The sequence below is a fragment of the Pseudomonas zanjanensis genome, assembly GCF_014268745.2.
Lineage (GTDB): Bacteria > Pseudomonadota > Gammaproteobacteria > Pseudomonadales > Pseudomonadaceae > Aquipseudomonas > Aquipseudomonas zanjanensis.
Window position 1 is genome coordinate 57,672 of the sequence record NZ_JABWRB020000003.1, and the last position, 57,671, is coordinate 115,342.

Sequence of the window (57,671 nt, forward strand, 5' to 3'; positions counted from 1 at the left end):
CGCTGGCGAACCGTTCCAGTTTCTGAACGCCATCGCCCAATCGATAGGCAGCCCCCATCACCCTTCCTTCCAGTTGGCGATAGTGGGCTTGCTGCAAAGGTGCCGCGGTTTTATAAAAGTGGGGACGGTTGTTTTCAATCCGTGTACCCACACGCACAAGCAGCGGCAGGACGAGGGATAACATCGGCAAAACCAGCGCATCCTCGAGATTCTTCGCAAAGGTTCTCACCGCAATCGTCGCGTTTTCCGGAGCACTCAAGGCTCTCTCCAGAGCAGCGCCTTGAATCTGCAGCAGCTCTTGTGCCGCGACATCGAACACATGCCCGATGAGCTCAGAGGATATGTCCCGAATCGCCCGTACTTGCTCCTTGTAGAAAGGCCTTGTTTGCTTTTCCAGCGCTTGAAAAGAATCGAACCGCTGCAACCCGAACTCCAGAGAGTAAAGGAACAACTCCTGTCGGTCCGTTCGCTTGATAACCATTGCAGCGGGCCATTTCTGGGGGGGCTCGTCTCCCATGTCGAGTGTGACGGCATAAACATAGGGAATGGGCGCCCGCATCAATCGGTTTCTTTCTGCCTTGCTCGGGTGAGTCGTGATGATATCCAGCAAGCGGTCTTCCTCGACCTGTTGGATTCGCGCACTTTCGATCGAGGGGGACACGGTGTTCCGATCGGCTTTGTACAAGTCGAAGAAATGTTGGAACCGTTGGTAAAGCAGATGGGCGAAGGCCCCTGCCATCGTCGAGGGCGTGGTGGAATCAGGCGAGCCGTTCAATGTCGTGCGGGTGCGAAACAGGCTGAGTTCTTCACGGAACTGACGCTTCACTCTGTCCTGGGTGGTTGGGTTGGCGATGTAAAAGGCCGATGCCATGGCCGTTAGCGTTCGCGTATCCACCGGGCCGACGAGCAGGCTGTCGGCCTCGTCCACGCTATCCGGACGAGAGAAAAATCCCACCCCTGCAGAGAAAGCAGGAGGTGTATCCGTGAGCAAACCATCCCATAAGACCTGGGTAAAACTCCGCGAGGACGTTAACGAACGCCTACCGCTCGAATCCAGGATGAAGTGATTCACATAGCAGTCATCCGGGTCCAGGCTCGAAAGTTGTGTGTTTCGAAATTCCTGCTCGGCAATCCCGGCCTTGATTGTGCTGATCAGCAGGTTCTTGATCACGGTGTCGAAGGTGGGAAGGCCGGCAAACAAGCGAGCCAGGTTTTCCTGATTTATGTTCAGGAGCTCTAGTTGTCGGATCTGCTCTCTTGCCTGGACGCTGAGCGTATCGCCTCGAGCGCCCACCTCCGTGTGAGGAGACGGCCCAAGATCCTGGGAACCCGCTGGGCTTCGAATACTCTCGGGCAAAGGGGGGTTGTTGGATTCATTTTCTGGAGCGAAAGGCATTTGACTGTCCAAACTGTGATTGGAAAGTTCAAAACCTATCGCACCGTTGAATCGGAAATGACATACATATGTATAGCGAGGCGCTACGATTTTCGAAGTGATCGTAAGCTCATATGTAAGGCTTCTTTAGGCGCCCTTGTGGGGGTGGGCTTGCTTGCCCACCAGACGCCAACCGACTCAGCCCAGTCGCTGCGCCAAGACCTCGATATGCTCCGGCCCGATTCCGCAGCAGCCACCCAGGTGACTGGCCCCGCGCTTGCGCCAATCCGCTGCCCATTGCAGATAACCCGGTGGGTCGAGGTCTTCGCGCAGCGGGTCCAGTCCGTCGTTGGCTGTCGCTTCCTTCGGTTGCGGCGGGAAGGCGTTGGCGTAGGCGCCGATGTCGATCGTCACCCCCAGGCGCTCGAAGGTATCCCGCGCCGCATCGATGGCCGCGCCGATCACTTCCGGTTGGCTGCAGTTGAACAGCAGCACCTCGACGCCCAGCTCCGCCGCGACCGCCGCCGCGTCCGCCACCGGTTCGCCGGATCGCAAGCGTGGCACTTCATCAGTGTCTTCGTCTTTCAGGGTAAACGATAGCCAGAAAGGCTTGCCGTCCTTCGGCAACCCGGCATGAATCGCCCGTGCTTCGACCGTGGAGCTTTGGGTCTCGGCCAGCCACAAATCGACGTGGGGCGACAGGCCGTTCACCAGGGGCGCCAGCAGTTCACTGGCGCGGGAGGCGTCGAACAGATCCGGCCGATAGGAACCGAACAGCGGCGGCAGCGACCCGGCCACGCGCACTGTTTTGCCTGAAGCCTCCACTGCACGCCGGGCCAACTCACCCGCCAGCGCGGCCAGGGCCTGGCCTTCTTCGGCGAAACGCGCCTCGCCAATATGAAACGGCACCACGGCATAGCTGTTACTGGTGATTACGTTGGCGCCGCTGGCAATGTAGGCCGCGTGCACAGCCTCTACCGCCTGCGGCGCTTCGCTCAAGGCCAGGGCCGACCACTCGGGCTGTCGGAACGGCGCACCCCGGCGTTGCAGTTCGCGGCCCATGCCGCCATCGAGAATGACTGTCGTTGCTGAGCCCATATGCGATTCACTCATAAGCTTATGAAAAATACTCACTACCGGAGTTGTTCTTATAACTATTTAATACGCACCATTCAGCGAACTACAACTTATTTCTCTAATCAGGGCCTTCACATGAAACTACAACCATTGCTGGCCCTGGGCCTGACGCTGCTGGCCGCCTCTTCGCAAGCGCTTGCCGGTGCCACGCTGGATCGCATCGAACAGAAAAAAGAACTGGTCGGCGTGCTGATGGAAAGTTATCCGCCCTTCTCGTTCCTTAACGATCAGAACCAGCTCGACGGTTTTGACGTGGACGTCGCCAAGGCCGTGGCGCAGAAGCTGGGCGTAAAGCTGCGCCTGGAAACCCCCTCCTGGGACGTGATCGCGGCCGGCCACTGGAGCGGTCGCTATGACATCTGCATCTGCTCCATGACGCCGAGCAAGGCACGCGCCGAAGTGTTCAATTTCCCGGTGCAATACTACGCTTCGCCAGCGGTGATCGTAGTCAACGCCAAGGACGACCGTATCCATGGCGCCAAAGACCTGAGCGGCAAGAAGGTCGGCCTGACCAGCGCCTCCAGCTACGAGAGCTACCTGAACAAGAACCTGGTGATCGAAGGCGCCGAGGACACCCAACTGAGCTATCCGTTCGAGGACGTGCAGATCGCCCCGTACGATACCGACAACGTGGCCTTCCAGGACCTGGGCCTGGGCGCCGGGGTGCGCCTGGACGCGGTGCTGACCAACCTGGTGACCGCACAGCCGCGCCTGACCGAAGACAAGCGCTTCAAGCTGGCCGGCGAAGCGCTGTATTCCGAACCGAACTCGGTGGCCATTGAAAAGGGCGACGCCCAATGGGACAGCAAGGTGCGTGAAGTCTTTGCCCAGTTGAAACAGGACGGCACCTTGAGCAGACTCTCGCAGAAATGGATCGGCGCCGACATCACCCAATGACTTCTTTTCCACCGCCTCAGCCACCGCCACCGGTGGCTGAATCACGCCTGCAAAAAATCTTCGGTTTCCGCACACGGTTGTATCTGACCTGGGCGGTCATGCTGGTGCTGTTCGCGAGTTTCTTCCTGAGCTTCGACCTGAAGTTCTCGATCATCCTCGACAAACTGCCAAACCTGCTGGGTGTGCACCTGGCGCCCAATGGCTTTTTGCAAGGCGCGGTGCTGACGTTGTTCCTGTGCCTGTGCTCGATCGTCGCGTCGTCATTGCTGGGCTTCATCACCGCCCTGGCGCGGCTGTCCAGCAGTGCAGTGGCGTTCGGCATCGCCAGTTTCTACGCATCGTTCTTTCGCGGCACGCCGTTGCTGATCCAGATCCTGCTGATCTACCTGGGCCTGCCGCAACTGGGCGTGGTCCCCGGCGCCATCGCCGCAGGGATCATCGCGCTGTCGCTTAACTACGGCGCCTACCTGAGCGAAATCTTCCGCGCCGGCATCCTTGGCGTCCCCAACGGCCAACGCGAAGCTTCCCTCGCCCTGGGCCTGAGCGAAACCGTGATCTTCTGGCGCGTCACCCTGCCCCAGGCCATGCGCACCATCATCCCGCCGACCACCAATCAATTCATCTCCATGCTCAAGGATTCCTCGCTGATCTCGGTGATGGGGGTTTGGGAGGTGATGTTTTTGGCGCAGTCTTATGGTCGTTCCAGTTATCGGTATATCGAGATGCTGACGACGGCGGCGATTATTTACTGGTTGATGTCCATTGCGTTGGAGCTGATTCAGGCGCGGATGGAGCGGCATTATGGGAAGGCTTATCTGAATAATCGTTGAGTCGGGGTTTTAAGGTTGGTGGGTATATCCATTGCTGTGGTAACGGCCACTTAGGGTTTCGCCCTGACGGCGAGTCACTTTCGAAAAGCCCGGAAGCCGGCCCAGTCGAAAGTAACCAAAGCGCTCATGCCCCACCACTTGGCACCTCGCCTAGGCTCGGTGTGCCCTCACTCCGGCATTGCTCCGTGGGCCCGCCGCGAAGGGCCATCCATGGCCCAGCGCGGCTATCCCGGCATCCATGCCGGGATGCCCACTCCACAATGCCTGCGTTCGGCCAGCGTGGTTAACGGGGCGCCGAGATCAACGTCCACCACGAGGCGGCCTAGTAGCCGACCTGGCTCTCCCGGTCGTACACCCATCAGATCTGTGGGAGCAAAGCTTGCTCGCGATGAGGCCAGTAAGCCCAACATCCATGTAACTGAACCACCGCCATCGCGAGCAGGCTCGCTCCCACATTCAATCTTCAGTGGACACAAAATTCATATCCAACACAGACCTCCTGTGGGGCTTGCTCGCGAAGAGGCCGGCCCATCCAACATCTTCATCGACTGTGACACCGCCTTCGCGAGCAAGCCCGCTCCCACAGGAGATACGCGGTCTCACCAAGAGCCAGGTCGGCTATCAGGCCGCCTCGGGGTGGACGTTGATCTCGGGCGCCCCATTAACCACGCTGGCCGCACGCAGGCATTGCGCAGTGGGCACCTCGGCATGGATGCCGAGGTAGCCGCGCTGGGCCCAGAGTGTGTAAAAACCGATAAAAACATCGTCGGCACGTCGTGCCGACAGGTGTTGGCCAACTGATAAAAACCTAAAGCGTTCCTGTACCTCCAAACGGCCCCTACAAGCGCTAGCAAGGCTCAGTAGGCTTGATTAACGGGGCAAAACCGCAGGCTTTCAGGCCGTCAGCGCCTTCATCAGACCTTGCGCACCTAGGATTTCCATCACTCTTTTCCAATTGTAAGCGAGCACATTCAAGCTCATTTCGGTGCTCACCCCAGCCAGCCGTCGCGTCAGAAAATGAGTCGCCCCCATCCATTGCTTCAGCGTCCCGAAGGGGTGCTCGACCGTTCTCTTGCGGATGTTCATCATCTGCGGCTCATTGTTCAGGCGGGCCTGCATTTCCTCCAGTACCGCCTCGTGTTCCCAGCGCCGAATCTTTCTCTCTCTGGCCGGTGTGCATTGCGCCTTTGTTGGGCAGGCTCTGCAGTTGGAGTGCCAGTAAACGTCCAGCTTCTTGCCCTTGTCGACGTAAAAGTTGCGCCAGATCAGCACTTGCTTGGCGGGGCAGACGTACACATTTTTTTCCGCGTCGTAAACAAACTCGTCATTGCCGAAGCGGCCATCAAATTTGGCCCGCGAGCTCAGCGTTTTCGGCACATAAGCTGTGATTCCTGCCTCGTGACAGGCCAGGATTTCTCCGCTTTTGTAATACCCTCGGTCCGCCACCACCGACAACGATTCGATTTGCATCGCCTCACGGGCTTGCTGGGCCATCGAGCTAAGCTGATCACGGTCGTGACCGACATTGGTCACCTCGTGCGCGACGATTAAATGGTGTTTGGTATCGACTGCTGTCTGCACGTTGTAGCCCACGATGCCATGACCGCTCGTCATCATCATCGAGCGCGCGTCCGGGTCGGTCAGCGAGATCTGTTTGTCCGGCGATGCTTCAAGCTGTATTTCAATCGCCTGGAGCGCCTTCATCTGTTCCTTTAATTTGGCAATTTTTTCTTCCAGGCCGCCTTTGGGCCCTGAAGACTTGGGCTCTTCCCGATCAGCCTCATCCAGGGCCTTCAGATAACGGGCGATGCTTGACTCGATGTCTTCCATCCGACGCTTCAGCTTGGCGCTGGTAAAATTGCGGTCGCGGTTGTTCACCGCCTTGAATTTACTGCCATCGATGGCAACGAAGTGTTCCGAGAAGAGCCCCAGTTGTTGACACAACACGACGAACTGCCGACAGACTCCTCGAATGGCCTTCCCATTGTCTTTGCGGAAGTTGGCGATGGTCTTGAAATCCGGCATCAGGCGACCGGTCAGCCACATCAGCTCGACGTTGCGCTGCGCCTCGCGCTCAAGGCGCCGGCTTGACTGGATACGGTTGAGATAGCCGTAGATGTAGATCTTCAGCATGACTGCAGGATGATAAGCCGGTCGGCCTGTTTTAGCGGGGACAGCGCTTTCAAAACCCAAGTTGATCAGGTCGAGCTCATCCACGAAGACATCGACAACGCGCACCGGATTGGTATCGCTGACGTAGTCGTCCAAGCTCTCGGGGAGCAAGGTAGTTTGATCTCGGTGTTCACCTTGGATGAAGCGTTTCATGGGCAGCCCTTGCAATGAAGTCCTGGGGAAATCATAGCAAGGGTTGGCTTCGGAGTTTTTACACACTCTGGGCCATGGATGGCCCTTCGCGGCGGCCCACGGAGCAATGCCGGAGTGCGGGCATGCCGAGCCTAGGCGAGGCACCGAGTGGTGGGGCAGAAGCGTTTTGCTTACTTTTGCGCTTCTCAAAAGTGAGCCGCCGTCAGGGCGGAACCCTAAGTGGCCGTTACCGCAGAAACGGATATACACCCCGCCCCCAAAATCCCACCCAGCTCAACGGCTAAGCAGGAAAATCCGCCTGAGGTGCAGCCGAATCGCTAGCAGGTGAAGCGTGGAGATCACACCCATCGATGCTCCACCCCAACACTTCCAGCGCATCGCAACCATCCTGCAACAACAGATGCGCGGCGTTGGCGAAATGCTCCAGGTCATAACCCTCAGCGTTTTTCAGGCATAGACAGGAAACGCTGTTGAGCAAGTCTCGAGCGGCTTTGATTCGATGCGAAGCCGTTTCCAAAAGATCGGAGGCACCAGCTTCTGTATCGATAAACAGTGTGGCGCCGACGCTGGTATTGGCTTGAAGGGGATGGTACTTGATCATCGGGTTGCTCTCTTGAGTTGGGAGCTACCACCGTTCGCGGCTAAACGAATGAGGGTGGCAGCTGTACGCGGGTTAGCCGACCGGACAAGAGAATCCGGCACACCCGAAGATGTCCCCCGCACAGCCGCCATAAATCTAAAAAAACAGGCAGCAAAAAGCGCCGCCATTGGGGGCGCTCGTGCACTCTTGTTCGACCGGCTAAGATCGATCACCGTTTTGTCGATGACGAGAGAACTATAGGCGAGGCCCTGACGATAAAACGCTGAATTTCTGTATCTCGGAACCATCCTACGCGAAACACAGAATGGGTTTACAGAGCTCAATTTTTATCGGCCGGAAGCCTACCATTGCGAGCCCAATCTGTATCGAGCAGTTGATCAACTGCGCTTGCGATTGGGGGCTGCCGGATAACCTCAAGTCTTCATCCCAACGGTTTAAGCAAGACATCCGCCGGCAGTGATTGCCCCGTCAAATACTGGGTAAATAGAAAGGTCCGTGCGGGCTGTAAGGCAAAGCCTCGAACCATGAAAGCCGACGAACCAACACGCTGATCGCAGCACAAGCAGCCTACACATTTCATCCGTCGAATCTTTCCCACGGCGAGGAGATGGCTGGCATCGCCGCACAGGGTGAAATTTTTAAAGTGCGACCTCTTTCATCAGAGGTCACATTCGATGCCTACCCAACACACATACCTGCCCCAACATCTTGCGCTGGCAATCGCCTTGGCGCTTGGTTGTGCCGATGTTTCGATGGCTCAATCAGTTGCCGGGGAAACCCATTCCTTCGAAACAACCGGCGAGATGCAGGCTCGTCTCAAGGTGTTCGCGGCTGCGCCGGATACCCATACCCAGAGAGTCATCAAAATCCAAGAAGTCCCTTTGTCGAAGGACGCCAGTAACGATCTGGTGCTTGTCACCAGGCAAGGCGAACTCATCGGGCTCACCGACGGCGGCGGTGGCGCCAACGTCTTGCAACTGGATATCGCCAAGGGAGGCGAGTTAGGTGAAATACGCAATTTCCCGGACCTGTATTTAAAGCGAGGCGAATGGTCAAACAGCAAGGCCTTCGACAGCCGCAGCCTGATTGATTCGAACGCCAAATTGATCAACACCGGTGACATCCACGGAGCGATGCACATTCTTGGCGAACTCGTGAACCAAGGCATGGTGGCCGGGCCTGTGTTCGTGGGAAAAAATGGCACGTTCAGCGGTGGCGGGACGGTCGACGCGCTGGATGTGGCCGGCCTGATGGAAGTCAATCCTGTAACGGGAGCCCCTTCGGTTATCAACGATTTCAAATTATCCAAGAGCGCGACGTTGGTTTATGGAATCGATGCAGAGAAAGGCAGCGCCACGATCAACGTTGGCGGCACCGCTACCTTGGGCAATGCGACGCTGAAGATCATCGCTGTATCGGGCGAATCCACCGAAGCCGGCAAGCACGTCGTGATCAAGGCGGACAAGATCGATGGGAAGTTTGGAAAGGTCATCAATGAACTCGCTTTCATGACGGCTACACCGGACTACACCACGGAGAAACAAGTGGAACTGGTCCTCGCTCGCAACGAAGTGCCCCTTGAGAACGTCACGGCAAATCCCAACGGTCAAGAATTTGTAGGCGCTATTCCGAAGCCACAGTCAGCCGAACCATCGCCGCCAGTACCTAGCGGCACTTCAGCGCCAGTACCATCCCCGGCCGACGAGCCGCAAACCACCCGCCCAACGTCAAAACTCACCGAATCACCAAAAACTGCCATTGCCGCGCCAACCCCTGCGGCTCAATCGTCGGCCACCCAACCTGTGCCCAAACCCAACGCCGCCATCAACGCCCTGCTTGGCACCAACCTGACCACCGCCGCCGATGCCATCGACCAACTGGGCGGTTATGACACCGCCGATCTGGGCAATGCCACCTTGAGCAGCATCGCGCCAATCGGCACCGGAATGCTCTCGGCCATGAGCCGGAGAAGTCCGGCGGATGGGTACGACAACGGCCAAGTCTGGGTCCAAGCCATCGGCAACAGCGGCAGCCTCGCCAAGGAATGGGGCGATTTTGCTCTCAAGCATTCGACCAAGGGCCTGATGCTGGGAACCGACTGGGCTGTCAGCCCCGATTGGCGGCTGGGCATCATCGGCAGCAAGACCCAGACGCGGATGGACAGTTATCAGTTCGACGGGGCCCTGGACAGTTGGCTCGCCGGCGCTTACGCCTTGCGCCAGGACGGGCCGCTGGCGCTGCGCCTGGGCGCTGTCTATGGCAGTCATGACGGCAGCACCAAGCGCCACGTTGCCTTCAACGGTTTCAGGGATCGTCTCAAGGGTCGCTACGACGCCACGACACAACAGGTCTTTGGGCAAGTCGGCTACAACCTGGATGTTGGACATTTCGATATCGAACCCTATGTCCAAGTGGGTTACCAGCGCTATCAACGCGATGCCTATACCGAAAAAGGTGGGGACGCCGCGTTGCAGTACAACGGCCAGGCACAGGAACACTACAGCAGCGACCTCGGCCTGCGCCTCGCCCGCCCTTTGGTTTTCGACCGAGGCATGCGGTTGACGCCGCGACTGGATGTCAGCTGGAAGCACCTGTATGGCGACGTAAGGGGCACCTCACATCAGCGTATGGCTAGTGGAAGTGGCATCTATACCGTCAAAGGCATCGAACTGGACCGTGACAGCTTGCTCTGGCAGGCAGGGCTAGATTTGGCCGTATCGCCACGTCATACCCTGGGACTGAATTACAGCGGTGAAACCGGCCAGGACAACCGCAACGGCGCGTTGACCGGCCAATGGCGGATGATGTTCTGACGGGCGAAAAAAAAGGGGAGCACCTGCTCCCCCGAGGTAAAACAATGCATCGAGGCCGTTGGAATCAGCCTTCGATTTCGATCAGGATCTCGCCCGGGTTGACCCGGTCGCCCTTGGCCACATGAATGGCGGTGACCTTGCCGGCGATGGCCGCCTGGACTTCGGTTTCCATCTTCATGGCTTCGGTGATCAGCACCGCTTGGCCGGCCTTCACCACGTCGCCCTCCTTGACCAGGACATCGACGATGTTGCCCGGCATGGTGGTGCTGACATGGCCTGGCGCAGTGGCTTGCTTGCGCTTGCTGCTGCCGCCGCCGACGAATTCATTGAGCGGTTCGAACACGACCTCTTCGGGCATGCCATCGATGGACAAGTAGAAGTGACGCTTGCCTTCGGCCTTGACGCCCACACCGGTGATGTCGACGCGGTAGGTTTCGCCGTGCACGTCGATGACGAACTCGGTCGGCACACCTTCACCGCCCGCGGAGCTCACGCTACCTGCCTCAGGAATGGGCAGCAGCACTTCCGGGGTCAGGGTGCCGGCTTCGCGTTCCTCGAGGAACTTGCGACCGATGTCCGGGAACATGGCATAGGTCAGCACGTCCTCTTCGGACTTGGCCAGTGCACCGATTTCGCCGCGCAGCTTGGTCATTTCCGGCTTGAGCAGATCGGCCGGACGCACGTCGATCACCTCTTCGCTGCCGATGGCCTGGCGACGCAGCTTCTCACTCACCGAGCCCGGCGCCTTGCCGTAGCCGCCCTGCAGATAGAGCTTCACTTCGTTGGTGATGGTCTTGTAGCGCTCACCGGCCAATACGTTGAAGAACGCCTGGGTGCCAACGATCTGCGAGGTCGGGGTCACCAGCGGTGGGAAGCCGAGGTCTTCGCGTACTCGCGGGATTTCCGCCAGCACTTCGTTCATCCGGTTCAGCGCGCCCTGCTCTTTCAGCTGGTTGGCGAGGTTGGAAATCATCCCCCCCGGCACCTGGTTGACCTGGACGCGAGTGTCCACCGCGGTGAACTCGCTTTCGAACTGGTGGTACTTCTTGCGCACGGCGTAGAAATACAGGCCGATTTCCTGCAACAGCTCCAGGTCCAGCCCGGTGTCGAATTCACTGCCTTTAAGGGCCGCAACCATCGACTCGGTGCCCGGATGGCTGGTGCCCCAGGCGAAGCTGGAGATCGCGGTGTCAATGTGATCGGCACCGTTTTCGATGGCCTTGAGTTGGCACATCGCGGCCAGGCCGGCGGTGTCGTGGGAGTGGATGAACACCGGCAACGATTGCTCGCTCTTCAGCGCTTTCACCAGCTCGCCAGTGGCATACGGGGTCAGCAGGCCGGCCATGTCCTTGATCGCCACCGAGTCGCACCCCATGGCTTCCATCTGCTTGGCCTGGGCCACGAACGCGTCGATGGTGTGCACCGGGCTGGTGGTGTAGGCGATGGTGCCCTGGGCGTGCTTGCCGGCAGCTTTCACCGCTTCGATGGCGACCCGCAGGTTACGCACGTCGTTCATCGCATCGAAAATACGGAACACATCGATGCCGTTGACGGCGGCCTTGGCGACGAATGCCTTGACCACGTCATCGCTGTAATGGCGATAGCCCAGCAGGTTCTGGCCGCGCAGGAGCATTTGCAGGCGGGTGTTGGGCAGCGCCGCGCGCAGTTGACGCAGACGCTCCCATGGATCTTCCTTCAGGAAGCGCACGCAGGCGTCGAAGGTTGCGCCGCCCCAGACTTCCAGCGACCAATAGCCGACCTTGTCGAGCTTGTCGCAGATCGGCAGCATGTCTTCGGTGCGCATGCGGGTGGCGAGCAGCGATTGGTGAGCGTCGCGCAGGATTGTGTCGGTAACGTGGATCTTCTTGGACATTTTCATGATTCCTTACAGGCCTGCGTGGGCGGCAATGGCGGCGGCGATGGCCAAGGCCAGCTCTTCGGGTTTGCGCTTGATCGAGTAGTTGGTCAGTTCAGGGTGGCTTTCAACGAAGCTGGTGTTGAACTGGCCGCTGCGGAATTCCGGATTGCGCAGGATTTCCTGGTAATACGCGGCGGTGGTCTTGACCCCCTGCAGGCGCATGTCATCCAGGGCTCGCAGGCCACGGTCCATCGCTTCTTCCCAAGTCAACGCCCAAACCACCAGTTTCAGGCACATCGAATCGTAGAACGGCGGAATGGTGTAGCCGGTGTAGATCGCCGTGTCGGTGCGCACACCCGGGCCACCCGGGGCGTAGTAGCGGGTGATCTTGCCGAAGCTGGGCAGGAAGTTGTTTTTCGGATCCTCGGCGTTGATGCGGAACTGCAACGCAAAACCCCGGTGCTGGATGTCTTCCTGCTTGACCGACAACGGCAGCCCGGAGGCGATGCGGATCTGTTCGCGAACAATGTCGATACCGGTGATTTCTTCGGTGATGGTGTGTTCCACCTGCACCCGGGTGTTCATCTCCATGAAGTACACCTCGCCTTCGGCGAGCAAAAACTCCACGGTGCCGGCGTTCTCGTAGCCCACGGCCTTGGCCGCGCGCACCGACAGGTCGCCGATGTAGGCGCGCTGCTCGGGGGTCAGTTGCGGGCTCGGGGCGATTTCGATCAGCTTCTGGTTACGGCGCTGGATCGAGCAATCGCGTTCGAACAGGTGCACCACGTTGCCGAAACTGTCGCCCAGGATCTGCGCTTCGATGTGCTTGGGATTGACGATGCATTTTTCCAGGAACACTTCCGCCGAACCGAACGCCTTGGTGGCTTCGGAAATCACCCGCGGGAAGGCCTGTTCGAGTTCTTCACGGCTGTTGCAACGACGGATACCGCGACCGCCGCCACCAGAGGTGGCCTTGAGCATCACCGGGTAACCGATCCGATCACCTTCGGTCAGGGCCTCTTCGATGCCCGCCACGTTGCCTTCGGTACCCGGCGTGACCGGCACACCGGCCTTGATCATGCTGCGACGCGCTTCGGTCTTGTCACCCATGCGGCGAATGACTTCCGCCGAAGGGCCAATGAATTTGATGCCGCGCTCAGCGCAGATGTCTGCCAGCTCGGCATTTTCCGAAAGGAAACCGTAGCCGGGGTGCAAGGCATCACAGCCGGTTTCCACCGCCAGGTTCACCAGTTTGCGTGGGTTGAGGTAGCCGGCCAGCGGATCGGCGCCGATGCTGTGGGCCTCGTCCGCACGCTTGACATGCAACGCATGACGGTCCGCGTCGGAGTAGACCGCGACCGAGCGAATGCCCATCTCGGCGCAAGCGCGCACGATGCGGACGGCAATCTCACCACGGTTGGCGATCAGGATCTTTGTTATCAATTGGAGGTTCCCTTGAGCCGGTGATACCACGGCCTGGGATCCAGGCCGACGCGTGACCAGATGTAACAATTGGTCGCAGCTCCACACTAGTCCTGGCTGTGGATTAACAAAAATGAATAATTATTGGGTCATGCATAAGCAAAGACTTATAGTTGAGCTGTCCGCCCCACACCAGAGTACTTAAAAGATGCGTAAGTCGTTGATGCGTATGACATTGCGTCAATTGCAGATTTTTAACGAGGTGTGCGACCTGAGGTCCTACAGCCGTGCAGCCGACGAAATGTCTCTCACACAACCGGCCGTTAGCCTACAGATTCGATCTCTGGAAGAGCTGATTGGCCAGCCGTTATTCGAATACGTCGGCAAAAAACTCTACATGACCGAAGCCGCCGAAGCCCTGCAACGTGCCAGCCGCGACATCTTCGGGCGCCTGGAAAACCTCGATATGCAGCTCTCGGACATGCAGGGTTCGCTGCAAGGCCAACTGAAGCTGGCGGTGGAGTCCAGCGCCAAGTACTTCGTCCCGCATCTATTCGCCGCATTCAAGCGCCAGCATCCGGAGGTCAACCTCAACCTCACGGTGGTCAATCGCGGCCAGGTCATCCGCCGGCTCTCGGACAACCGCGACGACTTGGTGATCATGTCCATGGTGCCCCAGGACATGGGCCTGGAATTCCTGCCCTTTCTCAACAATCCGATCGTCGCCGTGGCGCCGCCCGACCATCCGCTGTGCCACCTGGGTCCGCTGCGCTTGCAGGACCTGGAGCCCTACACGCTGCTGTTGCGCGAGCCGGGGTCCGGCACGCGACTGGCCTGTGAGGAATATTTCAAGGAGAAACGAGTGCACTTCACCCAGACGCTGGAAGTGGCGTCGGCGGAGGCCCAGCGCGAATGCGTAGTAGCCGGGCTGGGCGTGGCGCTGTTGACACGCCACGCCGTGAGCCGGGAATTGTCGTCCGGCGCACTCATCGAGCTGCCGGTGGAGGAATTGCCGCTGTACCGCAGTTGGTGCCTGGTGCAGGCCAGGGCCAAGCGCCTGTCACCGGTGGCCCATGCCTTCCTGGCCTTCGTTCGCGGCGAGCGCGCTCAGATCATCGGCCTGGTTGAGCGTTTCGACGGGAAGCCGCCGGCGCTGCCTGCCAGTAATTGAACTCTACCGCGTCAGGAAACTCGCTGATCTCGGCCAGAAGCTGACGCTGTTCATAGCGGTCTTCGATGGCACGACGGAACGCCATGCGGCGCTGGTCTTCCTGCTGACGACGGGTTTTGACGGCGCTGCGTTCTTCGTAGGACTGGGTCATGTCGAGACTCCCAAGACGTATACGGGAGCTTTACGATGACGGTGAGGGATGACGATTTGGCGGCGCGTGCGTTACAGAACGATGAATTCAGGGGAAATGATCCCCTGTGGCGAGGGAGCTTGCTCCCGCTCGGCTGCGCAGCAGTCGCAAACCAGCCAATGCGGTGTATCTGGGAAAATCGTTGGGGGCTGCTTCGCAGCCCAGCGGGAGCAAGCTCCCTCGCCACAAAAGCCCCTCGACCTCAGGGCTTGGGATTCAGTCGTCCAGCGCCTTCACCGACTTGGGCGACAGCCTCAGGCTGCGAAGGCTGCGCTTCACGCTCTTGAGGTGGTTGACCAAGCTCGGGCCACGAGCCATGGCGACGCCCATCGCCAGTACGTCGATCACCACCAGATGGGCGATGCGCGAGGTTAGCGGCGTGTAGATCTCAGTGTCTTCATGCACGTCGATGGCCAGGTTCACCGTGGAAAGCTCTGCCAGAGGCGTCTGGCTCGGGCACAAGGTGATCAACGAGGCACCGCTTTCGCGCACCAGGTTCGCGGTGATCAGCAGGTCCTTGGAACGCCCCGACTGGGAAATGCAGATCGCCACATCGGTGGGTTTCAAGGTCACTGCCGACATGGCCTGCATGTGCGGGTCGGAATAGGCCGCTGCCGTCAGCAGCAACCGGAAGAACTTGTGCTGGGCATCGGCGGCCACCGCGCCCGAGGCGCCGAAGCCATAAAACTCGACACGCTGGGCCTGGGACATGGCCGTGACGGCTTTTTGCAACGCCACCGGGTCGAGCTTCTCGCGAACCTCCATCAACGTATGCAGGGTCGTGTCGAAGATTTTCAGGCTGTAGTCCGCTACTGAATCATCTTCATGGATCGCAAACTGACCGAAGCTCGCGCCGGCGGCCAGGCTTTGCGCCAGCTTGAGTTTCAGGTCCTGGAAGCCCGAGCAACCGATGGCCCGGCAGAAGCGCACGATGGTCGGTTCACTGATGCCGACGCTGTGGGCAAGATCGGCCATGGAGCTATGCATCACGGCCGCTGGATCAAGCAGTACGTGATCGGCGACTTTCAGCTCCGACTTGCGCAGCAAGTGGCGTGACTGGGCGATGTGTTGCAACAGGTTCAAGGGGCTGGACTCTTGTTATGGGCAGATGCCGGGATGTAGCAAGCTTGTAGTTATACTACAAGAATTGGCGCTTTGCCCGTCCAAAACGTAACTGGATTACCTCGCTGCCCCTTTGTTTTGGCCGAGGATTGCCCGATGTAGCAGTCTGGGCCGTAGCGCAAAGCCTCTGCGCTGTCGATCGCCTGACTTCCCGACCCGGCCAGAGCTTCCAACGTGGGCAATAGCGTCTATTTCCAATGAGCCAAACACTCAACAACTTGCAGTTCCCAACATTATATAATCCCTACAACCCTAGGCGGTAGCTCTCAAGCCAAAACCAAGTAGGCCATTGAAAGTTCATTTCTCCTTACAATACCAACTGCCACTTAGCTAACACCATCAAGTCAAAGCCGTTATATTGGCTCCCGCAGGAAGCAATCAACTTTAACTAAAGGAATTACCACTATGAAAATCACAACTAAAGATTGGACAGCACAAATCGATCGTATGCCAGGCGCTGCATCTTTCCGCACCTTTGGCACCGTAACCGTAGCAAATTCCGGCGTTATCCCGACGCTGGTCCGGAGTGCCAAACAGGACAAATCTTTTGATCTACGATTGGAGTTGACACTTCAAAACTCCGCCGGGGTTTCGCTACAAGTGCTCACAGACAAGGTTGTCGAATACAAAGAGCTGGGCGAATCCAACGTCACCAGTGTCAGTATTTTTTTCGAAGGAAAGTTGCTGCACCACATTGATGAAATTCTAATCACCCACTAAGCACTCGGCCACAAACAACTTCCCGCCCGACGCATTCGTCGTCAGACGGGAAGTTTCAATCGGCGATCAGTTCACTTAGCCAAGTGTTCCATCCGCAACAACTTGGCCAACCCCTCGGCTTCCACCGGCCGGCTGATCAGATACCCTTGAACCTCATCGCAACCTTCGTTCCTGAGGAACTCAAGCTGCTCCTGGCGCTCAACGCCTTCAGCCACTACCTTGAGCGACAAGCCATGGGCCATTGCAATGATTGCCCGGGTAATGGCGGTGTCCACGCTGCCCTCGCCCAGTCCCCGAATGAACGCTTGGTCGATCTTCACGTAGTCCACCGGGATACGCTTGAGGTAGCTCAAGGATGAGTAGCCGGTGCCAAAATCATCGATCGCCAGCTTGACCCCAAGGTCGCGCAATTGCTGGAACGTGGCGATGATGTGTTCAACGCTGTCGAGCAACTGGCTCTCGGTCAACTCCAGCTCCAGGTACTGGGGCGCCAGGCCGGTTTCCTCCAGCACTTGTCGCACCAGGCTGACCAGCTTGCCCTGGCGCAACTGATGCACCGACAGGTTGACCGACACCCTGATCGGCTCAAGCCCTTGGCGCTGCCATTCGCACGCCTGCCAACAGGCTTGGCGCAACACGAACTCGCCAATCGGTCCGATCAGCCCGGTCTCTTCAGCCAAGCCGATGAAATCCCCCGGCGGGACTCGGCCCATGGCCGGATGATCCCAACGCACCAGCGCCTCGGCGGCGTTCAGGCGACCGGTGGCCAGGCACAATTTGGGCTGATAAAAGACCTTCAGTTGTTGCTCTTCCAAGGCCTTGCGCAGTTGATTTTCCAGTTGCAGGCGCTCCAGCGTGCTGGCCTGGAGACTCTCGGTGTAGAACTGGAAGTTGTTGCCCCCCAGATGCTTGGCGTGCTGCATGGCCATGTTCGCCTGGCTGACCAGCGTGGCAATTTCTCGCGTGTTGTCTGGCAACAAGCTGATGCCGATGGAGGCACTGAGCACCAATTCATGACCTTCGATGGTCAGCGGCACGCGCAGCTTGGCGGCCAGCCGGGTCGCCACCCGCGCCAGGCTGGAAAGGCTGCCGTAGGCATCGAACAACACCGCAAACTCATCGCCGGATAACCGGGCAATGGTGTCGGCCTCGGGCAGTGCATTGATCAAGCGCCGCGCCATTTTCTGCAACAACTGGTCGGCGATGTCATGGCCGAGGCTATCGTTGAGCAGTTTGAAACGGTCCAGGTTGATATGCAGCAACGCCAGGCTACGCCGTCCACCCTGGCGCACCCGCTGATGAGCTTCGTTCAGGCGCTCGCGGAACAGGGAGCGATTCGCCAGCCCGGTCAGCTCGTCGTAATGGGTCAGGTAGCGCATGCGCTCTTCGGATTCGCGGCGCGCCGAAAGATCGGCGAAAAAGCCCACGATATGGCTGATATTTCCCCGAGCATTGCGCACGACGTTCAGTTGCAGCCATTGCGGGTACAACTCGCCGTTGGCCCGCGCCTCCACCAGCTCACCCTGCCAGGTGCCATGCTGTTTGAGCGCTTGGCGAATGATGGGGTAGTGCCGGCGCGCGTCGCGACTGCACGGCAGGTTGACGACGTTGCGCCCGAGCATGTCATCGATATTGAAACCGGTGACTCGCGTGAACGCTTGATTGGCCGCGAGCAGCACATAGTTGGGGTCGAAAATCACAATCCCTTCGCTGGCGGCCTCGAACACCGTGGCCGCCAGCTGCCGTTGCTGCTCGAGTTCCTTGCTCGCGCTGATGTCGCGCCGAGTCCCGACCATGCGCAGCACCCGTCCGCTGGCGCTGCGCTCCACGGCCCGGCCACGGTCTTCGATCCAGACCCAATGGCCATCGCCGTGCCGCACCCGGTATTCGATCTGGTAATCCTCGCTGCGACCCTTGAGGTGTTCAACCAGGGCCCGCTTGAGCGCCGGCAGGTCTTGGGGGTGCAGGCGCGGAGTGAGATGGCTGAGCATCGCCGTGACGTATTCGGGCTCCAGGCCGAACAACTCCTTGAGCTGGGTGTGATGGACTTCGTCAGTCTGCAGGTTCCAATCCCACAACCCCAGCTCACTGGCCTTGAGGGCCAGGGCCAGGCGCGCCTCGCTTTTGCTCAGGGCCTGGCTGGCGGCCTCCAACTCAAGGCTGCGCTGCGCGACCCGCGCCTCCAGGCCCACTTGGGCCGCCCGCAATTTTTCCTCGGCCGAGCGCCGTTGCTCAACCTCCCGGCCCAGCGCCTCGTTGAGCATCGCACCGCGGGTTTGGGTTTGCTGCAGATGCTCGATCAACGCTTGGTTCTGGAAACGGCGCAACATGCCATTCTGAATCAGGCGATTGACTTGCCAAGCCACCACGCTCAAGGAAACCAACACAATCAGCCCGAGCCAGCCCCACCCCCGCTGCTGCTCATCGCCACCCCAGAAGAGATAGCCGATGGCCGGCAACAGGCAGGGCAAGGCAAAGGACAGGAACGCCGGAAGACTCACGGCATAGGCCACGCTGGCCGACAACGCGGCCGCGCCAATCAGGCCGAACACCCAGGCCTGCTGCTGGAAGCTGTCGGCCGGGACCAACGCGATGCCAGCACCAGCCAGCGTGAGGCCGGTCATCGCCGAGCCCAGCAAAAACATACGCAACCAGATCGGGTGGGCCTGGCGGCTTGGCATTGCCGAATCGAAAGCCGCCACCTGGATCACCCGCAACGCCACCAGTGACAACAACCAGACGAGCCAGACGCTGACCAGGAAATAGCGCCGCGGCTCCCATAACAGTGCGGCGCAGACCAGACCGTTGAGCAGCATGAACAATGTAGGAAGCAGTGAGCCCTGATACAGCAGACGTGTGCGCTCGACCGCCATCTCCGTGGCGTACTGCTTGCAGATGACCCGCGGTTCCACACAGGGGCCCGCCGGATCGGAATTGAGGGTCATTGGCACTGTTCTTGTTCTTATAGAGAGGAGCGTGGAGAACCCGAAACAAGCGCCGAGCATACACAAGCCATGGGCCATCCCACACTGCCCCAGCTCATAAAAACATTGAAAAAAGTCGCTATTTCATTGGATGGCGCCCCTCCCGAGCGAGTCCTGCCAACGCCTGTAGCCCGTGACTCGCCGGTCATCACCAAACGGTCTTTTATCGGCCGATGCAAAGCTCGGTTTGCCCGGGGTGACGCCGCACCCTAGAATGCTCCGATGCGCGATGATCTCTCCCTTCTGCTGAACTCCCTCAACGATGCCCAACGCCAGGCCGTAGCCGCCTCCGTGGGTCGTCAGTTGGTCCTGGCCGGTGCCGGCTCCGGTAAAACCCGAGTGCTGGTGCACCGTATCGCCTGGTTGATCCAGGTCGAGAACGCCTCGCCCCATTCGATCCTGTCGGTGACATTCACCAACAAGGCCGCGGCGGAGATGCGCCATCGCATCGAACAACTGATGGGCATCAACCCCGCCGGCATGTGGGTCGGCACCTTCCACGGCCTGGCGCACCGCTTGTTGCGGGCGCATTGGCAGGAGGCCGGGCTGAGCCAGACCTTCCAGATCCTGGACAGCGACGACCAGCAACGCCTGGTCAAGCGGGTGATCCGCGAGCTGGGCCTGGACGAACAACGCTGGCCGGCCCGCCAGGCCCAATGGTTCATCAACGGCCAGAAAGACGAAGGCCTGCGCCCGCAGCATATCCAGGCCAGCGGCGACCTGTTCCTGGCAACCATGCGCAGCATCTACGAAGCCTACGAGGCGGCGTGCCAGCGTGCCGGGGTGATCGACTTTTCCGAGCTGCTGCTGCGGGCCCTGGACCTGTGGCGCGACCACCCGGGCCTGCTGGCTCACTACCAAAAGCGCTTCCGGCATGTACTGGTGGACGAGTTCCAGGACACCAACGCCGTGCAATACGCCTGGTTGCGCCTGCTCGCCAAGGGCGGCGACAGCCTGATGGTGGTGGGTGACGACGATCAGTCGATCTACGGCTGGCGCGGCGCCAAGATCGAGAACATTCACCAGTACTCGGCGGACTTTCCCGACGCCGAAGTCATCCGCCTGGAACAGAACTACCGCTCCACCGCCGGCATCCTCAAAGCCGCCAACGCCCTGATCGCCAACAACACCGGGCGCTTGGGCAAGGAACTGTGGACTGATGGCGGCGAAGGCGAAGCGATCAACCTCTACGCCGCCTTCAACGAACACGATGAGGCCCGCTACGTGGTGGAAACCATCGAGAGCGCGCTGAAAACCGGCCTGGCCCGTAGCGACATTGCCATCCTGTACCGTTCCAACGCCCAGTCGCGAGTGCTGGAAGAGGCCTTGCTGCGCGAACGGATCCCTTACCGCATCTATGGTGGCCAGCGCTTCTTCGAACGTGCGGAAATCAAGAACGCCATGGCCTATCTGCGCCTGATCGAAGGTCGGGGCAACGACGCGGCCCTGGAGCGGGTCATCAACGTGCCTACGCGGGGCATTGGCGAGAAAACCGTCGAGGCGATTCGCGATCACGCGCGCCACAGCCATGTGTCCATGTGGGAAGCCATGCGCCAGCTGGTCACCAACAAAGGCGTGACCGGTCGCGCCGCCGGTGCCCTGAAGGCCTTCATGGACCTGATCGAAGACCTGGCCGCCAAGTGTGGGGAAATGCCCCTGCACTTGATGACCCAGACCGTCATCGAGCAGTCCGGCCTGATCGCCTACCACGAAGCGGAAAAAGGCGAGAAAGGCCAGGCCCGGGTGGAAAACCTCGAGGAACTGGTCAGCGCCGCGCGCAACTTCGAGAACACCGAAGAAGACGCAGACCTGTCGCCCCTGTCGGCCTTCCTCGGTCACGCCTCGCTGGAGGCCGGCGACACCCAGGCCGACGAACATGAAGACAGCGTCCAGCTGATGACCCTGCACAGCGCCAAGGGCCTGGAATTCCCCTACGTGTTTCTCGTGGGCATGGAAGAAGGCCTGTTCCCTCACAAGATGAGCCTGGAAGAGCCGGGACGCCTGGAAGAGGAACGACGCCTGGCCTATGTCGGTATCACCCGCGCCATGCAGAACCTGGTCATGACCTACGCCGAAACCCGACGCTTGTATGGCAGCGAGACCTACAACAAAGTGTCGCGCTTCGTACGTGAAGTGCCGAAGGGCTTGATCCAGGAAGTGCGGCTGTCCAACAGTGTCAGCCGACCGTTCGGCGGCGGCCAGCAACAAAGCACCAGCAGCTTGTTTGGCGGCAGCGATATCCCGGAAACCGGCTTCAGCCTCGGCCAGACCGTGCGGCATTCGGTATTCGGCGACGGCGTTATCCTCAACTTCGAAGGCGCCGGCGCCCAGGCCCGGGTGCAGGTGAATTTCAGCGAAGGCAGCAAGTGGCTGATGCTGGGGTATGCCAAGCTCGAAGCGATCTAAAGACCCACAGGAAGCACCCTCTGTGCCTCCTGTGGGAGCAAGGCTTGCCCGCGATAGCGATCGGTCTGACACATCTATGTCGAATGGGCCACCGCTTCGCGGGCAAGCCTTGCTCCCACAGGTATAAAACCCCCACCCACATTGTAGTTTCCGATAGAACTTGTTCCCCTTTCCTACAGCCCAAAGCGAACAAGCCTTCTTGCACAGCCGAAGCTGAACCTAAGCTGTCACGCAAAAGCCCGAAACACTCTCCCGCTAGCCAGCAACAGTTCAGCTGTGCAACATGGCGCGCGTGCTATCCACAAATGGGAATGCCTTTATATGAAACGTTTTCTTAGCATCGCCATGGCGTTGTGCATCGGCCTGACGATGGCCATCGACGCCAATGCCGCCAAGCGCTTTGGCGGTGGTAAAAGTTCGGGAGCAGCCCCGACTCACCAGACCAGCCAGATGGCGCCGTCTTCTGCCGCCGGCTCTACCGCTGCCACCGCAGGCGCGGCCGGTGCCGCGGGCGCTGCCACCAAGGCCAGCGGCGCGTCGCGCTGGCTCGGCCCCCTGGCCGGCATCGCTGCCGGTGGCCTGCTCGCCTCCATGTTCATGGGTGACGGCTTCCAGGGCATGCAGATCTTCGACATCCTGATCATGGCGGTCATCGCCTTCCTGGTCTTCCGCTTCATTGCCGCTCGTCGTCGCAAGCAGCAGGAGCAACTCGCTCCAGCTGGCCACGCGCCGATGCAGCGTGAAGTGTTCAACCAGCAGCCTGCCAGCGGTTCGATCTTCGGTGGTTCGGCAGCGCCTGTGGCCGTCCGTCCGGTCATCAATGCGCCAGCCTGGTTCAACGAAGGCCGCTTCGTCGAAGCCGCGCGCAACCATTTCATGTCCCTGCAGCAACATTGGGACGCGAACGAAATGGACAAGATCTCCGAGTTCGTGACCCCGCAGCTGCTGGAGTTCCTCAAGCGCGAGCGGGCCGAACTGGGCGATGGCTTCCAGTCCACCTACATCGACAATCTGAACGTGCAACTGGACGGCGTCGACGATCGCGCCGACAAGACCATTGCCACCCTGACCTTCAGCGGTGTGTCGAAGGATTCTCGCTTCGACAAGGGCGAAGCGTTCAGCGAAAGCTGGAACATGGAACGTGCCCAGGGCGATGACCAGCCTTGGCTGGTGGCCGGTATCCGCCAGAACGGTTGAACCTTTACCGTTTTTGCATGTTGAAATAAAAGAACCCCGGCTCAGGCCGGGGTTTTCTATTTCGCGGTTGCATCTATAGCGAGCTACTGTATAAACCGCTCCATATAAAACCGCGCCATCGAGAAAGAGGATCCCCGGACGTGGAAGAAATCATCGAACAATTGCGTGAAGCCAACGAGCCCGTACCGGTCCCGCTGGAATTGCCCGACGAAGACTTGCTGGTAGAGATCGAAGAGCAGCTGTTCATCGATATCCCGTTCGTCTTCAGGGAGTTTTTGCTGACCGTCAGCGACGTCGTCTACGGCAGCCTGGAACCGGTAACCGTCACCGATCCACAGTCCCACACCTACCTGCCGGATGTGGCCGCCAATGCCTGGGATGCCGGTGTCGACCGCAGCCTGATCCCGATCTGCCAGGACGGCGATGATTATTACTGCGTCGAAGAGGACGGCACGGTGGTGTTGTGGCAAGCCGAAGAAGAACTGATCGCCGAGGAAACCTGGGAATCGGTCTGGCACTGGGCCCGGGACGTCTGGCTGGAAAGCTGAGCCCCGCTGCCGGTCAATGCCCGGACGACTCCTTGTGGTTGTCCAGGGTTTCAAGCAAGGCCACCTGCATCCGCGTATGCAAGCGGATGAACCAGCGCCAGAGCAGTGCCGCCACGGCAGTCGCCACCACGGCAATCAGCACAAGCAACTTGTTGGTCGGCAGGATGCTGGCCGACAAGGCTGCCAATAGCAGGAAGATCACCAGCAGCGAGAGAATCGGGATCACTTCGGCGATCACCCGGCGCACGCGCTGGGTGTGGCGGCCAGCCATCTCCGGCTTCACGCCCATCTCCGCCAGCAGCATCGACAGCGCCTTGAGCTTGCGGTAAGCGGCGATCAGGAACGGCAGCGACAGCAGTAACGCTCCGCCCCAGATCAATGCTTTTTGCCAGCTCGGATCGCTGATCCAGGCTTGCAGGTAAGCCGACATCCGCTCGGCGAAATATCCCCCCGAGACAAAAATGGCGATGACCAGCGCCAGGTTGACGCCGACCTGCAGGAGAATTCGCCGGATCATCGACGCCAGCATCGCGCCTTCGCCGTGGGGCTGGATGCTACGCAGCCATTCGCCATACATCCCCAGCACTCGCGTCAGCCGTTGCGGCATGGCCGTTGCCAACTTGACGGACAGCGGGTCGGCGGCCCGGATCAAGTAAGGCGTCAGCAGTGTGGTCAGCACCGAGACGGCGACCGCTACCGGGTAGAGGAAATCGCTGGTGACCTGCAGGGTCATCCCCAACGACGCGATGATGAAGGAGAATTCGCCGATCTGCGAAAGCCCCATCCCAACGCGCAACGAGGTGCGTCCATCGTTGCCGGCGATAAAGGCACCGAGGCCGCAGGACAACATCTTGCCAAGCACCACGGCGCCCGTGATCACCGCAATGGGCCAGGCGTATTGCAGCAATATCGCCGGATCGAGCATCAGCCCGATGGCGACAAAGAAGATCGCGCTAAATAAATCACGCACCGGCTCCACCAACCGCTCGATCTTCAGCAACTGCCGGGACTCGGCCATGATTGCACCGATCAGGAACGCCCCAAGCACCATGCTGTATTCCAGCTTCACCACCAGCAGGCAGAAGCCGAAACACAGGCCCAGTACGGTAATCAGCAGCATTTCGTTGCTGTCGAACTTCGCCACGTAGGCCAGCAACCTCGGCACCAGCAGGATGCCGATGACCAACGCGACGATCATGAACAGCGACAACTTGCCAACGGTGGAAAACACCTCGCCGGAGCTCACGGTGCCGCTGACGGCGATGCTCGACAGCAAGGCGATGATGCCGATACCGAGGATGTCCTCGACGATCAACACCCCGAAGATCAACTGCGCGAAGCGCTCGTTCTTCATCTTCAGGTCGTTGAGGGCCTTGACGATGATGGTGGTGGAGGAAATGGCCAGGATCGCGCCCAAAAACAGCGAGTCCATGGTGCTCCACTCGAACCAGCGACCGATTTCATAGCCGATCCAGATCATCAACACGATTTCGAGGAACGCCGCGATGAAGGCCGTGGCGCCGACCTTGAACAGTTTGCGCAGGCTGAATTCCAGCCCCAGGCAAAACATCAGGAAGATCACCCCGAGCTCGGCCAGGGTCTTGATCGTGTCTTCGTCGTGGATAAACCCAAACGGCGGCGTGTGCGGGCCAATGATGAAGCCGGCCACGATGTAGCCCAGTACCACCGGTTGTTTTAAACGATGAAAGAGTACGGTTACCAGCCCCGCAGCCATCATGATGATCGCCAGATCCTGGATGAAACTGATGGCATGCATGTCGGGGCTCCCTGTTCAAATGACGCACTGCCGAGCTGGAGAAATCCGTTTCCGCTGTAGGAATTGCCCTCGCAAGGGGCTTTTGAAGGGTAACACCGCGACTTCCGACAAAAAGACGGTGCAATATATGGAAACAGATCCATCGGCGCGTGACGGCAAGCACAGGCGCAGCGTCCCGATATCGGTGGTTTTAAAACGGGGTGACCTGTTTGCAGGCCACTCACCAGCATCCGCAGAGGTGCACTCCCGAATGACTGCCTTGAACCGTGAGTACGTTATGGAACCCGGAAACGCCCAGCTGTCGATGACGGTGTTGATGACCCCCGATATGGCCAACTTCTCTGGCAATGTCCATGGCGGCACCTTGCTCAAATACCTCGATGAAGTCGCCTACGCCTGCGCCAGCCGCTATGCCGGGCGCTACGTGGTGACCCTGTCGGTTGACCAAGTGATCTTCCGCGAGCCGATTCATGTCGGCGAGCTGGTGACCTTCCTGGCCTCGGTGAACTACACCGGCAACACGTCGATGGAAGTGGGCATCAAAGTCGTGACCGAAAATATTCGCGAACGCTCGGTGCGTCACACCAACAGTTGCTTCTTCACCATGGTTGCGGTGGATGACCAGCGCAAACCCGCTGCCGTGCCGCCCTTGCAGCCGCAAAACAGCGAAGAAAAACGCCGCTACGAACAAGCCCAGCAACGGCGGCAGATTCGCCAGGAACTGGAGAAGCGTTATCAGGACATCAAGGCGGACGGGCCTTAACTGGAGCGACTGTCCATTCGACCGAGTCGCCCCTTTCGCGAGCAAGCCCGCTCCCACAGTTAACCGAGTGCCTTTGTGGGAGCGGGCTTGCTCGCGAAAGGTGCATCACATTCACTATCAATGTCGCTGTTACACCGCTATCGCGAGCAGGCTCGCATGGCCTGCATTGATCAGAGGCTGATCGGCACCGCCTCGAACCGCACCCGTGGATGGGCGATCCGGTCCTGGGCACGGACCAACTCCAATTCATAGCTGGTGCAGGCCTGGGTTTCCAGCAGCACTTCGTGCACCGCAGCGGCGGTGAATTCAAACGCCGCCACCAGGCCATCCCCCAATAGTATCCGTGCCAGGAACAACCCCGAGGTCAGGTCACCCACACCCACCGGCTGGCGCGGGAAAGCCAACAGTGGACGGCGCAGGTGCCAACTACCCTCGGCGGTCACCAACAGCATTTCGAAGCTGTCATCAGGTTTGCCGGGGTACGCCAAGTGCTTGACCAGCACCGCTTTCGGCCCACGGGCCAGCAGCGCGCGAGCCATCGCCAGGCAGTCCAGCAACGACTGCGCCTTGCGCCCGGAAAAACTGTCCAGTTCCAGTTGGTTCGGGCACATGAGGTCCGCCACGGCAGCGGCTTCTTCCAAGAGAAATTTGCTCACCTCGGGCGCCACGATACAGCCCTTCTCTGGATGCCCCATGACCGGGTCACACAGGTACAGCGCCTTTGGATTGGCCGCCTTGATCCGCGCCACGCCCGTCAGAATCGCCCGCCCCTGGGCCGCGCTGCCCAGGTAACCGGATAACACCGCATCGCAATGCCCCAGCTCACCGATGGCGGCGATGCCTTCTACCAATGCAGGTATTTGCTCGGGCGCCAGCACCTCGCCGGTCCATTGGCCGTACTGGGTGTGATTGGAAAATTGCACGGTATTGAGCGGCCAGACGTTCACACCGACCCGCTGCATCGGAAACACTGCGGCGCTATTGCCGGCGTGCCCGAACACCACGTGGGACTGAATGGCAAGCAGATGAGGCGTACGTTTCATGCGGGAAGTTTCCGTAAAACGATTGAAATTCAAGCCGCGCAGTATGCGACTAAACGCAGCCTGTACGACAGACCGGCGAGACAGTTAAGCTGACAGCAACTTGTCGGAGCACTTCGTTCATGCTGACCCTTGGAAACATTTTCGTGCTGATGCTGCTGGCTAGCGGCGGCGCCTGGCTGTGGCACAACCATGGCTTGCGCGAACGGGCGTTGGCGAGGGTCGTGCAGCATTGCGCCAACCTCAAGATCGAGCTGCTGGACGGCAACGTGGCGCTGAAAAAAATCGGCTTCGTAAAGGACGCCAATGGTCGACGACGCCTGGCTCGCGTCTACACCTTCGAGTTCACCGTCACCGGCGAAAGCCGCCATTCGGGCACCATCACCCAGTTCGGTGCCCACAGCGCACACATAGAACTGGCGCCCTACCCGATGCCGTTCGAAGAAACACCACCAACCCCTATTGAACCGGTCCAGACCAGGCCCAGGGCCGAAGTCATCGAGTTGAGCCAGTGGCGCCAGGAACACAACAAGTGGAAGCCTTGAAACAGGGTTGATTCAGGCACACCGGCAGTTCGCCAGACCGGCTTGCAGGTGATCGACGTCTTGCGGCTGATCGAAAATCAGCTCGATCCGGGAATCCTGGCGCCATTCGCTGGCCTGCCAGCCCAGCGCCGTCCCTTTCAACGCATTGGCTGAAACCCAACCGTCGACGCTGTGGATAACCAGCTTCGCCCGTTTCCAGTCTTGGCCTTGTAGCCATCGCGTCAATGCCGCTGCGTCGAATTGCTGGCTGGGGTGCCAGCGCCAACCAATACTCCAGCCACCTTCCTGCTGCTGATACAAACAGATCGGCATCGTCGGGTCGGGCCAGATGGCCGGTATCTGGCCCAAGCGCTTCGGTAGATTCAAGTTATCCACAGCCCCACTGCCCCGAGCCGCAAGGCCTGGCAATCGATCGATCGGCAGCGCAGCCTGTTGCGTCCAGTACAACGCCCGCCCTGGCAGTTGCGCCGTCAACCGTTCGCGATCGGCTTGGGTGAGGGTGTCGGAGTTGTTCAGCACCAGCAGTCCGGCATCCGCCAAGGCTTGTTGCTGTGCATCGGGCAAGGGTTTGCCGTCCGCCATCGCCCGGGCATCCAACACCAGCACACAGGGTTGCACCGCCAGCACGCCGAGCCATGGCGCTTCGCTCAACTGCCGCATCAACTGCGCCGGATGTCCCAAGCCCGAGGGTTCGATGAACAGCCGATCCGGCCGGGCCTTGCGCAGCAAACGCCCAAGACCGATCTGAAACGGCGCGCCATTGACGCAGCACAAGCAGCCGCCGGCCACTTCGCCCAGTGCGATACCATCGCCAGCCTGGGTCAGCAGCGCGGCATCCAGGCCGATCTGGCCAAACTCATTGATCAGCACCGCCCAGCGCTCATTGGCCGGGCGTTGGGCCAGCAGATGTCTGATCAGGCTGGTCTTGCCGGCGCCCAAGGGACCGGCGATGACATGGGTGGGAATGTGCTGCAACATAATCGACGACTTTCGATGGAGGTGAACATGCGGATGATCGGCTGGTTGTTACTGGCATTGACGTCGAACCAGGCATTGGCCCAGGCCTGTGTGGTCCACAGCCAGGCGGAACGACTGGATGTGAAAGTCTGCCAGCAGAACCGCAACATCCCGCAGAAGCTGTTTGCCGACGGTTTCTGCCAGCCAAACCTTGCCGGCCAGAAAGTCGAGGTGCAATACGTCGATCAATGCCCTGGCGGCGCGTTCGGCGTGTGCAGCAACGCCCAGGTCGCCAATATGCCTTACCGCCAGGATATTCACTATTACGGCGTGGCGACCGATGCCGCTTACCTGCAGCCATTTTGTGAGGGGAAAAGCCAGGGAACTTGGCTCAAGCCTTAAGCCAGCCAGTCCAGCGTGAGAATCAGGCGACGCTCTCCCGGCGCGGGCTCCGGCGAGCGATGGATCAGGCCAAACCCCTCATTACCGTGCCATTTCTCGCCTTTAAGCAAGCCGACATCACCGCAACCAAACTGCTGGATCACGCGCGGATCAACCGGCCCGGCTTCAGGCTGTGCCAGGCGCCGGCGGTCCATGACCTCTTCCTTAAGCCACTGGCTACCGACACCCGCATAGGTAGTCAGCAACCGCACCGGCACGTGGTCGACATGGAAGCGCGGGCACATGGCCTTATCCAGGGTGCGTAGACGCAAACCGACACGTTGGGCGCCCAGCAGGCAGGCAAACGCGCTGACGAGCCAGGAAACATCGGCGATAAAGCCTTCATAGCCCTGCAGGTCGCTGAAACCCGCAGCCAGGCCGTGCAGCGCCGGCTGGGTGTCTTCCTCTGGCAAGTCGAGCACACGGGATTCGGCCAGTGGCTGGTCCATCGCCAGCACCATGGCGGCAAAATCGCCGATGTGTGCAGGAAGCTGCCGCTGCCAGACTGCCAGGTTGGTGCCGTCCTCCAGGATCTTCGTGAAGATGCCTGGCGTGTCGCCTTGGACCTGCCGGACCTGCATCATTTTTTTCAAAGCCGGCGCCAGCATCACGCTGCGACCTCTTCATGCCATGGGCCGAACGGATCGGGCAACAGCCGCCAGCTTTCAACGCCGAGGGCCATTTCCGCATCGGTGAGCAGGCAATCGTCCAGCTCAGCGGTAAGTTGGGCAAAATCGATGTCCTGGCCAATGAAGACCAGTTCCTGGCGACAATCGCCCGTGGCGGCCAGCCAGTTCTTCATGATTGTCACCGTGCTCTCTTCATCCTGCGGCCATTGATTCTTCGGCACGAACCGCCACCAGCGCCCGGCGAAACCATGCCGCATCAACCCTCCCGCCTGGGACCAACTGCCCGCCTCCTCAGGCTTGCTGGCCAGCCAGAAAAAACCCTTGGAACGCAGGAGCTTGCCGTTGGGCCACGGACGGTCGATGAAGCTGAAGAACCGTTGGGGATGGAACGGCCGGCGGGCACGGTAGGCAGTCGAGGCGATGCCATATTCCTTGGTTTCTGGCACATGTTCGCCACGCAGTTCCTGTAGCCAGCCGGGCGCCTGGGCGGCGCGTTCAAAATCAAAAAGCCCCGTGTCGAGAATTCGGCCCAGGGGCACCTGCCCCATGACCATGGGAATGATCTGCGCCTGGGCGTTGAGGCGCCGCAAAATCGCGCTCAACTCTTCCCGCTCGTGCTGGCTGATCAAGTCGATCTTGCTGATCAGAATGACGTCGGCAAACTCGATCTGTTCGATCAGCAAATCGGTGATCGAGCGCTCATCTTCTTCTCCCAAGGTTTCGCCCCTTGAGGCCAGGCTTTCGGCAGCTTGGTAATCCAACAGGAAGTTCACCCCATCAACCACCGTGACCATGGTGTCGAGTCGCGCCACGTCGGCCAGGCTTCGGCCTTCTTCATCACGAAACGTGAAAGTTTCCGCCACGGGCAACGGCTCGGAGATCCCCGTGGATTCGATCAACAGGTAATCGAAACGCCCTTCCCTGGCGAGCTGCCCGACTTCTTCAAGCAAGTCCTCACGCAGCGTGCAGCAGATGCAGCCGTTGCTCATCTCGACCAATTTCTCTTCGGAACGACTCAGGGTGACATCTCGCTGGACTTCGCTGCCATCGATGTTGATTTCGCTCATATCGTTAACGATTACGGCGACCCGCAAATTGTCGCGATTACGCAGGACGTGGTTGAGCAGCGTGCTTTTACCGGCACCGAGAAATCCGGAAAGCACGGTTACGGGAAGGCGATTGGGCATCGGTATATCCTCATCGGACGGCCGCTTCGACGACGGCTCGTTTCCAGGGTTTGGCTGGGTTCAGGGCCTGGTTCTTTTAATGTTATAGTATAACAACACAATTCAACCAGCCCCGCCGGCTCTCATTGGTCCGAGATCAATCCATGCGCAACCATCTGAAGTTTGTTTTGGCGGGTCCGCTGTTGTTATGGGCGCTGAGCGCGGCGGCCCAAAGTCCACTATTGGCGAACTGCACCCGAAGCGCGAATTTTCTGGCCTGCGTGGATGAACAAGGCAATGCCTACAGCGTCGCGACCGCGGGAAATACAATTTATTTGCGCGGTTTTGAAGCCGTCGGTCGCCGCTATTGGGCGCAAACAAACAGCCGTTACGGTCAGCTTACGTTCTTTACGGGCTTGGCATCGGATGGAGAAAGTTGGGTTGGCTACAGCCGGCGTGTGGGCTGGACAACCCTTAATCGCTTTTCAAGCTCGGGCGGTAGCGGCGGATCATTTGTATGCGGTCGTATGAACGGCTGTCAGGCTTCACCGCGCTGATGTTTCACGTGGAACATGAGCGTTTAGGAAGATGAAACTCCCTTCATGGAAAAAGGCTTCTTTAATTAGATCGTTATACTATAACATCTAATTTTGAACCTTCGATGGGCCTCAGCCATGAATGCGTTAACGTTGCCCGACGTGGCTGCGCAGGTTTCACGTCAAACCCTGCCCCTTGATTGGGTGGGCATGTGTGGCATCGCAACACCAGTATTGATTGACGGTCAGCGTCTAAGTGCGACGGCCGACGCCGGCGTCAGCCTTGATGACGGTGAAGCTCGCGGTATCCACATGTCACGTTTATACCTGGCGCTAGGGTTGCTTGAGGAAAGGCCACTTTCACCATCGCTAATGCGCCAAATCCTGAAGCAATTCCTCGACAGTCATGAAGGTTTGTCCGTTGCGGCATCGCTCAGCGTGCACACCGATCTGCTGCTCAAGCGTCCGGCGTTAATCAGCCCGTTGATGGGCTGGAAAGGCTATCCGGTGAGCATTGAAGCTCACTTGAAAAACACAATGTTCCACGTGGAACTGAAAATCCAGATTCCCTATTCCTCGACTTGCCCATGCTCGGCAGCCCTTTCCCGGCAGTTGATTCAGCAGCAATTCGTCGACGACTTCGCCAACAAGACACTCGAGCACGCTGAAATCCTGGCTTGGTTGGGTTCATCGAAGGGCATCGTCGCCACCCCACATAGCCAGCGCAGTACCGCAACCCTGACCCTGCGCCTGGACGCCGATGTTGAGGAATTGCCCCTACAGTCGTTCATCGACGAAGCCGAAGCAGCCCTCGGCACCGCTGTGCAGACCGCCGTCAAACGCGCCGATGAACAAGCATTTGCCCTGGCCAACGGCCAAAACCTGATGTTCTGCGAAGACGCTGCGCGGCGACTGAGCACGGCCCTGGCCCGGTCCCCCGGGATCACTGCCCTGGAGGTACGCGTCGTTCATGCCGAAAGCCTCCATGCCCATGACGCCGTCGCTCAAAGCCGCTGGACCCGAGACCTATCATGATCAACTGCCAAGCACTGCGCTGGGGCATTTCCGGCCAACCGCTCACGCCGCCGCTCGCCATGGAGCGACCGGAAGGCAGCCTCACCGCCATCATCGGTGCCAACGGCTCAGGCAAAAGCAGTTTGCTGAAAGTGCTCGCAGGACTGCAAAAACCGCTCTCCGGCAAGGTCACTCTAAATGTTCCACGACGTGGCGGCGTCTCATTCATGCCACAGCAGCAACATCTGGATCGGCAATTTCCCATCAGCTTGCAAGAACTGGTGGCCGCCGGTTCCTGGGGCAATCGGCACACGCCTGCGATGCGAAGACAGTTGCTGCAAACCGTACTCAAGGATTGGGCACTGAGCGGCCTTGAACATCGTCCCTTGATGGCGTTGTCCGGGGGCGAGTTGCAACGCGCCCTGCTCGCTCGCCTGAGCCTGGCCGAAGCGCCTTTGCTGTTGCTCGACGAACCCCACGCCGCCCTCGACGAACAAGGCCAGGCGCTGCTGTGGAAACACATTCATCGATGGCATGCCGCGGGCAGAACGATCGTCGTGGTGTGTCATGATTTGGCAGCGGTACGCCAACATGTCCCCCATACGCTGCTGATCAAAAACACTGGCTGCGTGCTGGGTCGCAGTATCGACTTGATTGCCCAACAACCCCAAACGTGGGTGGCTTGATGCTCACGGCCACGCATTTCTGGCAACCCTTCCTAGAGTTTGTCTTTATGCGTCGGGCCTTGCTGGGCGGCCTGGTGTTGGCGTGCAGCACGGCGCCGTTGGGTGTGTTCTTGATTCTTCGGCGCATGAGCTTGATTGGTGACGCGGTGGCTCACGGCATTTTGCCTGGCGCTGCCTTGGGCTTCTGGTTTGCCGGACTAAGCCTGCCAGCGTTGACCATTGGCGGCCTGGGCGCGGGCTTGAGCATGGCCGGACTCGCCGCCTGGATTACCCGCCGCACCGGCCTGCGAGAGGACGCCAGCCTCGCGGCGATTTATCCAATTTCTTTGGCCGCGGGTGTGCTGATCCTTGGCATGGCGGGCAAACGCCTGGACTTGCTTCACCTGCTGTTCGGCTCGGCCTTGGCGGTAGACAGCCCGACACTCAACGGCATGCTGTGGGTTTCCGGCGCCAGCCTGGTGGCGATGGCGTTGATCTATCGACCGTTGCTGCTCGATACCCTGGACCCGCTGTTCCTGCAAACCGTCAGTCGTCTCGGTCCGTTGGCCCATGGCGTGTTCCTGACCCTGGTGGTGCTGAACCTGGTGATCGGCTTCCAGGCCATCGGCGCACTGATGGTGGTCGGCCTGATGATGCTGCCGGCCGCCGCGTCGCGATTCTGGAGCCGTCGTCTGCCGCTGCTGATGCTCATCGCCGGGCTGCTCGGTTGCCTCTCGGTCTGGCTTGGCCTGTTGCTGTCTTTCTATTTCTCACTGCCCAGCGGGCCGTCCATCATTCTGGTGGCAGGCGTGTTGTATCTGTTGTCGGTGGTGTTCGGTCCGGTGCACGGTTTGCTGCGCCGCCCGCCTTTGCTCACATCCCAATGAGGTGTCTCCCGATGCGCGTTCTGCTCGTGCTACTCAGTCTGATGCTGTCCATGTCCCTGTCCGCCGCCGAAAAACTCCAGGTGGTGACCAGTTTCAGCATCCTCGCCGACATGACCCGGCAGGTCGGCGGTGAGCATATTCAAATCACCAACATGGTCGGGCCGGACGCCGATGCACACACCTACGAACCCACGCCAGACGATGCCAAGGCATTGCTCAAGGCAAAACTGATCATCAAGAATGGCTTGGGCTTCGAACCGTGGCTGGACCGCCTGGTGACCAGCACCGAAACCAGCGCCCCGGTGATCAGCGCCAGCCGCGGCGTTATCCCGCGGTCGTTGGATGAGGATGGCGAGACCATTCCCGATCCGCACGCGTGGCACAACCTGGCAAACGCCGAGCTGTACGTCAGCAACATCACCAAGGCACTGGAAGCGGCCGACCCGGCCAACAAAGCCGATTACGAACGCAACAGCCAGGCGTACCTGAAGAAGATCTACGCCCTGCTCGCCGAAGCCAAGGCCAAGCTCGGCGCATTGCCTGCCGGTAATCGCAAGATCGTGACGTCCCACGATGCATTCGGTTACCTGGGCCAGGCCTACGGCATCGAGTTCATGGCGCCCCAGGGTTTGTCCACCGAGCGTGAACCATCGGCGGCAGAAGTCGCGGCGCTGATTACCCAGATCCGGCAGGCGAAGGTCAAAGCGGTGTTCATGGAAAACATCAAGGACGCGCGCCTGCTCAAGCAGATCGCCGATGAGAGCGGCGCCCACATCGGCGGCACGCTGTACTCCGATGCACTCGCCGCCAGCGGACCGGCCAGTACGTTCACTGGCCTGTTCGAGTACAACCTCAATACATTGTATGAAGCCCTGAGTCGGCCTTGATCAGGTTGTGTAAGGGGGTATTAGGGCTGCTGCGCAGCCCAGCGGGAGCAAGCTCCCTCGCCACAGGGTTGCTGTCGCCTGAAATGGTCAGGCCCTTGGCTTGACCGTCCCGCAATCCTGCCCCAGCCACACCGCGCGCGTGTCGAGGCTGCCGTTCTGCTGGATGCCGGTGGCGTTAAAAGTACCGTTGACCTTGGTGGTGAATTCACGATCGCTCTGGAACGTAGCGACCCCATTCCCCTGGGCTTTCGGGCAACTGAAGCGAAACTTCCACTGATTGCCGGTGCGCTCGGTGATCTGCTGTTTGCAACCCGATTGCGGGTCTTGCAGCGGAATATCATTGGTCTGCACCTGCGCCGGGGTCAGGCACACGCGAATGCCTTTACCGCCCATGGTAATCCCCTGCTTTTCCAGCATCGCCCGTTGCTCCGGGGTCATCTGGGTTTGCAACTGGCCGAGGATCAGTTGCAGGTCCGGCAGGTTCTGGTTATCGACCTTCATGTTGCTGGTGGTCAATTCCCACAAACCCGGCTGGAGCATCTGCGCCTGAGCCGCCATCGGAACCGACAAACCCATCGCCAAGGCCACACCCAGCAGACGAACATTCATTGCACAAACTCCAGAGGACAAGTGGCCGTTAGACGCCACCGACAGGCTTCGGTTCAGGGCCAAGACCGGTGAATTAAATAGCGACATTCACCTTGGAACATGGTCTGTTAAGCATTGAAACTTCAGGAGCAAGGCTGCCCCATGGATTATTTCGGCCCGCATGTTTTCGGTTACCTGATCGCGCTGCTCCATACCCTGGGTTCCATCGCCGCCGTCCATGCTGTACTGACGGTGCGCACCGCCCAAGGCTCGATTGCCTGGGCCCTGTCGCTGACCTTCATTCCCTACCTGACGTTGATTCCATATCTGGTGTTCGGCCGCAGCACCTTCGATGGCTACATCAAGGCGCGCCGGCAAGCCAACGAGGAAATGCGCAAGGCGATCTCCGAGCTGAACTGGCGGCCGTGGGTTGAAGAAGCCCTGACCGCTCGCGCCTCCCAGGCCTACGCTTCATTACGGGCCATGCCGAAACTGGGGCGCGCACCGTGCCTGGCGAATAACCAGGTGCGGTTGCTCGTCAACGGCCATGCCACGTTCGAAGCGATTTTCCAGGCCATCGACCAGGCACGACAGGCCGTGCTGATTCAGTTTTTTATCATCCATGACGACCGCCTCGGTCAACGCCTGCAAACACTGCTCTTGAAAAAAGCCGCCGAGGGCGTGGTGGTGTATCTGCTCTACGACCGTATCGGCAGCCACTCCCTGCCCCACCGTTATGTGCAAGCCTTGCGCGACGGCGGCGTCCATGTAAAAGCGTTCGCTACCCGCAGTGGCTGGCTCAATCGGTTCCAGGTCAACTTTCGCAACCATCGCAAAATCGTGGTGGTGGACGGTGTGCAGGGGTTCGTCGGCGGGCACAACGTCGGTGACGAATACCTGGGCGAAAAACCACCCTTGGCGCCGTGGCGCGACACCCACGTCCAAGTGCGCGGGCCGGTGGTGGCAAGCATGCAGGAGTCGTTCGCCGAAGACTGGTTCTGGGCGGCCCGTTCGCTGCCTCCATTGATCCTGCCAGACAGCTACCCAGACGACGGTGTACTGTGCCAGTTGCTGGCCAGCGGCCCTGCCGATGACTATGAAACCTGCTCGTTGTTTTTTGTCGAGGCCATTCACGCCGCCAGCGAACGCGTGTGGATCACCACGCCATACTTCATCCCCGACGAAGCGGTGTTCGCCGCCTTGCGCCTGGCGGTACTGCGCGGCGTGGATGTGCGCATCCTGCTGCCCTCGCGGCCCGATCACAAGATCGTCTACGCAGCGTCCAGCCTGTATGCATTTGAAGCGGTTCGGGCCGGCGTGCGGGTGTTCCGTTATGCGCCGGGTTTCCTGCACCAGAAAGTGGTGCTGATCGACCGGGAAATCAGCGCCATCGGCAGTGCGAACCTGGACAACCGTTCGTTCCGCTTGAACTTCGAAGTCATGCTGCTCACCGTGGATATTCCGTTCGCCAGCGAGGTCGAGCAGATGCTTGAAGAGGACTTCGCCCAGGCCCAGGAAATCGACAAACAGGAAAGCCGGGAGACCCACCGCCTGCAGAAGATCGGCATGCGAATCGCCCGGCTTATTTCGCCGATTCTTTAAGGGACGTAAAGATCGTCCCGGGTCCAGGGTAACTCGTGACTGCCGTCGGCGTGTGCCTTCACCGCCAGGATCTGGTGCAGATTGATCCAGCCCTTGGCGAACGCGTAGGCGCAGCCGGCCAGGTACAGTCGCCAGATCCGTAACGCCTGCTCCGACACTTCCTTGGACGCCGCCTCAAGGTTGTCCTCCAGGCGTTCACTCCAGTGATCGAGGGTGCGTGCGTAGTGCATGCGCAGGCTTTCCACGTCGACAATCTCTAGCCCGGCTTCGCTGATCTGCGCGGAAATCATCGACAGATGCGGCAACTCACCGTTGGGGAATACGTACTTCTCGATGAACTCGCCAGCGCCGCGACCGACCGGACGCCCGTCGGTGTGCTTGGCGGTGATGCCATGGTTCATCACCAACCCGCCCTCTCGCACGGCGCCGAACAACGTCTTGCAGTACTGCTCAAGGTTGGCATGGCCGACATGTTCGAACATGCCGACGCTGACCACTTTGTCGAAGCGGCCGTCCTGGGGCAGGTCGCGGTAATCCAGCAGTTGCAATTCGACCTGACCCTCCAGGCCTTCGGCCTTGACCCGTTCCCGGGCCAGGGCCAACTGCGCCTTGCTCAGGGTGATACCGAAGACCTTGGCACCGAACTCCCGCGCGGCGTATCGCGCCAGACCACCCCAGCCGCACCCGACGTCCAGCAGGTAATCGCCTGGCTGCAATCGCAGCTTGCGGCAAAGATGACGGAATTTGGCCTGCTGGGCCTGCTCAAGGGTTTCGCTGCCCGTCTCGAAATAGGCACAGGAGTAGACCATGTCGCTGTCGAGCCACAGCTGATAGAACGCGTTGGAAAGATCGTAGTGGTAGGAGATCGCCTTGGCGTCGGTTTCCTTGTCGTGGACCGAACGTACCGGCTGGTTACCGGCATCATCCGCCACCAATGCCTGGCTCCATTCATCGCAGACCCGAATGACTTCGTGGATCGAACCTTCGAGTTCCAGCTTACCTTCGACAAACGCCGCCCCCAATGCGTCCAGGCTGGGGTGGGTGAATTGCGCGACCATTTGTGGGTCCTTGACCACAATCGTGACGCTGGGATCGGCACCCAATGAAAATTCATGGCCATCCCAGAGCCGCAGCCGAAGCGGGAGATGCAGATTCTGTAAGGCCGGTGGAAGTTGCGCGAGCATGGATAATCCCCCTTGTTTCAGACGTCTGAAATGAGGGTAGACCATGTTAGAAAAATAGCTGGCTATCGAATTTATAGCCTTTTTCTATCGCTGTCCCATAACACTCCCTGTGACGGGTAAGTCCGGCGGCGGTATGCCCTCTCCAACAGCAGACTGCGCGTGGAACGCACAGTTCGCCTGGAGCTATGCAACGGTGCCTTTCGCTTGGACCTTGAGCAATGGCTCATGGAAGCGCAGCAAGCGCCCGGCATTACCCAAGACTAGCAGCGTACTCAAATTGTGCAGCAACGCTGCGATCATTGCCCCCGCCGCGCCAAGCCAACCGAAAGCGGCAAAAGCAACGATGGCCAACGTCCAACCCAAGCCAATGATCACGTTGACCTGCAACGTGCGACGGCACTGGCGACTCAACCGCACGCAGGTGCCGAGGCGCCGCAGGTCGCTGCCGATCAACACGATGTCCGCCGACGCCAGGGCGATGTCGGCACCGCCCGCGCCCATGGCCACACCTACCACCCCGGCCTTGAGCGCCAGGGAATCGTTGATGCCATCGCCTACCACCATGGGGCGGAACCCATGGTCGATTTCAGCCATGACCCGTTCAAGTTTGTCTTCCGGCAAGGCCTGGGCTTGCACCTCGCTGATGCCGACGTCCCGGGCCAGGGCCGCGGCCACGCTCTGCCGGTCGCCGGTCAACAGCAGCTGGCGGCCCAGACCCAAGTCCCGCAGTTCAGCCATGGCCATCTGCGCCTCCGGCTTGACGCTGTCGGCCAGCAGCAGCCAGGCAAGAAATTGCCCGTCCAAGGCCAGCCCGGCAATCGGACCGTCGTGCTCAGGGATCGCCGATGTTTGAATGCCCAGCTGTGTAAACAATTCCGGCCGACCGAGGGCCGCTTCACCCTGTGCGGTCATGGCGACCACACCCAACCCTTGGCGCTCACGGATATCCGACAGCGGCAGGCCGTTTTCCTGTTCCACCAACCCCGCCAATGCACGACTGACCGGATGACTGCTGGCCGAACCCAGGCTGGCGGCCAATGGCAGCAACAACGATGCGTGGGCATCCTGGGCACGTTCGATGGATTGCAGGCGCAGCACGCCGTAGGTCAAGGTGCCGGTCTTATCGACCACCAATGAGGTCAGGTCCGCCAGCTCTTCCAGGAAGGCCGAGCTGCGGATCAGGATCCCGTGGCGCGCCGCCACCGCAATGCCGGCAATGGCCGTGGCTGGCGCCGACAGCACCAACGCGCAAGGACACGCCGCCACCAATACCGCCAACATCGCCTGGGCATCGTTGGTCACGAACCAAGTCACCGCCGCCAACAACAACACCAATACCAAATAGCTGCCGGCGTAGCGCTCCAACAAACGGGTAATGGGTGGCTTGGAACGTTCGGCGTTTTGCATCAGGGCAATGACTTTGCCCAGGGTGGATTCTTCGCCGGTGCGGGTCACTTCCAGGCGCAGCAGGCCATCCAGATTGATCGCCCCGCCATAGACCTCGGTGCCAACGACCGCCTCCAGCGGCACCGATTCACCGGTGATGGGCGCGGTGTCCAGGCTGGCCTGGCCAGACAACACCCGCCCATCGGCCGGCACTCGGTCGCCGGCGCGCACCTCGACGACATCGCCAGGCTGGAGAGTCGCGTTGTCGACATCAATGATCGAGCCATCGGCCTGCACTTTGCGACCTTGGCTGCGGGTCAATTGGCCAAGGGCATGGATCGCTTCCTGGGAACCAATGACACTGCGCTCTTCCAGCACATGGCCGAAGATCATGATGATCGGCAGTAACGCCGCCGTCAGCAGATCGCCAGTGGCCCAGGCGCCGAGCATCGCCAGGGCGATCAGTTGGTCAGTGATCCCGTGCAGGCTTGGGTAACGCAAGCTGTACCAGGCCGAACGCATCACCGGCACGGCCACCAACAGCGAGGCGACCCCCAACAGCAGTTGGCTGACACCGCTCTGCTCCGGCGACCAGCCGCGCCATGCCAGGCCCAATGCGAGCAAGCCGAGGGCGACCATTGCCAAGGTCAATTGCCGAGCTGCGGTGCGTTGTTCCGCCGAGGACAACATCGGTGCTGCGGGGGTTTGGGCGCTCATTGGCCGGCTCCCTGGATGATCAGACGAGAATCGTCTTTTGGGTCGACCGTGGTCACTGAACCGGCCTGTCGAAGGATGGCGGGCATGCGTTCGCGATACAGGCGCAGCAGCATTTGCGGATCACTGCCTTGGGTCTTCGCCAGGCCGAGCACCGTGGCCGTGTCGGCCGAAGCCCTGGCGAGCCGTTCGCTGGCCTGGGCATGGGCGACTTGCACGGCACGGTCTGCGTCTTGGCGAGCGGCCTGGGTGAGTTTTTCCGCTTCGGTGCGGGCGTTGGCAACGGCTTTGTCGGCCTGCTGGCTGGCGGTCAGCACCGCGTTGAACGCACTCACCGCCGGCCCCGGCAGACTCGATTGCACATCGACCCGCACCACTTCGATGCCCAGCCCCTGCCCTGTCGCCGCCAAATCAGCCAAGCGTCGGTTGATGCCTTGCACCAGATCACCCCGCAAGCGTTCGCGCCGTTCGGCGGCCTGGTTATCGCTGCCCATCAGTTCGGGGCGAGCCACCAGAATAGTGTCGAGGTCCCGGGCCGCCGTCAGCGCCACGGCACTGCGAGTCGTCAGCCGATCCAGTGCCGGCAGGACATGTTCGCCTTGCAAGACGAAAGCGTAAGGGTCGGTGACTTTGTAAAACACGCGCACATCCAGTTGCACCACGCCGGCATCACCGGTCAATAAATAACCAGAACCGGCCAACGCATCGCTGACCGGCGTGGCGAAACTGGCGACACGATCGGCTTGCAGGGCCGCATCCGAGCGCAGCAGGTTTTCCACCCGCCGCTCAAGCACCCGATCCGCGGCTGGGAGCAGGATCACTTGCTCCACGGGACGCGGCCACGCCAGTAAGAGACCGGCATTCTGGACGCGATCCAAGGCGCCAAAATGCAGGACCACCGCGCGATTCTGCGGATCGATTTGCCGCACATTGGAAAAAACCCAAGCCAACGCCGCCAACACCGTCACGGCGTAAAGCGCCAGGAACGCCAGGCGCCCGGCCTGGATCCACGGACTGGATAACTCGTTTGTTCCACGTGGAACCACACTCATGGTTGTGTTCCACCCTTGCCTTCCACGGAAGCAGGGCCGTCCACCAGCACACGGAATGGCGCGGCATCGGTGCGCAAAATGAGCTTGGTGCCAGGGCCGACGATGGTGCCCAAGGTGTCCAGCGAACGGAGCAAGTTGTAGAGCTGAGGGGAGCCAGCGTATGCCCGACCATAAATCTCGGCCGCTTCTACCCGGGACTGCGCTTCGATATCGGCAGCTTTCACCGTTGCATCAGCTTGCACCACCCGGGCATCACGTTCCGCGGCGGAGCGAATCTGCGCCGCTTCCCGCTTGCCGATGGCGGTGCGCTCGGTGGCGATCGTCTCGCGCTCGGCTCGCATGCGATCCACCGTTGCGGTCAGTGTCACAGAGGGCAAGGTCAAGCGCTCGATGCCGACTTGTAACACACGCACGCCGTAAGTAGTGAGCAATTGTTGATCGATCTGCTGACGCAGCTGGGCTTCGAAATCGGCGATGCGCACCTGGCTGGCATCGGTGTTGACCAGGTTCGCCAAGTCGAAACTGGCGGCCGTGGTTTCCAGCGCCGAGCCGACAAACGTGCGGATCTGTCGCGCCGCTTCGTCCGGTTGGTTCTGCACTGCGCGCATGAAACGCTGCACGTTGTCCGGATCACCCTGCACCTGCCAAGCCACATACGCCTGGACGATAATCCGCAGTCCGTCGCGGGTACCGACGTCCTGCAGGCCGCTGGATGTGGTACGCAATCGCAGGTCCACCGGGATCGCCGCCTCGAACGGCATCGGCCAGCGCCACCCCAGGCCGGGTTGCAGCAACACCCGGGCCGGATTACCGAAACGGGTGATGACCGTGGCCTCCCCCGAACGCACCTGCACCAGGCTCGCCGCCGCGACGGCAAATGCCACCAGCAGCGCCGCCCAGCCCATCCGTCGCCAAGGAAACGGACCGGCTTGCTGCGGATCGCCGTGAGGGTGGTGATGATGGCCGTGGTGATGACCGCCATGGCCGTGATCGTGACCGGCGTGGTCGTGGTGACCGTGTGAAGAGGACTGGCTCAATGGGCAGCTCCTGGTGAGGCAGGGTTACGCGGCGACGCGGGGTCGGCCGGCAGCGTGAAGGTACGCAAGTCGATGGTCGGCGCGTTGCCGCCGCCGCCCAGGCGATGATCGAGAATCAGCAACTGGGCATCGCCGAGGCCCTGGCTCAGTTGGCTCAAATAGTGTTCCAGCATAAAAGCGTGCCCCGCCGTGGCGTAGGCTTTGCGGTCGGCGCTGAAACGCAAATCGGCCGCCCGGGCGGTCGCGTTTATTTCCTGGGCCGTGGCAGTGGCCTGGTCATGGGCGATGCTGGCCTGCAACTGCGCTTGGTTGGTCTGTTCCGCCGCCGCACCACGCTCCCGGGCAATCAATGCTTGGGCGCCGATCTGCGCCGCCTGCACGCCGTGGTAGGCATTGGCTGCACCGGCCGGCGGATGAATCGCCTCCACCACCGTCGCCAGGATTTCCACACCACTGTCGAGCGACTGCAAATCCGCCTGCACGGCGCGACCAATTTCGTCGGCCAGACTGACACGGTCCGCACCCAGCAAACCATCCAACGTGCGCGAAGCAAATTCATGCACCAGGATGCGGCTAGCGGTGCTGCGGATCAGCGTTGGCACATCGGCGCTGTTGTAGGTCGCCGCCAATGCCGCGGCGTCAGTCAGGCCGATGCGATAGACAAACCGCACGTCCATGTTGACGATCTGGAAGCTCTGTTGGTCGGCACGACGGCTGGCAATGACCTGGGATTTGTCATTCACATGGCTGGCGTCCCACAACCGATTGGCAATGGCCGGCGCCGGGCCTTCCGCCGGCGCAGCCTCGACCACCGCCTGGTTATCCATGACGCTGGTCGCCAGCTCATGCACAACACCGTTCTCGACGTTGAGCACCCTGCCCCACGGCCAAGGCAACGCGACGTGCAAACCGGGGCCGAATACTTCTACCGGTTTACCGAAACGCTCATAGATGCCCCGCCCTTGCAGCGGCACCTCATGTACGCCCGTCAACAACCAGCCCACCAGCGCCACCAGCGCCAACACCGGCAAAAAAGCCCGGCGCATGTAGCTGAAGGCCCAGATCTGGCGCAGATCGATGCCAAAACGGTTGTGCAGCTCATGTTGCAAGGCCAGCAACGGTTGCGGCGGCCAGCGCAGCAGATCGGCGATGACGCTGCGCCCCAGCAGCGTCGGTTCCAGGCTGTCCCGGCGCGGAATAAACAACGACAGCACCGCGCGCAGCAACAACTCTGCCGCCACCAACCCTGGCAACAGCCCCATCAGTACCGCCAGGCGCAGCGGCCAGAGAGACGTTTCGGTGGCGAACAGCAAGCACAAGGCACCGAGCACCAGCCCGATGATCGCCACTCGGGTCAGTTGCGCCAGCGCCGGCGCTTCCGGCCATTGCGCCGTGGATTGCTGAGCCAATTGCCGCTCGAATACCAATAACCCGAACGCCAACAACAACGACAGCACCGCCCCCACACTGGCCGAGACCCCGAGGGTAGCAGCGGGCAGTTGCAAGTCCCAGGCTTGCTCCAGGCTCAGTAATGCCAGCACCGCCCAACCGGCCAGCCACAGCGCAGGCGCACCGATTTGCTTGAGCAGGCCGACCGAGCGTGCGCCGATGCGGTCCAGCAACCGCTCATACCAACCCAGGTTATCAACAGGCACGTTTTCAATCGGCAGGTTATCCACAGCCGGCAACAGCGCTTTGCTGCGCCATAACGTCACCCACCAGGCCGATTGCAAGCCTGCCACCAGCACCAGTAGCCCCGCGCCTTGGCTGACCAACAAGGCTGGCCACAGTGATTGCGGCGAAAACACCCCGATGAAAAACGCCAGTACCAGGCCCACGCCCGCCACGCTTCCCAAGGCGAAGGCGATCCGTTTCAGGCGGCGCCCTTGGAACGACGCTCGCTGAAAACGCGGCCATTCGGCGACTTGTGCCCCCTCGATAGCTAGATCGACTTGCATACCACCCCAGCACTTGTGGCGATCAAAATCCGGGCCCGTGGGCAGACGCCACCGACACTCTGTTATAGGTCGTTACCTTATAACGATTGCTGTGAAATTTCCGTTTTGAATTCTTCATGGCAAGGCCCCGCTGGCCGCTTGACTTAAGCCTTGACCGAAATCTCCGGAAACGCTCATATTACGAGCATAATTTTTCTCAGACCAAGCGGGAGAACAGCGATGAGCAACTACGACGTGGTCATTCTGGGCGGCGGCCCTGGCGGGTATAACGCGGCGATTCGGGCCGGGCAGTTGGGACTGAAGGCCGCCTGCGTCGAAGGCCGAGCCACCCTGGGCGGCACCTGCCTGAACGTTGGTTGCATGCCCTCCAAGGCGCTGCTGCATGCCTCGGAACTGTACGAAGCGGCCACAGGCGCGGAGTTCGCCAACCTGGGCATTGAAGTCAGCCCCACCCTCAACCTTGCGCAAATGATGAAGCAGAAAGACGACAGCGTGGCGGGCCTGACCAAAGGCATCGAGTTTCTGTTTCGCAAGAACAAAGTCGACTGGATCAAAGGTTGGGGCCACATCGACGGGCCGGGCAAGGTGACCGTCACCGCTGACGATGGGACCAAGGCCGAACTGAGCGCCAAGGACATCGTCATCGCCACCGGCTCGGAGCCCATGCCGCTGCCAGGCGTGACCATCGATAACCAACGCATCCTCGATTCCACCGGCGCCTTGTCCCTGGGTGAGGTGCCCCGGCATCTGGTGGTGATCGGTGCTGGTGTGATCGGCCTGGAACTGGGCTCGGTCTGGCGGCGCCTGGGCGCCCAGGTCACCGTGGTGGAATACCTGGATCGCATCTGCCCGGGCGTGGACGGCGAGGCTGGCAAGACCTTGCAACGGGCCTTGGCTAAACAAGGCATCCAATTCAAGTTGAGTGCGAAGGTCACCGGCGCCGCTACTTCGGCCAGCGGCGTGCAATTGCAGGTCGAACCGGCGTCGGGCGGAGAAGCACAGACACTGGACGCCGACTATGTGCTGGTCGCCATCGGTCGTCGCCCCTACACGCAAGGGCTGGGACTGGAGAACGTCGGGTTGAGCACCGACAAACGCGGCATGCTCGCCAACCAGCGTCACCGCACCGAAGCACCCGGCGTCTGGGTGATTGGCGACGTGACGGCCGGACCGATGCTGGCCCACAAGGCCGAAGACGAAGCCATGGCCTGCATCGAACAGATCGCCGGCAAGGCCGCCGAGGTCAACTATGGGCTGATCCCCAGCGTCATCTACACCCGTCCGGAACTGGCCAGCGTCGGCAAGACCGAGGAACAACTCAAGGCTGAAGGCCGGGCCTACAAGGTCGGCAAGTTTCCGTTCACCGCCAACAGCCGAGCCAAGATCAACCACGAGACCGAAGGGTTCGCCAAGGTCCTGGCCGATGAACGCACCGATGAAATCCTTGGCGTGCACCTGGTGGGCCCGAGCGTCAGCGAGATGATCGGTGAGTACTGCGTGGCCATGGAATTCAGCGCCTCGGCCGAGGACATCGCCCTGACCTGCCACCCCCACCCTACCCGCTCGGAGGCGTTGCGCCAGGCGGCCATGAATGTGGAGGGGATGGCGACGCAGATGTAGGAACAACGCAAAGCTGGAGCGAACAATCTTTTGTGGCGAGGGAGCTTGCTCCCGCTGGACCGCGAAGCGGTCCCCATCGTTTCCCAGGTCAGGCAGCGGACTCGCAAAATGACGGCCGCTGCGCAGCCGAGCGGGAGCAAGCTCCCTCGCCACAATTTGTGTTCGGCTGGCCGTTAGTTTAGCTGGCCGACATCCGCGCCTTGCGCCGGCGCCGGCTGATCAGCCCCAACCCCATTGCCACCACCAGCACGGCCCCACCCACTTGCAGCCAAACCTTGTAAGGCCGCAGCGTCGAGCGGATCGGGTCCAAGGCCTGGGTCACGTAGCGTTTGTTCGCCGAGCTGAAATCCGGTTCCTGGCATTGATGCCCGAAATCTCCGGCCCAAACCACATACGGACCGTCCTTCACATATCGCTGGTACAACGCGCTTTGCTCTTCAAGGCTGGAGTTGTATCCCACGGCTTTGCACAGCACCGCCGCAAACGCCTGACTGGTATGGGGCAGATAATCCGCCGCTTGGCTCGCCAGCGCCGTAGCGACAAACCGATAGTGGTAACGCACGTCCGGCTGCGCGGCGCTGGCCTGCTGGCGCTGCACTTCACCTTCGGCCACCAGCGGCCCGACCTTCAGCTCGACCGGTTCCAGGCTGTAGTTGCCGCCCAGGCTGGCGTAATCCGGCGCCATTTCGTAACCCAGCAGCTCCATGCCCCATTCGCGCGCCATCCGGGATGCGTAGTAGTAGGCCTCGGCCCGCCGGGTTGGCCACCATTTGGACTCTGCATCCTGGCGCAACTGCCCATAGACGCGGGCCTTGTTCTGCAGTTCTGGGTTATCGAAATAAGCCGGCGCCTCATCAAAGCGCCCTTCCCTCAGCAAACGCCGACCCAGCAGATTGCGCAGGCTCGCAGCCACGGGCAGCGGCACGTAGTTGTCTCGATCCGCCTGGCTCAACGCCGGTGGCGCCGGGACTTGGACGTCGACGTACTGCTTGAGCTCCTCCACCGTGAGCACCCGCTCGGCGACGGCGGCGGCGTCGTACCAATAGTTGCCCTGGCCGCGATAGAGCTGATCGAAGGCTTGCAGATAATCACCGCGCTGCAAGGCCAGGATTGCGCTTTCACCCTCGACCCGGCACTTGGGCTGCACCGACTCGTAGTTCCAATCCGGTGTGCGACGGTTGCCCCAGGACTCATCGTTCGGAAAGGCCTGGGCAGCCTTGGCATAAGCTGCCGCCGCGGCCGCCTTGTCGCCATCGCGCAAGGCCAGCTTGGCGCGCAGCCACCAGGCCAGGCCTGTGTTGGCAGCCTTCTGCACAAATGCCTGGGCGCTGGCGTAATCGCCGTGCTGGTAACTCACCGCCGCCAAACGGTCGGCATCGTCCAGGTTGTCCCGAGCGTTGGCCTGTAACAGCTTGACCAGCCTTTTCTCACCCGACGGTTCTTCACCGTCCCACCAGCCGACGCGGCTGAGCAGATAGGCGGTGACCAGTCGTTGCACCGACTTGGTCTTGAGCAATTCACTCAAGCGTTCATCTGGCTGAACGCTCAAGCCTTGTGCCAATTGCAGCAACGAGCTGTAGCCGACCGGTGAGCCTTGCAGGTTCTGGATCGCGTACAGGCCGATGGCGCTGTCCCAGTCGTCTGCGGTGTAGGCCACCCGGGCTTCTTCACCGAGGCTGGCAATACCCAGTTCCAACGGATCGCTGAAGCCAGCAATGCTCATTTCCCGGGCCTGGCGAAACGCTGCGCGCGCCTGGTCCTGCAAGGCCACGGGGTCGCCACTGCCCGCCTCGGTGCTCACGGCGAACAAGGCCCGTCCCAGGGAATACGCAGCCCAGGTGCTGCGCAACCGACGTTGATCAGCCGGCAATGCCAGCAATTGCTGGAAGGCCTCCACGGCGCGCTGATGTTCACCGACATTAAAAGCCGCCGCGCCGAGCGCATATAGGCGCAATTCATCCGGTAGCTTGGCCGCTTCAGCCGCCACCTGGTCGATGTCAGTCAACGCGCGCAAGCGCTCCACCACCGCTTGTTGCGGCGGTGTCAGGCCAATCTGTTCGGCCTTGGTGCGTTGCTCCACGTAGGAAGGCAGGTCGTCATAGCTGTAGTCCGGGTTGCGCGTCGCCTCGGTGGCCGGCTTGAGTCCGGCAATCGCCTGGCCGAGACGGCTGACCTCGAAGCGAAAGCTGCCCTCGGGCAATTCCGCCAGCGTCTGGGCGCGGTTATCCAGCAGGCGCATCGGGAAATCCGGCCCGCAGGCCAGCACCGGGCCCAACGGCAGGCACAGGCTCAGGCACAGCAGGTGACGAGGCCACTCACGGGTAAACATTGAAACCTCCTTGGTCGATTTTCGTACAGCGCGCCCAGCCGATTGCCCGTTGGCTACCCGCCGCCAAGCGGCCTTCCTGAATGCGGGTGAAGGTAAGCAGTCCGGGGGTTTGTTGCAACGTATAACCAGCCAGGGCATCGACACCGTCACAGGCGCCGACCGTCAGCGTCAGGCGCTGGGGCCAGGGACTGTCGAGATTGCCCTGGTTGACCAGGCGGATATCGTACAAGCCGTCCTGCTGCTGCCACTGCAACGCCAGGCGACTGTCCAGATGATCGCCCCGAGCGACAGCACCGAGCGTGGTCAGGCTCCATGCCCGCCGGTCACCGGCCAAGGGCAGGCGAAACCAGATCAGCCCGGCAAGATGTTGCGGCGGAGCGGCCCGCAAATCTGCCGCAAGCCCGGCCACTTGCTGCGGATCGGCCAGCAATTCCTGACGCTCGCCGCCGCGGTCGATCGGCACTTCACTTTCCACCACCGGCATGCCGCTCTCCTGGGTCAGCAGCGCCACGCCGTAGGCCGGCAGGGCCAGGTAAAACGGCCGCGAGGTGAGTTCACCCCAGCGTTGCGCCCAGCGCCGGGCCTGTTTCGGATCGAACAGGCCTTGCCGTGGATCACTCACCGCGTGGACCTGCAGCACGCTGCTGTCCACCGTTTCCAGCAACCCCGGCAATGCGGGGCTGTCGAGCCAGGCCGGTAGCGCCGTGATGCTGAGCCGCAGATTGGCCGGCAGGCTGTGCCGCAGTTGGCCGAGGAATTGTCCATAGGCCGGCAACCGCGCATTGCCAGCATCGTGGTCGATCTCCACGCCCACTGGGGTCAGGCCTTGGGCTTGCCAATCGCCCAGCACTTGCTGGATTTGCCCGATGATTTCGTCCTGGTCCAGGGCCTTGAGCTGGCCGTCCAGGCGAATCACGGCGATCAGCGGACGGCCGTCCGCCTTGAGCAAGGCCGGATCGATCCGCGCACGACGCCAGCCCGCCCCGGGGAACGCCTGCAACGCCAGCACCCGCAACGTAGAAAAGTCACCCTGGCTTTGGCGCAGCGCCAGCCCGTGGGCCGGGGTCCATTGGCGTTGCCAGATATAGAGTTGTTGATCGAGGGCCGGCGCCGGAGATTGTTCGCAGCCCCCTAGAAGCAACGCGGCGAGGGCCAGGGCGAGCCGGGAAAGAAACGTCATGAAGCCTTACCATCCATAAAAGTCTGGCAGATTACGCCCCCCGGATCCTGGCGAATATCTGTGGCGAGGGAGCTTGCTCCCGCTTGGGTGCGCAGCGCCCACCGAATGGGGGTCGCTTCGCAACCCAGCGGGAGCAAGCTCCCTCGCCACAAAAGGCGCCCTTGCTGCTAGGAGAGCGCGCCAGGCTTACGCGCAATAATCACCTGACTCTTAGCCACCACCGCGTCCAGCGCCTGCTTGATCTGCACCCCACGCGGCGAATTCAGCACGGCTTGCCAAGTGTCGGCCCAATGCTTGAGTAACGGATGGTCGGGGTTGCTGAAATCAACCTTGGCCTCCCAGAACAACAGCATCCACATCGACCAATAGAATCCGTATTGGCTGTGGCTCAACACTTCCAAGCCGGCCTCGCTGACCATCGCCTTGAACTGCTCTTCGCTGATGATGCGAATGTGGTTGGGCTTGCGGAAGTACTCCGGCGCGGCGATGTCCTTTTGCAGGTCTTCGGAACTGGGGTGCGGCACGCTCAGCAGGTACAGCGCACCGGGCTGGCCGACCCGCACCAGCTCGGCGAGGAATTGCGCCGGGTCGTCGACGTGCTCGATGACTTCGGTGGATACCACCCGGGTGGCCGTGGCGTCGGCAATCGGCAGCGGGTTGCAGTCGGTCACGTGGCACTCGACTTCGCGCGCGGGGGTGTCGCTCAAGCGCTGGCGAGTGGCTTCGACCTTGGCTGCGTCGATGTCGGCGATGATGATCTTCGCCCCACGCATCGCGCAGTAATGCACATTACCACCGTCGCCGCAGCCCACGTCCAGCAGCGTGTCTTCAGGCGTCACCGGGAACCCCGTGAACAGTTCGCCGGTTTGCTGGTTGAACCAGCCGCTGAGCATCGCATCGTGCAGCCCGAGCATATACGGGTCGACTTTCTCGGCGGCCGGCTCGGCGGGCGCGGGCAGGCCCGTGGTGAGTTTCTTCAAAAGGCTCAGCATGTCGGGGCTCCAGGAAGAGGAAGGACGGTTCGGGCGGCGGACAGGCGTTCAACCAGCCGGGCACCACGGTTGCGCATGGGCATTTCGACCCAGCGGTAATTGAGTTCGCTCAACAGCCCGATCAATAACAACGCACACGCCAGGGCCGGCCAGGGATGGCTTGCCGGGTCCGGCGAGCCCAAGGGGGCGAAACGAAACCACAATTCGCGCAGCAGGAAAAACACCGGGATGTGGATCAGGTAGATCCCATAGGAACGACTGCCCACCCAAGTCAGCGCCGTTTTCAGTCGACCGCGGGGCAACAGATAATCCCGATCATACGAGGCCACCCAGACCAGCACGGCGCTGAGCACGGCAATGACCCCGAGACGGTAGAACGACAAATTGAAGTGCTCGGTGGCGATCCAGGCCATCACGCTGCCAAGGCCCAGCACCAGCAGCAGGCCCAAGGGGGGGCGGCGCAACCACGTGGGCTCGAAGCGCCAGTAGCTGGGCCGCAAGCTCCAGATCGACAACAACACACCCAGCGCCAAGGCATCGGTACGAATCACCGACAACCACAGCGCCCGCCAAGTGAAGAATTGCACCAGCACCACCGCCAGCAACACCCACACCAGATAGCGACGCGAGACGAACACCAGCAACGGCAGGATCAGATAGAACTGCTCTTCCAACGACAGCGTCCAGTACACGAAGCTTGCGCCGTATTCGTACTGCATGAACGCATCGGCAAAACGCAGGTTGGCGAATTGCAGGAAACCGGCCAGCGTCGCCTGCAGGTTGGCCTGCACGCTGCCAAACGCGCCGGAGCGGTTCAGGAAGAACACCGCGAACAGCACCAGTAGCAGCCAGAGCCAGGCCGACGGCAACAGGCGAAACGCCCGGCGAATCCAGAAGTCCCGGGTGATGGCCCAGAATTGCCGGGGATTGTCGCAGCGCCGCAACTGCGGGATCAGGCTGCGTCCGATGACAAACCCGGAAATCGCGAAGAACAGGTCCACGCCCCACCACAGCTGGAAACTGTCGGCCAGGGCCGCCAGGCGCGGCCATCCGCCAGGAAATGGCATGCCTTGCAGGTGATGGAACAACACGCCGATCACCGCAACAGCGCGCAACAACTCGATGTCCATGATCCGCTTGCTGCTCATGAAGGACTCCCGGAAGAACGATCGGGTTTACGCGCGATGATGACCTGGCTCTTGGGCATGAACCGGTCCAGCCCCTGCTTGATCGCCAAGCCGTCGGGCTGCGCCAGCAGGTCCTGCCAGAGGCTCGCCCAGCGCTCCATCAACGGTGGGTACGGCGCCTGGATACGGTCGCGCACGGCCCCCTCGAGGTCCCGGCCCGCCGCCCGTTCGCTGGCCCAGAAGAAAATCATGCCCATGACCCAGAAAAATCCGCTGGCCTGACGATGCTCGATCACCAGCCCGGCGTCTTCCACCAGCGCGGCGAATCGTTCGGCAGTGAAAATCTGTACATGGTTGGGCGCTTGAAAGTAGCCCGGCGGCGCGATGCCTTGCTGCAAATGCTCGCCCACCGAGGCCGGCACGCTGAGCAGGTACTGCGCCCCGGGCCGGCCCATGCGCACCAGTTCGGCCATGAACGGCGCTGGATCAGGGATATGCTCCAGCACTTCCATGCAGACGATCTTGTTCGCACAGCCATCGGCCAGGGGCAGCGGCAGGCTGTTGCTGACCAGGCCCAAGAACGGCGCGGCGGCCTGGGCTTCGACCTGGCGGGCGAGGTCGCGCACCTTGTCCTGTTCGCTGTCGGTAAAGATCACGGACGCGCCCTGGCGCATTGCAAACAGGGTTGCCACGCCTTCGCCGCAGCCGACATCCAGCAAAGTATCCTCGGCCGTGATGGCAAAGCCCTTGAGCAATTCACCGGTTTCACTGCAAAACCAACCGTCGAGCATCGCGTCGTAGAGGCCGGCATCCCGGGGCGAAACGGCCGCCGTCGGCGGTGGCGAGGGTTCGACCGGAGGCCTGAGCCCGGCCAGCCATCGGCGGATCATGGTTGCTGCGCGTTCCGACGCCGCTCGGGTATGGCTTCGAAAAACGCCTGCAAACGCTGCTCGGCATTGGCCTGGCTGCAGAATTTTTCCAGGCTGCGCACGGCGTGGGCCGACATCCGGCGATAACGCTCGGGGTCGTTTTTGGCCACGTCATAACTGGCGCGATAGGCCAAACACAGCGAATCCCAATCAGTGACATACCGCAGGGTGCGGTACGCGGCACGCGGGTCGTGGGGCCAGGCGGTCAATTCCTCGGTCGACTCCACTATGAAGGCGTTGTCAGGGTCGATGTAGTCGGCCATCGCCGTGTTCAGCGGTGCAATCGCCGGACGGCCGCACGACATGAACTCCATCAACGGCAGGCACTGCCCTTCGCCGTAGGAACTGTTGACCACGTACCGTGTGGCTTCCACCAGCCGTTCGTAGTCCGCGTCCGCCAGGTAACCGTGTATCAGCACGATGCGACAGCGGTACGACTGGTTCTTGTAGACATGGTGGAGCATGTCGGTCAGCGCGGCGCTGACGTCGTGATGAGTCAGCTTGAGCACCAAGGTTGCGTCGGCAACGTCGCGAAACGTCGTGCAAAACGCGCTGATCATGTCCTTCCAGTTCTTGCGACCGTCGTAAGGATTGAACACGGAGGTGTAAATCACACCGTCCAGCAGTAACTCGCAATCCTCGGCCGGGCCGTCCAGCACCAGCGGCATACCGGCCTGATGCGCCGGTGGGCCATACGGCCGCAGGTCGGTGGTGCGGCTGTCGATCAACAGGCCGTGCAATTGCAGGCGCATGTGATCCACTGTCGGCCGCTGGGCCAGCGCCGCCCCACGGGCGGCAAAGCGGTCCCATACCGGCGCGGCGACGGCGGCGATGGGGAAGTCCGCCCCCATCACCTCGCGAACGGTTTTGACCGTGAAGCTGGAATGGGTGATCGCCATGCCGGTTGCGCCCAGGACCACCCGCCAATCGTGCCGGGGCTCGCCCTGCCAGCTTTCGGTGGGGATGGTGCTGAACTCCCAGGCAAACACCGGGATCGTCGGACAGGCGTAGTGGGCGGCGGTGCGGTGCGGCGGTGAAAACGACAGGAATACGCAATCCTCGCCGCGCCCCAGGCAATCGGCATAAAGCGGGTCGACCTCTTCGTCAGGTCGAGTCACTTCGACGACCTGCCCCAACCGCTCCAGCACCGGGCGGAACTCCTTGAGCACGAAGTAATAGCTGTACTCGGGCTTGCCGAGGTTTTCCAGGATGTTGCTCTGGTTGGTTTCCGAATAAATGATGATCAACATGAGGCGGTACCTGCCTGGGCCACCCGCGACAGCCCTTCATCACAGCCTGGCGCCGCCAGGAAATCCGCCAGGCGCTGCTGCACCGGGGCGAACCCGCAATAGCGGCGCATCCGCTCGCTCGCGGCAATGGCCATGGCCTGGTAGGCCTGCGGCTGGTGCTTGGCCATGGCGTAGCTCTGTTCATAGGCGAGTTTCAATGAACCCCAGTCGGGCCGATGGCGCAGGGTGCGATACAAGATGCGCGAGTCTTCCGGCCAGATCGTGGGTTCGCGGCTGGACTTGACGATGAAGGCTACTTCGGTATCGATGTAGTCGCGCATCGCCGTGTGGTCCGGCGCGATGGCCGGGCGGGCGCAGGACATGAATTCCATCAGCGGCAGGCACAGGCCTTCGCAACGGGACGCGTTGACGTAGAAACTCGCCGCGCCATACAGCCGGGCGAACTGTTCGTCCTCCAGGTAACCGTGCATCACCACCACCCGGCAACTGAATGGCGACAGCTGGGACAGCAGCGTCAGCAGCTCGACGTAGTAGGTCGACAGATCGTTCTGGGTCATCTTCAGCACCAGCGTGGCGTCTTCGACGTCGCGTAGCGCCCAACAGAAGGCGGTGATCAACTGATGCCAGTTCTTGCGACCGTCATCGGGGTTGAACACGCTGACGTACACCACCCCGCTGACTTGGGTCTCGACCACTTGGCGGGTGTCCGGCAGGACGGCCTGGGGATGTTCCGAGGGTACTGCCTCGACAGTCAGCGACGGCCCCCGCAGGATCCTGCTGACCGCAACGCGAACCGGCACCGGAATCAGGTCGCGGACCGCCTCGCGGTACCAGCTCAACAGGTTGTGCTTGAACAGCCACACAGGGCCCTGCTCGGCCTCGCCGGTGAAGACGCGGATGGCTTCGCGCAGGTAATGACGGGAAATGGATGCGCGCCGCCGCCAAGTCAAGGGCTGCGGCTTTGAGGCCAGGGCCGGCGACTCTCCAAGGATCGGCGCGATCAAGCCATCCGCCGACAACCCGAGGGGCCGACTGTCGATGATGCAACCCTTGATCTGCAAGGTCGTTCCGGGGTTGATCGGCCGGCTTGGGTGTTGCTCACGAACCGCCGCGAAACGCTCCCACAGTGGCGTGGGCAACACCAACACTGGGAAATCCTCGCCCAACGTCCGACGGATCGCCTCGGCCGTGTGGCTGGACAGGGTAATCACCCGGCCATGACGGGCCAGCGTGCGGCTCCAGTCATGCCGCGGGTCGTCATCCCAGTGCTCGGCCGGGATCGAATCGAACTCCCAGGCCACTACGCAGACCATCGGGCACAGCAAGTCGAGCGGGGTCTTGTGCGGGGGGGAAAACGAAAGGAACAAGCAGTCCTGTCCGGCCTGCCGCAACGTCTGATAAAGCGGATCGACCTCGGCGACCGACGACACCACATGCACCGGCCCCAGGCTTTCCAGTACGGGACGATAGGCCTTGAGCACGAAGTAATAGCTGTACTCAGGGCGGCCGAGGCTCTGGCTGATGGAGTGATCGTTTACGTCCGAGTAAAGAATGAAATTCATGGCATCCCATCATGGCGCCGCCATCCCGGCAGCCCCAACTTCATGACGGTCGAGTCACGCATCGAGCCGGCCCGGGAGCCGCCACGCGTCGTTCATCTTGCTACCCGTCTCGTTCTTGTTTTTTTATGGTCCCGTCCCTTGCGGTTTGATCCGAAGATCGGAACCAGGGGCAAGTGTGACGAGGGGCATTCTAAACACATCCGCCAAGGGTTCGTGAACCGCTCGATGTGAATAAACCCGCTATAAATATGAGAACTGGTCAGTCACGGTTTGCGCTGTTGAAATTGCTGCGAAATTGGCACAGATTGGCAACCAAACAACTATAACAAATGCTTCGCTAAGCTGATCGTTGAGTGACTTTTCCCCGATCTTACGGAAATTTCCTACTCCATTCGCGATAGACGAAGTCACCGTAAAGAGGGCTGGTGCTTGAAAAAACGTCTGTTCGTTACGGGCCTCAGCGGTTTCGTTGGACGTCACCTCAAATCTCGACTGCATGGTCATGATTCGGCCTGGCAGGTGATGCCTGTCGCCGCGCGCTACGACCTGACGGATGCCAAGACCCTGGAGGGCCTCTGGCCCGAGGTTCCCGACGCTGTGATCCACCTGGCGGGCCAGACCTTTGTCCCTGAAGCCTTCCGCGACCCGGCACGCACCCTGAACATCAACCTGTTGGGCACCTTGAACCTGCTTCAGGCCCTCAAGGCCCGGGGGTTCACCGGCACGTTCCTGTATGTCAGCTCCGGTGACGTCTATGGTCAGGTCAGCGAAGACCGGCTGCCGATTACCGAACTGCAAGCACCCGCCCCACGCAACCCGTACGCCGTGAGCAAGCTGTCGGCCGAACTGCTGAGCCTGCAATGGGGCATGAGCGAAGGCTGGCCGGTGCTGGTGGCTCGCCCGTTCAATCACATCGGCCCCGGCCAGAAGGACAGCTTCGTCATTGCCAGCGCCGCCCGGCAAATCAGCCTGATCAAGCTGGGCCTGCAACCGGCCCGGTTGCAGGTGGGCGATATCGACGTGACCCGCGACTTCCTCGATGTCGGCGATGTGATTTCGGCCTACCTGAGCCTGCTGGAAAAAGGCGCCCCGGGGCAGGTCTACAACATCTGTTCGGGTCGCGAGCAGAGCATTCGCAGCCTGATCGAACAACTGGGCGATATCGCCCAGGTCGATGTGCAACTGATCCAGGACCCTGCGCGTCTTCGCCGCGCAGAACAGCGTCGCGTCTGTGGTAGCCCTGCCAAGCTACGACAGGCCACCGGATGGACGCCCGAAACAACAACACAACAATCCTTGCGGGCGATCCTGTCCGACTGGGAGATACGGGTACAACAAGAATGAAAAGTGCATTGATCACAGGGATCACCGGCCAGGACGGCGCGTATCTGGCCAAGTTGCTGCTCGACAAGGGTTACAAGGTCCACGGTCTGGTGGCGCGACGCAGCAGCGACTCGCGCTGGCGGCTGCGAGAGATGGGCATCGAACAAGACATCGTTTATTTGGACGGTGACATGGCCGACGCCTGCTCGGTGCAGCGGGCGGTGATCAAGTCGGCGCCGGACGAGGTGTATAACCTGGCCGCGCAAAGTTTCGTCGCGGCCTCCTGGGACCAGCCGGTGACCACCGGCATCGTCGACGGGCTGGGGGTCACCCATCTGCTCGAAGCCATTCGCCAGTTCAGTACGCAGACCCGTTTCTACCAGGCCTCCACCAGCGAAATGTTCGGCCTGATCCAGGCCGAGCAGCAGGACGAGCACACCCCGTTTTACCCACGCAGTCCCTATGGCGTCGCGAAACTGTACGGCCACTGGATCACCGTCAATTACCGGGAAAGCTTCGGCCTGCATGCCAGCAGCGGCATCCTGTTCAACCACGAATCACCGCTGCGCGGCATCGAGTTCGTGACCCGCAAGGTCACCGACGCCGCCGCGCGCATCAAGCAGGGCAAGCAGCAGGAGTTGCGCCTGGGCAATATCGACGCCAAGCGCGACTGGGGCTTTGCCGGCGATTACGTCGAGGCCATGTGGCTGATGTTGCAACAGGACACCCCCGACGATTACGTGGTAGCCACTGGCGTCACCACCACCGTGCGCGAAATGTGCAGGATTGCCTTCGAACATGTGGGGCTGGACTACCGCGACTTCGTCAAGATCGACCCGGCGTTTTTCCGCCCGGCCGAAGTCGAGGTGTTGCTCGGCAACCCAGCCAAGGCCCAACGCGTCCTGGGCTGGAAACCCCGGACTGACCTCGACACC

The 57,671-nt window shown here is 60.9% G+C and carries 47 protein-coding genes (2 of these 47 cut by a window edge); 20 read left to right on the forward strand and 27 right to left on the reverse strand.

Annotated features, from left to right (window positions below; translation table 11 throughout):
* Together HU715_RS27365 and HU715_RS20065 are read right to left on the reverse strand one after the other, a co-directional pair.
* On the reverse strand, nt 1–1,396 hold the beginning of the coding sequence (locus HU715_RS27365) for a dermonecrotic toxin domain-containing protein (protein ID WP_225917673.1). Its footprint begins 3,761 nt before the window's first position; the window shows 1,396 of its 5,157 coding nt (coding positions 1–1,396); its start codon is at nt 1,394–1,396; its stop codon lies off the left edge, out of view.
* 177 nt (nt 1,397–1,573) lie between these two features.
* Entirely contained in the window at nt 1,574–2,473 is a 900-nt protein-coding gene (locus HU715_RS20065) for a homocysteine S-methyltransferase family protein (protein ID WP_186709609.1), read from the reverse strand.
* Between the two features lie 114 nt (nt 2,474–2,587).
* Here HU715_RS20065 and HU715_RS20070 point away from each other — a divergent pair, with 114 nt between their 5' ends.
* Nucleotides 2,588–3,409, forward strand: a complete 822-nt coding sequence (locus HU715_RS20070; protein ID WP_186709612.1) for an ABC transporter substrate-binding protein — start codon at nt 2,588–2,590, stop codon at nt 3,407–3,409.
* Nucleotides 3,406–4,239 carry an amino acid ABC transporter permease gene (locus HU715_RS20075; protein WP_186709614.1) on the forward strand — a complete coding sequence of 278 codons (834 nt, stop codon included), beginning with the start codon at nt 3,406–3,408 and terminating at the stop codon, nt 4,237–4,239. The genes HU715_RS20070 and HU715_RS20075 overlap by 4 nt, the downstream gene beginning before the upstream one ends.
* Before the next feature lie 894 nt (nt 4,240–5,133).
* Here the strand turns inward: HU715_RS20075 and HU715_RS20080 are convergent.
* Both HU715_RS20080 and HU715_RS20085 read right to left on the reverse strand, forming a co-directional pair.
* Complete coding sequence (locus HU715_RS20080; RefSeq protein ID WP_217884348.1) at nt 5,134–6,564, reverse strand: IS1182 family transposase; 1,431 nt, start codon at nt 6,562–6,564, stop codon at nt 5,134–5,136.
* Between the two features lie 280 nt (nt 6,565–6,844).
* Nucleotides 6,845–7,165: a hypothetical protein gene (locus HU715_RS20085; protein ID WP_186710768.1), complete on the reverse strand. Its 321-nt coding sequence runs from the start codon at nt 7,163–7,165 to the stop codon at nt 6,845–6,847.
* 674 nt (nt 7,166–7,839) lie between these two features.
* Between HU715_RS20085 and HU715_RS20090 the strand changes: the two genes are divergently transcribed.
* Nucleotides 7,840–9,978: an autotransporter outer membrane beta-barrel domain-containing protein gene (locus HU715_RS20090; RefSeq protein ID WP_186710775.1), complete on the forward strand. Its 2,139-nt coding sequence runs from the start codon at nt 7,840–7,842 to the stop codon at nt 9,976–9,978.
* Between the two features lie 64 nt (nt 9,979–10,042).
* Here HU715_RS20090 and oadA read toward each other — a convergent pair whose 3' ends face one another.
* Both oadA and HU715_RS20100 read right to left on the reverse strand, forming a co-directional pair.
* Complete coding sequence (gene oadA / locus HU715_RS20095) at nt 10,043–11,851, reverse strand: sodium-extruding oxaloacetate decarboxylase subunit alpha (protein ID WP_186710765.1); 1,809 nt, start codon at nt 11,849–11,851, stop codon at nt 10,043–10,045.
* A 12-nt stretch (nt 11,852–11,863) separates the two neighbouring features.
* Nucleotides 11,864–13,279: an acetyl-CoA carboxylase biotin carboxylase subunit gene (locus HU715_RS20100; RefSeq protein ID WP_003187105.1), complete on the reverse strand. Its 1,416-nt coding sequence runs from the start codon at nt 13,277–13,279 to the stop codon at nt 11,864–11,866.
* 187 nt (nt 13,280–13,466) lie between these two features.
* Here HU715_RS20100 and HU715_RS20105 point away from each other — a divergent pair, with 187 nt between their 5' ends.
* Entirely contained in the window at nt 13,467–14,429 is a 963-nt protein-coding gene (locus HU715_RS20105) for a LysR family transcriptional regulator (protein ID WP_053126704.1), read from the forward strand.
* Here HU715_RS20105 and HU715_RS20110 read toward each other — a convergent pair.
* Complete coding sequence (locus HU715_RS20110; protein ID WP_186710758.1) at nt 14,371–14,580, reverse strand: PA3496 family putative envelope integrity protein; 210 nt, start codon at nt 14,578–14,580, stop codon at nt 14,371–14,373. The genes HU715_RS20105 and HU715_RS20110 overlap by 59 nt on opposite strands.
* Before the next feature lie 255 nt (nt 14,581–14,835).
* Nucleotides 14,836–15,702, reverse strand: a complete 867-nt coding sequence (gene hexR / locus HU715_RS20115) for a transcriptional regulator HexR (RefSeq protein ID WP_003187110.1) — start codon at nt 15,700–15,702, stop codon at nt 14,836–14,838.
* Between the two features lie 444 nt (nt 15,703–16,146).
* Here hexR and HU715_RS20120 point away from each other — a divergent pair, with 444 nt between their 5' ends.
* A complete protein-coding gene (locus HU715_RS20120) occupies nt 16,147–16,461 on the forward strand; it encodes a hypothetical protein (protein ID WP_186710756.1) in 315 nt (104 codons plus the stop codon).
* Between the two features lie 71 nt (nt 16,462–16,532).
* Here HU715_RS20120 and HU715_RS20125 read toward each other — a convergent pair whose 3' ends face one another.
* The gene (locus tag HU715_RS20125; RefSeq protein ID WP_186710754.1) at nt 16,533–19,406 is read right to left on the reverse strand and encodes an EAL domain-containing protein; all 2,874 of its coding nucleotides are present in this window, start codon (nt 19,404–19,406) and stop codon (nt 16,533–16,535) included.
* Nucleotides 19,407–19,667: 261 nt separating this feature from the next.
* On the opposite strand from HU715_RS20125, the gene uvrD reads away from it, so the two are divergent.
* The 3 genes from uvrD to HU715_RS20140 all read left to right on the forward strand — a co-directional run bounded on the left by uvrD (nt 19,668) and on the right by HU715_RS20140 (nt 23,596).
* Nucleotides 19,668–21,851, forward strand: coding sequence for a DNA helicase II (uvrD, locus tag HU715_RS20130; RefSeq protein ID WP_186710753.1), 2,184 nt, complete (start codon nt 19,668–19,670; stop codon nt 21,849–21,851).
* Nucleotides 21,852–22,172: 321 nt separating this feature from the next.
* A complete protein-coding gene (locus HU715_RS20135; RefSeq protein WP_186710870.1) occupies nt 22,173–23,048 on the forward strand; it encodes a Tim44 domain-containing protein in 876 nt (291 codons plus the stop codon).
* A 140-nt stretch (nt 23,049–23,188) separates the two neighbouring features.
* Nucleotides 23,189–23,596: an SMI1/KNR4 family protein gene (locus tag HU715_RS20140; protein ID WP_003187120.1), complete on the forward strand. Its 408-nt coding sequence runs from the start codon at nt 23,189–23,191 to the stop codon at nt 23,594–23,596.
* 13 nt (nt 23,597–23,609) lie between these two features.
* Here the strand turns inward: HU715_RS20140 and HU715_RS20145 are convergent, their stop codons facing one another.
* Nucleotides 23,610–25,373, reverse strand: a complete 1,764-nt coding sequence (locus HU715_RS20145; RefSeq protein WP_186710868.1) for a cation:proton antiporter — start codon at nt 25,371–25,373, stop codon at nt 23,610–23,612.
* 277 nt (nt 25,374–25,650) lie between these two features.
* On the opposite strand from HU715_RS20145, the gene HU715_RS20150 reads away from it, so the two are divergent.
* The gene (locus HU715_RS20150; RefSeq protein WP_053126717.1) at nt 25,651–26,136 is read left to right on the forward strand and encodes an acyl-CoA thioesterase; all 486 of its coding nucleotides are present in this window, start codon (nt 25,651–25,653) and stop codon (nt 26,134–26,136) included.
* 170 nt (nt 26,137–26,306) lie between these two features.
* Here the strand turns inward: HU715_RS20150 and pdxY are convergent, their stop codons facing one another.
* Nucleotides 26,307–27,179: a pyridoxal kinase PdxY gene (gene pdxY / locus HU715_RS20155; RefSeq protein WP_186706511.1), complete on the reverse strand. Its 873-nt coding sequence runs from the start codon at nt 27,177–27,179 to the stop codon at nt 26,307–26,309.
* 119 nt (nt 27,180–27,298) lie between these two features.
* Between pdxY and HU715_RS20160 the strand changes: the two genes are divergently transcribed.
* A complete protein-coding gene (locus HU715_RS20160; RefSeq protein ID WP_186706510.1) occupies nt 27,299–27,721 on the forward strand; it encodes a DUF3301 domain-containing protein in 423 nt (140 codons plus the stop codon).
* Between the two features lie 12 nt (nt 27,722–27,733).
* Here the strand turns inward: HU715_RS20160 and HU715_RS20165 are convergent, their stop codons facing one another.
* On the reverse strand, nt 27,734–28,699 hold the full coding sequence (locus HU715_RS20165) for a CobW family GTP-binding protein (RefSeq protein WP_186706509.1): 966 nt from the start codon (nt 28,697–28,699) through the stop codon (nt 27,734–27,736).
* A gap of 27 nt (nt 28,700–28,726) precedes the next feature.
* Between HU715_RS20165 and HU715_RS20170 the strand changes: the two genes are divergently transcribed.
* Nucleotides 28,727–29,080 carry an NADH:ubiquinone oxidoreductase gene (locus HU715_RS20170; protein WP_186706508.1) on the forward strand — a complete coding sequence of 118 codons (354 nt, stop codon included), beginning with the start codon at nt 28,727–28,729 and terminating at the stop codon, nt 29,078–29,080.
* On the opposite strand, the gene HU715_RS20175 is transcribed toward HU715_RS20170, so the two are convergent.
* A complete protein-coding gene (locus HU715_RS20175) occupies nt 29,077–29,727 on the reverse strand; it encodes a DUF1826 domain-containing protein (RefSeq protein ID WP_186706507.1) in 651 nt (216 codons plus the stop codon). The genes HU715_RS20170 and HU715_RS20175 overlap by 4 nt on opposite strands.
* On the reverse strand, nt 29,727–30,935 hold the full coding sequence (gene zigA, locus HU715_RS20180) for a zinc metallochaperone GTPase ZigA (RefSeq protein ID WP_186706506.1): 1,209 nt from the start codon (nt 30,933–30,935) through the stop codon (nt 29,727–29,729). The genes HU715_RS20175 and zigA overlap by 1 nt, the downstream gene beginning before the upstream one ends.
* Nucleotides 30,936–31,078: 143 nt before the next feature.
* Between zigA and HU715_RS20185 the strand changes: the two genes are divergently transcribed.
* The 5 genes from HU715_RS20185 (at nt 31,079) to HU715_RS20205 (ending at nt 34,903) form a co-directional block, all read left to right on the forward strand.
* Nucleotides 31,079–31,471: a glutamine synthetase gene (locus HU715_RS20185; RefSeq protein WP_186706505.1), complete on the forward strand. Its 393-nt coding sequence runs from the start codon at nt 31,079–31,081 to the stop codon at nt 31,469–31,471.
* Between the two features lie 117 nt (nt 31,472–31,588).
* Nucleotides 31,589–32,485, forward strand: a complete 897-nt coding sequence (folE2, locus tag HU715_RS20190; protein WP_186706504.1) for a GTP cyclohydrolase FolE2 — start codon at nt 31,589–31,591, stop codon at nt 32,483–32,485.
* Nucleotides 32,482–33,150: a metal ABC transporter ATP-binding protein gene (locus HU715_RS20195; RefSeq protein ID WP_186706503.1), complete on the forward strand. Its 669-nt coding sequence runs from the start codon at nt 32,482–32,484 to the stop codon at nt 33,148–33,150. The genes folE2 and HU715_RS20195 overlap by 4 nt, the downstream gene beginning before the upstream one ends.
* Nucleotides 33,150–34,016 carry a metal ABC transporter permease gene (locus HU715_RS20200; protein WP_186706502.1) on the forward strand — a complete coding sequence of 289 codons (867 nt, stop codon included), beginning with the start codon at nt 33,150–33,152 and terminating at the stop codon, nt 34,014–34,016. Before HU715_RS20195 ends, HU715_RS20200 begins: the two co-directional genes overlap by 1 nt.
* An 11-nt stretch (nt 34,017–34,027) precedes the next feature.
* Complete coding sequence (locus tag HU715_RS20205; RefSeq protein WP_186706501.1) at nt 34,028–34,903, forward strand: metal ABC transporter substrate-binding protein; 876 nt, start codon at nt 34,028–34,030, stop codon at nt 34,901–34,903.
* An 87-nt stretch (nt 34,904–34,990) separates the two neighbouring features.
* Here the strand turns inward: HU715_RS20205 and HU715_RS20210 are convergent, their stop codons facing one another.
* Complete coding sequence (locus HU715_RS20210; RefSeq protein WP_060739953.1) at nt 34,991–35,512, reverse strand: DUF3617 domain-containing protein; 522 nt, start codon at nt 35,510–35,512, stop codon at nt 34,991–34,993.
* Between the two features lie 141 nt (nt 35,513–35,653).
* Between HU715_RS20210 and cls the strand changes: the two genes are divergently transcribed.
* Nucleotides 35,654–37,093, forward strand: a complete 1,440-nt coding sequence (cls, locus tag HU715_RS20215) for a cardiolipin synthase (protein WP_186706500.1) — start codon at nt 35,654–35,656, stop codon at nt 37,091–37,093.
* Here the strand turns inward: cls and cfaB are convergent.
* The 5 genes from cfaB to hflK (HU715_RS20240) all read right to left on the reverse strand — a co-directional run bounded on the left by cfaB (nt 37,090) and on the right by hflK (HU715_RS20240) (nt 44,424).
* Entirely contained in the window at nt 37,090–38,277 is a 1,188-nt protein-coding gene (gene cfaB / locus HU715_RS20220) for a C17 cyclopropane fatty acid synthase CfaB (protein ID WP_186706499.1), read from the reverse strand. The genes cls and cfaB overlap by 4 nt on opposite strands.
* Nucleotides 38,278–38,460: 183 nt before the next feature.
* The gene (locus tag HU715_RS20225; RefSeq protein ID WP_186706498.1) at nt 38,461–40,380 is read right to left on the reverse strand and encodes a heavy metal translocating P-type ATPase; all 1,920 of its coding nucleotides are present in this window, start codon (nt 40,378–40,380) and stop codon (nt 38,461–38,463) included.
* On the reverse strand, nt 40,377–41,429 hold the full coding sequence (gene hflK, locus HU715_RS20230; protein WP_186706497.1) for a protease modulator HflK: 1,053 nt from the start codon (nt 41,427–41,429) through the stop codon (nt 40,377–40,379). Before hflK (HU715_RS20230) ends, HU715_RS20225 begins: the two co-directional genes overlap by 4 nt.
* The gene (gene hflC / locus HU715_RS20235; RefSeq protein WP_186706496.1) at nt 41,426–42,466 is read right to left on the reverse strand and encodes a protease modulator HflC; all 1,041 of its coding nucleotides are present in this window, start codon (nt 42,464–42,466) and stop codon (nt 41,426–41,428) included. Before hflC ends, hflK (HU715_RS20230) begins: the two co-directional genes overlap by 4 nt.
* On the reverse strand, nt 42,463–44,424 hold the full coding sequence (gene hflK, locus HU715_RS20240; RefSeq protein WP_186706495.1) for a protease modulator HflK: 1,962 nt from the start codon (nt 44,422–44,424) through the stop codon (nt 42,463–42,465). Before hflK (HU715_RS20240) ends, hflC begins: the two co-directional genes overlap by 4 nt.
* A gap of 219 nt (nt 44,425–44,643) precedes the next feature.
* Here hflK (HU715_RS20240) and lpdA point away from each other — a divergent pair, with 219 nt between their 5' ends.
* The gene (gene lpdA / locus HU715_RS20245) at nt 44,644–46,044 is read left to right on the forward strand and encodes a dihydrolipoyl dehydrogenase (RefSeq protein ID WP_186706494.1); all 1,401 of its coding nucleotides are present in this window, start codon (nt 44,644–44,646) and stop codon (nt 46,042–46,044) included.
* 178 nt (nt 46,045–46,222) lie between these two features.
* Here lpdA and HU715_RS20250 read toward each other — a convergent pair whose 3' ends face one another.
* From HU715_RS20250 to HU715_RS20280, 7 genes are all read right to left on the reverse strand, one after another.
* Nucleotides 46,223–48,373, reverse strand: coding sequence for a hypothetical protein (locus HU715_RS20250; protein ID WP_186706493.1), 2,151 nt, complete (start codon nt 48,371–48,373; stop codon nt 46,223–46,225).
* Complete coding sequence (locus HU715_RS20255; protein ID WP_186706492.1) at nt 48,360–49,553, reverse strand: DUF3142 domain-containing protein; 1,194 nt, start codon at nt 49,551–49,553, stop codon at nt 48,360–48,362. Before HU715_RS20255 ends, HU715_RS20250 begins: the two co-directional genes overlap by 14 nt.
* Nucleotides 49,554–49,720: 167 nt before the next feature.
* Nucleotides 49,721–50,545 carry a class I SAM-dependent methyltransferase gene (locus tag HU715_RS20260; protein WP_186706491.1) on the reverse strand — a complete coding sequence of 275 codons (825 nt, stop codon included), beginning with the start codon at nt 50,543–50,545 and terminating at the stop codon, nt 49,721–49,723.
* Entirely contained in the window at nt 50,539–51,693 is a 1,155-nt protein-coding gene (locus tag HU715_RS20265) for an acyltransferase family protein (protein WP_186706490.1), read from the reverse strand. Before HU715_RS20265 ends, HU715_RS20260 begins: the two co-directional genes overlap by 7 nt.
* A complete protein-coding gene (locus HU715_RS20270; protein WP_225917674.1) occupies nt 51,690–52,562 on the reverse strand; it encodes a class I SAM-dependent methyltransferase in 873 nt (290 codons plus the stop codon). The genes HU715_RS20265 and HU715_RS20270 overlap by 4 nt, the downstream gene beginning before the upstream one ends.
* Nucleotides 52,559–53,851 (reverse strand): glycosyltransferase, encoded by a 1,293-nt coding sequence (locus tag HU715_RS20275; protein ID WP_186706489.1) that lies wholly within the window; start codon nt 53,849–53,851, stop codon nt 52,559–52,561. The genes HU715_RS20270 and HU715_RS20275 overlap by 4 nt, the downstream gene beginning before the upstream one ends.
* The gene (locus tag HU715_RS20280; RefSeq protein WP_186706488.1) at nt 53,845–55,413 is read right to left on the reverse strand and encodes a glycosyltransferase; all 1,569 of its coding nucleotides are present in this window, start codon (nt 55,411–55,413) and stop codon (nt 53,845–53,847) included. Before HU715_RS20280 ends, HU715_RS20275 begins: the two co-directional genes overlap by 7 nt.
* A 429-nt stretch (nt 55,414–55,842) precedes the next feature.
* Between HU715_RS20280 and HU715_RS20285 the strand changes: the two genes are divergently transcribed.
* Nucleotides 55,843–56,757, forward strand: a complete 915-nt coding sequence (locus tag HU715_RS20285) for a GDP-mannose 4,6-dehydratase (RefSeq protein WP_186706487.1) — start codon at nt 55,843–55,845, stop codon at nt 56,755–56,757.
* Nucleotides 56,754–57,671, forward strand: partial view of a GDP-mannose 4,6-dehydratase gene (gmd, locus tag HU715_RS20290; protein ID WP_186706486.1) — the 5' portion only. The gene runs 51 nt beyond the window's last position; 918 of the gene's 969 nt are visible here — the first part of the coding sequence; the start codon lies at nt 56,754–56,756; its stop codon lies off the right edge, out of view. The genes HU715_RS20285 and gmd overlap by 4 nt, the downstream gene beginning before the upstream one ends.

What these genes read in the sequence shown, in the direction of transcription:
- HU715_RS20065 (WP_186709609.1), bottom strand. Translation starts at nt 2,473, where the DNA reads ATGGGCTCAGCAACGACAGTCATTCTCGATGGCGGCATGGGCCGCGAA.
- HU715_RS20070 (WP_186709612.1), top strand. Translation starts at nt 2,588, where the DNA reads ATGAAACTACAACCATTGCTGGCCCTGGGCCTGACGCTGCTGGCCGCC.
- HU715_RS20075 (WP_186709614.1), top strand. Translation starts at nt 3,406, where the DNA reads ATGACTTCTTTTCCACCGCCTCAGCCACCGCCACCGGTGGCTGAATCA.
- HU715_RS20080 (WP_217884348.1), bottom strand. Translation starts at nt 6,564, where the DNA reads ATGAAACGCTTCATCCAAGGTGAACACCGAGATCAAACTACCTTGCTC.
- HU715_RS20085 (WP_186710768.1), bottom strand. Translation starts at nt 7,165, where the DNA reads ATGATCAAGTACCATCCCCTTCAAGCCAATACCAGCGTCGGCGCCACA.
- HU715_RS20090 (WP_186710775.1), top strand. Translation starts at nt 7,840, where the DNA reads ATGCCTACCCAACACACATACCTGCCCCAACATCTTGCGCTGGCAATC.
- oadA (WP_186710765.1), bottom strand. Translation starts at nt 11,851, where the DNA reads ATGTCCAAGAAGATCCACGTTACCGACACAATCCTGCGCGACGCTCAC.
- HU715_RS20105 (WP_053126704.1), top strand. Translation starts at nt 13,467, where the DNA reads ATGCGTAAGTCGTTGATGCGTATGACATTGCGTCAATTGCAGATTTTT.
- HU715_RS20110 (WP_186710758.1), bottom strand. Translation starts at nt 14,580, where the DNA reads ATGACCCAGTCCTACGAAGAACGCAGCGCCGTCAAAACCCGTCGTCAG.
- HU715_RS20120 (WP_186710756.1), top strand. Translation starts at nt 16,147, where the DNA reads ATGAAAATCACAACTAAAGATTGGACAGCACAAATCGATCGTATGCCA.
- HU715_RS20125 (WP_186710754.1), bottom strand. Translation starts at nt 19,406, where the DNA reads ATGACCCTCAATTCCGATCCGGCGGGCCCCTGTGTGGAACCGCGGGTC.
- uvrD (WP_186710753.1), top strand. Translation starts at nt 19,668, where the DNA reads ATGCGCGATGATCTCTCCCTTCTGCTGAACTCCCTCAACGATGCCCAA.
- HU715_RS20135 (WP_186710870.1), top strand. Translation starts at nt 22,173, where the DNA reads ATGAAACGTTTTCTTAGCATCGCCATGGCGTTGTGCATCGGCCTGACG.
- HU715_RS20145 (WP_186710868.1), bottom strand. Translation starts at nt 25,373, where the DNA reads ATGCATGCCATCAGTTTCATCCAGGATCTGGCGATCATCATGATGGCT.
- HU715_RS20150 (WP_053126717.1), top strand. Translation starts at nt 25,651, where the DNA reads ATGGAACCCGGAAACGCCCAGCTGTCGATGACGGTGTTGATGACCCCC.
- pdxY (WP_186706511.1), bottom strand. Translation starts at nt 27,179, where the DNA reads ATGAAACGTACGCCTCATCTGCTTGCCATTCAGTCCCACGTGGTGTTC.
- HU715_RS20160 (WP_186706510.1), top strand. Translation starts at nt 27,299, where the DNA reads ATGCTGACCCTTGGAAACATTTTCGTGCTGATGCTGCTGGCTAGCGGC.
- HU715_RS20165 (WP_186706509.1), bottom strand. Translation starts at nt 28,699, where the DNA reads ATGTTGCAGCACATTCCCACCCATGTCATCGCCGGTCCCTTGGGCGCC.
- HU715_RS20170 (WP_186706508.1), top strand. Translation starts at nt 28,727, where the DNA reads ATGCGGATGATCGGCTGGTTGTTACTGGCATTGACGTCGAACCAGGCA.
- HU715_RS20175 (WP_186706507.1), bottom strand. Translation starts at nt 29,727, where the DNA reads ATGCTGGCGCCGGCTTTGAAAAAAATGATGCAGGTCCGGCAGGTCCAA.
- zigA (WP_186706506.1), bottom strand. Translation starts at nt 30,935, where the DNA reads ATGCCCAATCGCCTTCCCGTAACCGTGCTTTCCGGATTTCTCGGTGCC.
- HU715_RS20185 (WP_186706505.1), top strand. Translation starts at nt 31,079, where the DNA reads ATGCGCAACCATCTGAAGTTTGTTTTGGCGGGTCCGCTGTTGTTATGG.
- folE2 (WP_186706504.1), top strand. Translation starts at nt 31,589, where the DNA reads ATGAATGCGTTAACGTTGCCCGACGTGGCTGCGCAGGTTTCACGTCAA.
- HU715_RS20195 (WP_186706503.1), top strand. Translation starts at nt 32,482, where the DNA reads ATGATCAACTGCCAAGCACTGCGCTGGGGCATTTCCGGCCAACCGCTC.
- HU715_RS20200 (WP_186706502.1), top strand. Translation starts at nt 33,150, where the DNA reads ATGCTCACGGCCACGCATTTCTGGCAACCCTTCCTAGAGTTTGTCTTT.
- HU715_RS20205 (WP_186706501.1), top strand. Translation starts at nt 34,028, where the DNA reads ATGCGCGTTCTGCTCGTGCTACTCAGTCTGATGCTGTCCATGTCCCTG.
- HU715_RS20210 (WP_060739953.1), bottom strand. Translation starts at nt 35,512, where the DNA reads ATGAATGTTCGTCTGCTGGGTGTGGCCTTGGCGATGGGTTTGTCGGTT.
- cls (WP_186706500.1), top strand. Translation starts at nt 35,654, where the DNA reads ATGGATTATTTCGGCCCGCATGTTTTCGGTTACCTGATCGCGCTGCTC.
- cfaB (WP_186706499.1), bottom strand. Translation starts at nt 38,277, where the DNA reads ATGCTCGCGCAACTTCCACCGGCCTTACAGAATCTGCATCTCCCGCTT.
- HU715_RS20225 (WP_186706498.1), bottom strand. Translation starts at nt 40,380, where the DNA reads ATGAGCGCCCAAACCCCCGCAGCACCGATGTTGTCCTCGGCGGAACAA.
- hflK (WP_186706497.1), bottom strand. Translation starts at nt 41,429, where the DNA reads ATGAGTGTGGTTCCACGTGGAACAAACGAGTTATCCAGTCCGTGGATC.
- hflK (WP_186706495.1), bottom strand. Translation starts at nt 44,424, where the DNA reads ATGCAAGTCGATCTAGCTATCGAGGGGGCACAAGTCGCCGAATGGCCG.
- lpdA (WP_186706494.1), top strand. Translation starts at nt 44,644, where the DNA reads ATGAGCAACTACGACGTGGTCATTCTGGGCGGCGGCCCTGGCGGGTAT.
- HU715_RS20250 (WP_186706493.1), bottom strand. Translation starts at nt 48,373, where the DNA reads ATGTTTACCCGTGAGTGGCCTCGTCACCTGCTGTGCCTGAGCCTGTGC.
- HU715_RS20255 (WP_186706492.1), bottom strand. Translation starts at nt 49,553, where the DNA reads ATGACGTTTCTTTCCCGGCTCGCCCTGGCCCTCGCCGCGTTGCTTCTA.
- HU715_RS20260 (WP_186706491.1), bottom strand. Translation starts at nt 50,545, where the DNA reads ATGCTGAGCCTTTTGAAGAAACTCACCACGGGCCTGCCCGCGCCCGCC.
- HU715_RS20265 (WP_186706490.1), bottom strand. Translation starts at nt 51,693, where the DNA reads ATGAGCAGCAAGCGGATCATGGACATCGAGTTGTTGCGCGCTGTTGCG.
- HU715_RS20270 (WP_225917674.1), bottom strand. Translation starts at nt 52,562, where the DNA reads ATGATCCGCCGATGGCTGGCCGGGCTCAGGCCTCCGGTCGAACCCTCG.
- HU715_RS20275 (WP_186706489.1), bottom strand. Translation starts at nt 53,851, where the DNA reads ATGTTGATCATCATTTATTCGGAAACCAACCAGAGCAACATCCTGGAA.
- HU715_RS20280 (WP_186706488.1), bottom strand. Translation starts at nt 55,413, where the DNA reads ATGAATTTCATTCTTTACTCGGACGTAAACGATCACTCCATCAGCCAG.